The sequence below is a fragment of the Aquibaculum sediminis genome (assembly GCF_040712085.1).
GTDB lineage: Bacteria > Pseudomonadota > Alphaproteobacteria > Kiloniellales > DSM-21159 > Aquibaculum > Aquibaculum sediminis.
The window spans coordinates 1-57,671 of the sequence record NZ_JBFCVK010000011.1 but is presented as its reverse complement, the minus strand read 5'-3'; the positions used below and the strand labels follow the sequence as shown (position 1 = coordinate 57,671).

Sequence of the window (57,671 nt, the reverse complement as noted above, 5' to 3'; positions counted from 1 at the left end):
CGCACCTGCTGCAACCGCTTGCGGTCTATCTCGCTGGAAAGCCGATGGAGCTCGGCCGCCGGCCCTTCGAGGAGCCGCACCTGCTTCGGAATGCCAGGCACTGAGGGAAGGAAACCATGAGCTACAAGGCGATATACAGCTACGCCTGGGACCTGGCGGAGACCGGCGTGGCCGAGGCCACCCGGACCTTCCGCGGGCTCGGGCTCGACACCGTGACCCTCGCCGGCAGCTATCATGCCGGCAAGTTCCTGCGCCCCCACGGCAAGACGGGAAAGGTCTACTTCCCCGAGGACGGCACCGTCTACTTCAACACCGATGCGGCCCTCTACGGCGCCATCAAGCCGGTCGCCAACAGCCTGGTGGCGGAACGCGACCTCTTCCGCGAACTGACCGATCAGGGGGAGATGGCGGTCAATGCCTGGATGGTGCTGCTGCACAACAGCCGGCTGGGAATGGCGCATCCCGAGGCCGTGGTCCGCAATGCCTTCGGTGACCCCTACTTCTACAACCTCTGCCCCTCGGCGCCTGAAGTGCGACGCTACGCTGTCGGCCTGGCACGCGACGTCACCGAGAACTATCCCGTCAGCGGCGTATCGATGGAATCGCCCGGCTTCACGCCCTACGCCCACGGCTATCATCACGAGTTCGCGCTAATGAAGTCGAACGCCTGGCTGGATAACCTGTTGGGTCTGTGCTTCTGCGACCACTGCGTGAGCGGCGCGGAGGCGAAAGGCATCGACGCCCGCCGACTGAAAGCCAGCGTCGCAGACGACATTACGGCCTATCTCGCGAGCGACCTGGACTACCCCGAAGACATGGCCGAGGCCTTCTGGCGGGCGGACCTCGTCGAGAACGCGGACCTGCGCCGCTACCTGGACTTCCGTTCCTCCGTCGTCACCTCGCTGGTGGCGGACATACGCGCTGCCGTGCGTTCGGACGCGACGGTGGCCGTCATTCCCTCGGTGGCCCGCCCCACCGCCGGCTGCTGGTACGAGGGCAGCGATCTCCAGGCCCTGGCGCGCACGACGGGCCTGATCGAGGCCTGCTTCTACGAAGCCGGACCGGAGCGGGTGAAAGCCGACCTCTTCGACATCCAGCGCCGCCTCAAAGGCGAAGGCAAGCTGCGCGGCATCCTGCGCCCGGCGCATCCGGACTTCGACTCCCCTGCCGCGCTGCAGGCCGCGGTCGAGGCGCTGCAGGCCGGCGGGGTGGAGGAGATCGCCTTCTACAACTGGGGCCACCTTCGCCCGCGCAACCTGGCCTGGATCGGCAAGGCCCTGGGAGGTTCGGCCCTGGGAGGCACAGAATGAGCGGACAGTTCGCAGGTAAGACCGTCGCCATCACCGGCGCGGCCGGCGGGATCGGGCGACAGCTCTGCCGCTTCTTCGGTGCCGAGGGTGCGGCCATAGCAGCACTGGATCGCAATCCGGGCGTGGAAACCCTGGTCGAGGAGTTGGCGCAAGAGGGCATCGCCTGCCGGGCAGCGGTTGCCGAGCTGTCGGATGCGCCAGCGGTGGAGGCGGCCTTTGCCGAGTTCGGCGAGATACACCTGCTGATCAACAACGCCGGCGTTTCCCGCCACAACACCCTGCGGCAGACCGATCCGGCCGGCTGGGGTGAGGACATCGACGCAAATCTCAACGGGGCCTACCGCTGTGCCCACGCCGTCCTGCCGCAGATGGTGGAGCGGCGGGCAGGGTCTATCGTCAGCGTCGGCTCCATCAACGGCCTCTACGCGCTGGGCGACCCGGCCTACAGCGCCGCCAAGGCAGGCATCATCGCCATGACCAAGGCCATCGCCATGGAGTACGGCCGCTTCGGCATCCGCGCCAACTGCGTGCTACCGGCAACCGTGCGCACTCCGATCTGGGACGCACGCAAGGCCAAGGATCCGGAGGTCCTGAAGCGCCTGGAGCGCTGGTATCCCTTGGGGCGCATCGTCGAACCCGAAGAGGTTGCTCGGGTGATCGCCTTCCTCGCCTCCGATGCCGCCAGCGCCGTAACCGGCGTTGCGCTGCCGGTGGACTGCGGCCTGACCGCCGGAAACATCGTCATGTCGCGCGAACTCACGCTGGAAGATTTCTGAAGGAGGTTCCCATGGACAGTTTGCGAATGGGGGTGATCGGCCTCGGCTGGTTCGGGGAGATTCACGCCGAAACCATCGCGGGGGTGCCGAACCTGGAGCTGGCCGCCCTGTGCACCCGCACCCCGGAGCGGCTTGCCGAGATGGGCAAGAAGTTCGGTGTCTCCAAGCTCTATCGCGACTACCGCGAGATGCTGGATGATCCCGATATCGATGCGGTGTCGATCTGCACCATGTGGGATCAGCACACGGCACCCGCCGTTGATGCCCTGAAGGCCGGCAAGCACGTCTTCCTGGAGAAACCCATCGCCTCCACCGTGGCCGATGCCCGGACCATCACCGCGGCCGCCAAGGACGCGAAAGGCATCCTCTTCATCGGTCATGTGGTGCGCTTCAACCCGCGCTTTCGCATGGCCAAGCAGGCAATCGATGAGGGACGCATCGGCAAGATCGTCGCCCTGTCGTCGCGCCGCAACATCCCGGCCGCCTGGACGCCAACCATCCTGGAGAAGATCGGCCCCATCGTCGGCGATGCCATTCACGACACCGACATTATGCTCTGGATGACGGGGGACCGGATCGTTTCGGCCTATGCCCAGACCGTGGATGTGCGTGGGCTGAAGTATCCGGACATTGGCCAGACCATGTACCGCTTCGCCGGCGGGGCCAGTGCCACGCTGGAGACCGTCTGGTGCATGCCGGAGAAAACACCCTTCGACATCGATGAGCGCATGTCGATCATCGGCAGCGAGGGCATCATCCACATTCAGGACACCTTCCCGAACCTGGCGATCGTCGACGACAACAAGCTGCACTCGCCGGATACAACATACTGGCCGATGTTCAACGGCGTGCGTGGCGGTGCCCTGCGCGAGGAGTTCAACTACTTCGCCTCCTGCGCCCTGAAAGGGGAGGCCGTCACCATCGGCACGGCCGAAGATGCAACGGCGGCTCTTGAGGCGACCCTGGCCGCCGAGGAGTCAGCGAGAAGCGGTGAACTGGTGAGGATAGGATGATGCGCAAGTACGAATTCGATCATGTGGGAATCACCACCACTGAGCCTCAACCCGAGGAGAACTGGGTGGAGGACAGCAAGGTCTGGGTCACCAACCCGCGCAAGCATCCGGAACACATCGAGTTCCTGCGCTACCGGGAGGACAGCACCGTTCCCGCTGCGGTGCGAGACAACCCCCATGTGGCCTACCGGGTCGAGGCGCTGGAGCCCTACCTGGAAGACGCCGAGGTGCTGATCCCGCCCTTCGTCGTCGGGGATTTCCTGGAGGTCACCTTCGTGCGCAAGCACGGCATGATCTTCGAGTACATGCACTACCTCAAGGAGGGCTGGTTCGACGAATGACCATCCGAAGCAAGGATGACGACCTTCCCGCACCGCTGGCTGCCGCGCTGCAGCCCCTGGAGCGGACGCTGGAGACGCTGGAAACCCCTGCCGTTCTGGTGGATGCCGAGGTGGCGGACGCCAATCTGCGGCGCTGGCAGGCACGCTGCGACGCGGCCGGGCTGATCAACCGCCCGCACATCAAGACCCATCGCAGCGTTGCCTGGGCCGGGCGGCAGATCGAACTGGGCGCGCGCGGCATCACGGTGCAGACGGTGGGCGAGGCCGAGGTCATGGTCGCCGCCGGCATCACCGACATCTTCCTCACCACCAACGTACTCGGTCCGGCCAAGCTGGAGCGACTGGCGACCGTCGCCCGGCGCAGCAGCCTCGCAGTCGTGGCGGACAGTGTCGCGGTCGTGGACGGCATCGCCTCAGCAGCGCGCATCGCAGGCGAAACCATAGGCGTCTTCGTGGAATGCGACACCGGCGCCGGCCGCTGCGGGCTGGCCGAGCCGGAGGACATTGCAACTCTGGCCGCGGCCATTGCTGACAGGGACGCTCTGGTCTTCGGCGGCCTCATGACCTACCCCGCCGCCGGCCAGCGTGTCCAATCCGCCGAACGCCTCGAGGCAGCCCGCGCAGCCTGTCTCGCACACGGCCTCCAGGTCCCGGTCATCACCTCCGGCGGCAGCCCGGACATGTGGTCGGACGAGGGATTGGCGCCGATCACGGAGTATCGGGCAGGCACCTACATCTACAATGACCGCTCCCTGGTCGCCGGTGGTGTCGCGACCATCGAGCAGTGCGCGCTGACTGTCCTGGCCACCGTCGTCAGCCGACCGACGGCGGACAGGGCCATCCTCGACGCCGGCTCCAAGTCCCTGACCTCCGACCTGCTGGGGTTGGATGGCCACGGCCTGGTCCTAGCCTATCCGGAGGCCCGGCTCTATGGGCTGAGCGAGGAGCATGGCCACCTGGATGTGTCGAACTGCACCACGGCACCGCAGGTCGGCGAACGGCTGCGCATCCTGCCCAATCACGCCTGCGTCGTGTCCAACCTCTTCGACCGCGTCTTTCTGACCGCAGGCGACAGACTGCTGGGAGCCCTGCCGGTGGACGCCCGCGGCCGGTCCAACTGATCAAGCACAGACAAGGAGTTCCGCCATGACCAAGCAATGCTTCGGCAACGCCAAGGTGCCACTTTCCCCCGCCGTGCGGGCCGGCGATTTCGTCTTCATCTCCGGCCAGGTGCCGGTGGATCAGAGCGGTTCCATCGTTCCGGGCGGGATCAAGGCCGAAACCGAACAGGTGATGAAGAACATCGAGGCCGCCCTGGCCTTGGCTGGCTGCAGCCTGTCGGACGTGGTCAAGACCACCGTCTGGCTGAAGCACGCCGAGGATTTCGCCGACTTCAATGCGGCCTATGCTCCCTTCTTCCCGCAGGATCCCCCCGCACGCACCACGGCCGAGTCCCGACTGATGATCGACATCCGGGTCGAGATCGAGGCCATCGCCTATAAGCCGCTAGCCTGACGACAAGCGCGGCCCCGCTGGATCAGTGGGGCCGCCGCGCTCACTGCGCGTTCAGGCTCGGCAGCAGCGCCTGGAAGATGTCGGCCGGCAGGTTCTGGTTCTCACCGGTGCCGTTCATGAGGATTGCCACCACCCGCTCGGTCCCGGGGTCGTACATCACCAGGGACTGATAACCCAGCCCGGCCCCGGTGTGGCCGATCCAGCCGCCAATCTCACCCATGGCGAAGCCGTAGCGGTCATAGTACGGGCTGCTCCGGTCGTCGTCGGTCGGCCCGAAAGCGGCGAGCCGCTGCGCCTGAATGTCATCGTCCAGCAGACTGCCCGACCCCAGCGCCTGCCCCCAGGCAACGAGGTCGCTGAGCGTGCCGGTGAAGGCGCCCGACGCACCGAACCAGCCGGGCGCCACGGCCGGGAGCGGCTCCACCACGCCGCCCTCTTCCAGTTGGAACGCGCCGGCCACAGGCTCTTCCTCGCTGAAGCCATAGTGCACTGACGTCAGGCCCAGGGGTTCGAGAATCCGCTGCCGCACGACAGCCGACCAGGGCTCGCCCGTCACTTGCTCGATGACCGCCCCCAGCAGCAGCGTGTTGGTGTTCGAGTACTGGAAAGCACTGCCAGGCTCAAAGCTGGTCTCCTGCGCGAACGCCAGGTCCAGCAGCTCGCTTCGCTCGGGCTCACGTTCTGGCGCCGCGAGCAATGCATCGACCAGCGCAGGGTTGTCGGAATAATCCGGCAGACCCGAGCGCATCGCCCCGAGCTGACGCAGAGTGACCTCATCGCCTCCCGTAATGCCGTCCAGGTAGCTGCCCAGCGGCGCATCGAGATCCAGAACGCCTTCCTGCACCAACTGCAGCACCACAGTGCCGACAAAGGACTTGGTGATGCTGCGGTAGGCGAAGCGCAGTTCCCGCGCGCCCTCATCCTCGGCGTTGGGTTGCTCCGGCCGCACGAGGCTGATGACCGAGGTGCCGAGCTCATCGGAGATTGCCAGTTGCACGGTGGGTGGTCGCTCGACATCGATCACCGTTTCAATCAGCGCTGCAACATCGACCGCCTGAGCGACCGGCTGCGGTCCGGTCTCCTCCTGCGCCGCAGCGCCCGGGATGTTCAAAGATGCCAGCAGCAACAGCGCTGCCCCGGCAGCTACTTTTAGGCTCACGCACCCATCCTCCTGATCATAAGCGCCTCGACTTGCACCGTGACCCACCTTCCGGCACAGCCAAGACGCTGCTCGCGTCCAGCGCACCACGCTCACTGGCCATAGCGCGCAAAGAGTTGCTCCATGGCCTGCGCGGCAGCCTCGTCCGCGGCGTGCCCCGGCGCATTGGTGACGACGGCGATGGCCAGTTCGTGTTCACGGTCGACCAGGATCTTGGCCAGATTCATGCCGTTTGAGCCGTTGTGCATAAGTTTCGGTCCATCCGCCCAGGGGGGCGTAACAACACCCCACCCCATTGCATACTCGCCCTGATCGGGCGTGCCCGGCGGTGGGTTCTCACGAACAGGTGTGCGCACCTCGGCGCGATGCAGGTGGGCCAGGGTCTCGCGCGTGACGATGGCAGGGTCGGGGTCTCCCGCCGCGGCGTTCCAGGCGCCCCAGCGCACGAAGTCCAGCACGGACATGTGCGCCGCCCCCGCCGGCGCAAGCAGAGCCGGCACATCGGCCGCAGGCCCCCAGAGCATGGGAGTCAGCCCACCGTCATCTTGTGCCAAATGACCGACTGGCGCGTCGTAGAGTCCGCGTGTGGCCTGCGGCCCCAGCCCGGCGCTCTCCATGCCCAGCGGGTCGAAGATCATTTCGTGGATCAGCGCTTCCCAGGGGCGCCCGGCCGCCGCTTCGGCCATCGCACCGGTGATCAGGTAGCCAAAATTGGCATACTGGAAGGGCGAAGGACCATCCGGCACAACCGGGGCCTCCCCCTTGATCTGGTCGATCGCCCACAGTCGCGCCTCGACGAGGTTCAGCTCCGCCGCTTCCGGAGAGAAGTAGTGTTCAAGGAATTCCTCTGTGTCGCTTGGAATGCCGCTCGAATGCGACAGCAACTGCGTGAGCGTCACCTCGGCCAGCGCCGGGTTCATGCCCTCAATACGATTGCCGAGCACCTCGCCCACCTGGCTGTCCCACCGCAGAGCACCCTGCTCCACCAGGCTGCCCACAATGGTGGCGGTCATGGCCTTGGTATCGGAGCCGATGTGGAAGCGGTCATCAACGGTAACGGGCAGGTCCATCCCCTGCACCCGAGTGCCGACCGCTCCCACGGCGACAATATCCCCTTCCCGGCTGACCGCCGCAGCAAGCGCCGGCAAACCCTGCGCTTCGCGCAAGGGTGTGAGCAGCTCGGCAAGATCATCTTGGGCTGAGGAGGTTTTCGGCAGGCCGCCGACAAGCAGGCCAATCATACCGACTGAAGCCAGGGCTTTGAGACTGGTCATTCTTCTTTCCGGACGTTGAGCCAACACCTTCGCGCAGCTTAGAGACCACTTTGACTGGCGACAAGCGTTCGCCAGTTCACTCAGCCGGCGCCACCATCGCCCCCGAAAGGCAGGCGCCGGAACAGGCTGCACTCCCTCAGCGGCGCTTGACGATGGTCAGATTGAAATAGAACCCACAAAGTCACAGTGAGGCCATGCAATACCCCTTGTAAGGCAACTGGCACAGACCGCATTTACGCATTTAATTGTAATCGCTTCGCGGCTCAGTTTCGCGCTTCTCATTGAACATGATCAGATAATGGTCATCTCTAATCGATAGAGTTGCGATAATCAGGAGGTATCTGACCATGATCCCCAAGCGACATTCAACAGCACTCGTCGCCGTTCTTTTGGCTACCACGGCAATGCCGGGTGTGGCTTTTGCAACTGTCGAGGGAGCCGACACACACGCCTGGGCAGCTCCGGATCGCAGCTCCGTAGGCGCCCAATCCACTTCAGGTCGGGCAGACCTCATACAGCTCGCGCAATCGCGCAGTGTCTTGGAGATCCAGGCCCGGCTCAACCGCCTCGGGTACCAGGCCGGCCCGGAAGACGGCATGATGGGATCACAGACGCGCAGGGCAATCGAGGCCTATCAGAATGATGAAGGCCTGCTCGTGACGGGCGAGCCCTCGCAGTCCCTGCTGAATCACATAGACGAAAGCGTCGAGCAGCGTTTCGGCCGCGCCGAGGAGCCCGAAGCGGACACCCGCGCCCAGGAAACCGACGAGGCCACCGACGACCAGGCCGACATGATCGCGGCAATTCAATCCGAATTGCGCCAGCGCGATTATCGCATTCCGACCGTTTCCGGCGAAATGAACGATGCGACGCGTGAGGCGATCCGGGCCTATGAGCGCGATCGAGGCTACCTCGTGACGGGCCGAGCCACAGCGGAACTGCTTGAGGATCTGCGCGCGAACAGCAACCGCAGCGACCGCGACAATCTGACGAGCAACGACATTGCCGCCATCCAGCAGGGTCTGAATGACCGTGGATACGATGCCGGCCCGGCCGATGGTGTCATTGGTCCGGCAACCCGAACGGCGATCCGGACCTATCAGTCCGACGCCGGGATGGACCCGACAGGCCGTGTTTCGGCCGAGCTTCTCAGCCGTCTGCAAGGCGATGCCGCCGAGGATGAAGATGCCGCCGAGCTCGACGAGCGCGACGACAGTGAGTTCGTCACCCTGCTGTCCGACAATTTCGAAGACGGCGATTACACTTCGAACCCCAGGTGGCGTATCGCGACGGGCGAATTCTCCGTACGCAACGGCGGATTGACCAGCCGCATGGACCCGCCGCGTAGGGATACTGTGGAAGGCGTCGGCCTGGAGTTGCTGGGCTCGGTTCTGGAACGGGAACTGGGCATCCGCCTGCCGTCCCAGGGCGGGGTGGCGACCGCCCACACCGCCGTGGCTATTCCCGAAAGCTTCCGGATCACCACGGAACTATCGGGACGCGACCTCGCCGGCAGCCAGGTCAACATCGGCCCCTATCGCGACAGCCACCTCGGCCATGGCTACCGCCTGGCCTATCTCGACGACAATGCCGAATCCTTGGCGCTCTTGCGCATGACAAGCGACGACCAGGTGGTGCTGGACAGCACATCTCTGTCGCTGGCCAACGATCAGACGGTATCGCTGGATTGGGAACGCCAGGAGGACGGCGCTATGACGGTCGCGGTGAACGGCAACGTGGTGCTGCAGGCCCAGGACACGGCCTTCTCCGGGGGATTCGACGGCTTCTCGCTGATCAATGCAGGTGGCGAATGGACCCTGCACAGCGTGGCGATCGAAGGCCGCGAATAAACGTCATCGCGTCCCACAGGTCAGTCCGCACCCCTCCAAAGGTGACGGGCTGACCCTCCGCGCCCCGATGCCCGCCCGGCCAGCGGAACGACCGCCAGCGGCGGCGCTATTTGAGCAGACCGCTCCGCCTCGCCAGGATCGCCAGCGACGAGATTGTGATGATGCTGACCGCGATCAGCAGCGTCGCGATTGCCGTGATGGTGGGATTCACCTGCAGCATCAGCTCATTGAACATGCGCTTGGGAATGGTCTCGTTCGCGCCGGCCAGAAAGAAGGTAATGATCACCTCATCGAAGCTGATCACGAAGGCAAACAGCCAGGCCGCGGCCAAGCTGGGCGCCAGATTGGGCAGCACCACGGTGACGAACATGCGCTGCCAGGAGGAGCCCAGTGACAGGGCCACCTGCTCGATGCGCACGTCGAAGGAGCGTATGGCGACCGACATGATCAGCACGACGTAAGGCAGGCCGAGCACCGTGTGCCCCATGATCAGCCCTGGCAGCGTGCCCAGAATTCCCAGGCGGGCAAAGTAGATGTAGAGCGCCAGGGCGGTGATCACCTGCGGCACGATGAGGGGCAGGAGGAAGTTCGCCTCGACCGCCTTGCGCCCCAACCAGTTGCCCCTCACCAGACCATAGGCAGCCGCACTGCCAAGCACGGCGGCCAGCGTACTGGATGCCAGTGCCACGATGATCGAGGTGCGCGCGGCCTGCAGCCAGCGCGCGTCACCGAAGAAGGACTCGTACCAGCGCAACGACAATCCGGGCGGCGGGAAGGTCAGCGCTTCGGCGCTGGAGAAGGACATGGGCACCACGATCAGGATCGGCAGCGTCAGAAACAGCAGCACTGCTGCGGCCACGACCGTGACCGTCCAGCGGCCCAATCGATCCGGCAAGGCTTCCGAGCCGCTGCCCTTCTCTCGAGATCCCGTGATGCCTGCCATGCTCAAGCCCCTGTCCCCTTCTTCATGTCTGTTGCCGACTGTTCAGCCACTGGTACACCGCAAAGAAGACCATCGTTATGGCCAGCAGCACGGCGGAGATCGCAGCCGCCATTTCCCAGCGCGGCAGACGGTTGATCAGCACGTCCATCATGTTGGCGATCATCGGCACACGGCCGCCGCCCAGAATCGCCGGCGTGATGAAGAAACCCAGCGTGAGAATGAAGATCAGAATCGCACCGGATGCGAGGGAGGGAACGGTCAGCGGGAAGAAGATGCGCCAAAATATCATCCGCTTCGACGCGCCCATCGATTCGGCCGCCAGCAGAAGACGCCTGTCGAGCCGCATCATCGATGCAAAGAGCGGCAGCACCAGAAAAGGCAGGAGAACGTTGGTGGTGCCGATGATGACGCCGGTCTGATTGTAGAGAAACGACACCGAGGACTCCACCAGTCCCCAAGAGATCAACAGGCGGTTGACGATGCCGTCGTTGCCGAGAATGACGATCCAGGCATAGGTGCGCACAAGGATGGACACCCAGAAGGTCAACACCACCGTCGCGGCAATGATCAAGCGCCAGCGCGGGGAGAGCTTCCACATCCAGTAGCACAAGGGATAGCCAAGCAGGCAGCAGAACAGTGTCGTCAAGGCGGCAATATAGAAGGTGTTGCCGATCACCTTGATATAGACGCTTCGGGAGAAAACCTGTTCGTAGTTCGCCAGAGGTGTGTCCAGCGGATAGAAGGACCACCCCAGCATGATCGCAATCGGGATGTTGAACAGCAGGATGATCACGATCAGGGCAGGCAGCGCCTGAGCCACACCCTGGCCGGGCCGGAGGCGCGCTAGCCAGGAGGCACGCTCTGGCTGTGACACTCCTCTGGTCTCGGACTCAACGCTCATCACCGCCCCACTTCATCCCGGCACGCCCCTCGTGGACAAGAGACGGAGGCGGCCCTGGCAGCCGCCTCCGTCATTCTTGCTCGGTCGCAGCACCAGCCCTTACAGGCCGAGTTTGAATTCCTGCCAACGCAGCTCGACTTCTTCCGCGTTGTCGTACCACCACTGCGCATCGATCAGGAACTGCACGTCGCGGTTCTGCTGAACGGTCGGGAACTTGTCCAGACGATCCTGCGGCAGCAGAGGATCCAGGCCTTCGCTGGGCCCGGTGTAGGAGACGACCTCGGCGGCCGCGGCCTGATTCTCGGCGACCGTCATGACGTGCATCAGCTTATAGACCGCGTCCTTGACCTCGTCAGACGTGCCCTTGGGGATCGCGAAGTAGGTCAGGTCGAGCTGCCCTTCCTCGAAGGTGTACTCGACCCCTTCGACGTCGGTGACACGCCCGGACCAGGCAACGGCGTACTGAACCTCGTTGTCCTGAAGGAGCTGCGGCGGCTGTGCGCCGGCATCCCACCAGACCGCCACGTGATCCTTGATCTCGTCCAGCTTTGCGAAAGCACGGTCCAGGTCCAGCGGGTAGAGTTCGTCGACGGACACGCCATCGGCGATCAATGCCATCGGCAGAATGTAGTTCGGATAGTCCGGGAAGGTCCGGGCGCCTGGGAAGTTCTCGACGTCCCAAAGGTCTGCCCAGCTGGTCAGCGGCTTCTCGCCTTCGCGCCATGCCATGATTGTGGAATAGAACTGCCAGCCCAGACCGTACTCGTCCTTCGCTTCCTCGAAAATCGGCTCGGGATCGATCTTGTCCCAGTCCAGGGGTTCCAACAGATCGAGGGCCTTGGCCTGCTCGAGCTCACCGCTGCTCAGTTCGGTGATGGGCGCCATGATGTTCCCGGACTCGACCATGGCGCGGACTTTGCCCAGGCCGGCGGGGTTCTCCCGGACGACGGTAATGCCGGTCTGCTCGGTAAACGGCTGGATGTAGCCAACCTCGATCGATTCACCCGACGGCCCGCCAGCTTCGATCATGCGAAATTCGCTCGGCTGCGCCAAAGCCGTGGTCGCGCTCAGCGCGAGAACACCAAGGAGACTGCCGAGAGTCCCCGCGACACGCCTTTTCATTTCCAACCTCCTGCTCCTGATTGCTTGTTACCGGCTGCATGACAGCCTTGCAGCCTTGACAGAGGAGTCTGGCATATGTGATCACAGAAGACAAGAAGCTGTCGTTGCAAGGAGTCCCGCCGAGTGGCAAATACAGAGGTATCGCAAAGCCTCGGCACCCGGAGGTATTTCAGGCTGACAATCTGGCAATAGGGTTGCATTTCCAGGAAGTCCTGCACCTTTGTCTTGATATTCTCGGATTGCGGCCAGAAATGCTCGGGACGATGGTGCATCTGACCTTGGGAGGAGGTTAATTTGAGCGATATTTCCCTTGCTGAGATTTCGAAAGCCTATGGCAGTTTCTATGCCGTGGACAAGGCCAGCCTGCATGTAAAGCAAGGGGAGCTCGTTACCATTCTGGGGCCCAGCGGCTCCGGAAAGACGACACTGCTCAATCTGGTTGCCGGGCTGACCCAGCCGAGCGCCGGGCGGATACACATTGGCGGCAGGGATGTCACACAGCTTCCCACCGGCCAGAGAAATGTGGGCCTGGTCTTCCAGAGTTACGCGCTCTTCCCCCACATGACCGTCTTCAACAACATCGCCTTCCCCTTGAGGGTGAGGCGCTATGCCAGCAAAGATATCGAAGCCGCGGTGAGCGCCGCGCTGCAAACGGTCAGGCTGGACCACCTCGCAGAGCGCAAGCCCTCGCAGCTTTCCGGCGGCCAACAGCAGCGGGTGGCCCTGGCGCGTGCCTTCGTGTTCGAACCCGAGATTTTGCTTCTGGACGAACCACTCGGCGCGCTCGATCGCAAGCTGCGCGAGGAGGTTCAGGTTGAGCTGCGCGCCCTGCAGCGCAAGCTGGGCATCACGACGGTGCTGGTCACCCATGACCAGGAGGAGGCGCTTTCCCTTTCCGACCGCATCATGGTGCTGAACGAGGGGCGGGTGCAGCAGCTCGGCACCCCGGAAGAGGTCTATATGCGCCCGACCAACCGCTTCGTGGCGGACTTCCTGGGCACCGCAAATTTCCTGTCCGGCAGCGTGCAGGGCGCGAACGGCGCCTGGTCGATGCACCTGCGCGAAGGGGGCTCCGTTGCCTGCGGCCAGCCGCCTTCCTCGGCGCGCGAGCACTGCATGATCATCCGCCCCGAAAAGCTGCAGTTGAATGCTCAGGACGTCGAGGGTCCCCGGGCGACCGTGCGCGACACCATCTACCTCGGACAGACGGTCAAGTACGTGCTCGACACCGCAATCGGCCAGGAGATGGTGGCGGTGCTGCCGCCAGAGCCCCGCTTCAGCATCGGGGACAAGGTGACACTGCAATGGAACCCCGAAGACACCTGGTTCATCGACGCGCAGGAGGCCTGAGCGGAGTGCCGTAGACCGGATCGCGTTAATCTGAATCACCCAGGGTTCAGATTGAATGCGCGAATCCGTTCTACATTAAAGAGATAGAGCCGGTCGGCTCTACGCCCGCATTTCCTCGAGTATCACCGCAGCAGCGTCGCGCAGGTCCGCCTGTACTGCGGTGCGCACGGCAATGGGGTTACGCTCCTGCAGCGCCAGAATGATGTTTCGGTGATGCTGGATCGCGACGTCGCCGCCATGCCGCTGTCTGTAGTAGTTGAGCAAGGGGCCAACCTGAAGCCAGAGGGATTCGATGATCTCGATGGTGATCGGCCGCTGTGCACAGGCGTAGAGGTGGAAATGGAACTCCTGGTTGGAGCGCAGGAAATTCTCGTCCCGTGACAGGTTGGCTTCGATCTGCGACTGGATCTCGCGCAGCGTCGCCAAATCCGTTTCAGTGATCACCAGCGCCGCCAACTCCGCCAGATCGCCCTCAAGCTGCAAGCGCAGCGCCAAAATCTCCTCGAATTCGTCCCTGCTCAGCGATCTCAGGCGGAAGCGGCGCTGCCCATCCACTTCCAGAATGCGCTCAACGAGCAGGCGGCGAAGGGCATCGCGCACCGGCATGGTGCTGGTGCCCAGCTTCTCGGCCAGCCCTCGTATGGTGACCGAGGATCCCGGCTGAAGCTGCCCCCCCATGACGACCCGGCGAATCTCTTCGTACACCCGGTCGTTCATCGTTTCTCGGGCGATGCGGCGAAATCCCTGGTGCTCCGGTCTGTTCATGGAAACCTTGGCCTCAGAGCTGCGGCCTGCTGCTCCGGCACGCTCCTAGCCTGCCAGGTGCGGCTTCATTGTGATGATGACGTCATCGAAGGCTTCGGCAAAGGCGTCGTGGTCCTGCGCGGTCAAAGGCAGGGACAGGCTCATGAAGCCCCGACGGGCCAGGTAGAAGCCGCGCTCGAGCATCTCCAGGTGGAAGAGCGCCCGCGCCCGCGGGTCGCTTTGCTTGGCAACCGCCGGAGAGGTGATGGGGCGGTCGTGGAGGTGAATGCAGAGGATGCTGCCCACCCCGGTCACCCGCACCGGCACATCGCGCGCCTCGGCGAGCTTGTTCAGGCGATCGCGGAGCTGCTCACCGGACTGATTGAGCTGCGTGACCACTTCCGGGGTCAGCACCTGCTCGAGAGCGGCCACGCCGGCGGCCATCGACATCACATTGTTGTTGTAGGTTCCCGAGTGCAGCAGGGCATTCGGCTGGCTTGGATCGAAGTACGACATCAACTTCGCCGCGCCACCGAAAGCTCCGAATGTCATGCCCCCGCCGATGTACTTCCCGAAGGTCGTCATGTCGGGAATGATTCCAAGCTGGCCCTGGCGGCCCTGCGGGCTCAAGCGCGAGGTCATGACCTCGTCGAAGATGAGGACGATTCCGTGCTCGCGGGTCTTGTCGCGGAGCATGGAGAGGAACTCGACCGAGCCCGGGATGGCGCCGCCGGAGCCCATCATGGGCTCGACGATGACGCAGGCGAGTTCGGACTTGGCCTCGTCGATGATGCGGGCGGTTTCCTCGACCTGATTATAGTCGGCAAAGTGCCAGCGATAGGGAACGTTGAGCGGGCTGGGTCGATCGCCGTCGAAGGTCAGGACGCCGCCATGATAGGCGTCCTTGAAGACCAGGACGCCTTCCTTCCCGGTGACCGCACGCGCCAGACCGATGGCGTTGATGTTGGCCTCGGTCCCGGAGTTGCACATGCGAACCTGCTCGCATGACGGAAAGCGCTCGCACATGAGTTCGGCAAGGCGGCTTTCATACATGTTGGGGCCACCGAAGGCATAGCCCTTCGACAAGGCCTCCGTCACCGCCGCGCGGATGGTGTCGTTGGAGTGCCCGAACAGTCCGGCCGTGAATTCGTTCAGGAAGTCGGTGTAGACATGACCGTCGGCATCGTGAAGCTTGGCGCCCTCGGCGCTGACGATGGCAAGCGGAAAGGGGCTGTAGTGCAGCACCGTGCGGGTGTTGCCGCCCGGCAGGTGCCGGCAGGCCGCTTCATGGCGCGCTGCGCTTTTCGGGTTGCGGTCGCGATAGTTGCGCTCGGCGATAGCGAGCGCATCATCGAGAGTATCATTTCGCTTTTGCACGACACGTTCCCCTTCATTGCCGAGCTTGCGGCACTTCGGCATATGTGATCACATATGCCGAACGCTATCTTGCGGCAATAATACTGTCAACTGAGTGGGGAGGCGAGTGAGATGCATCTGTGGGTCAATCAGCATCGGCGCGATCAGCGCTTGCCAAAGGTCGCACATGGTCAGGGCTGCGAGCTCTTCGACGACCAGGGCAAGCGTTATCTCGACGGTTCCGGCGGCCCGGCGCTCTTCTCGCTCGGCTATGCCCACCCCGAGGTGAATGCGGCAATCAGCGAGCAGCTGTCCCGGATCCAGTTCGGCTATTCGACCACCTTCACCAGTGACGCGATCGACGGACTGGCCGAGATGATCGCCGAAGAGGCCGGACCGGAGCTGAAGTATACCAGCTTCGTGTCCGGAGGCTCGGAAGCGACGGAAACCGCAATCAAGGTTGCGCTTCAGTATCATGCGGCGCAGGGCAACCCAGGCCGCACCCATTTCATCGCACGCCGCCAGTCCTGGCACGGCTACACCCTTGGCTCGCTGTCCATATCCGGCCATCTGGCCAGGAGACGCCCTTACGAGAACGTGCTCATGCCGGTCACCTTCGTGTCCCCGGCCAACGAGTATCGTCCCCCTCTGGGCGTCGCGCCGGAGGGCCTCACGGACCACCTCGCGCGGGAACTGGAAGAGGCGATCCTGCGGATCGGGCCGGGCAAGGTCGCGGGCTTCATATTCGAGCCGGTTGTGGGCGCCGCCGGAGGCGCCGTTCCCTGCCCGCCAGGCTATGCCCAGAAGGTCCGGGAGATTTGCGATCGCTACGGTGTGCTGATGATCGCCGACGAGGTCATGTGCGGCATCGGCCGCTGCGGCAGCTGGCGCGCCTTGGCCCTGGAAGACGATTGCCAGCCGGACATCATGACCATCGCGAAGGGCATGGGCGGTGGCTACATGCCGCTGGGTGCCTGCGTCTACCGGCAGAGCGTCTACGAGGCGATCACCGACCAGTACGGCACCGTGGCGTCCGTCCACACCTATTCCGGACACACGCTTGCCTGCGCCGCCGGCCTGGCGGTGCTCCAGGTGATCCGCCGCGACGGTCTTGTCGAGAAGTGCCGACGTGACGGCGACTATCTCATGGACGCCTTGCGCAAGCGTTTCGGCCAGACAGCGCACGCCGGCGACATTCGCGGGCGCGGCCTCTTTGTCGCGATCGAACTGGTGGAAGATCGCGACAGCAAACGGCCCTTCCCGCCCGAGCGGAAGATGGCGGACCGGGTTCGGGCCGCGGCCCTGGAAGAAGGACTGATCTGCTACCCCTCAAGCGGTACGGTGGATGGAATCAACGGCGATCACGTGCTGCTCTCCCCGCCCTACATCGCAACCCAGGCCGAATTCGACGAAATGGTGGAGAAGCTCGCAAAGGCCTTCACCAAGCTTGGGCTGTGCTGACCAGCCTTGCTCCTGGACGGCCTGAAGGATGGCCGACCGGGGCAAGCCAGCGGCAGCCTTTGCGGCATAGTTGCGTGTGACAGGGGCAGGAGCGGCACGGTGATCAAGGGCGCGGAGTTTCTCGGTGCGGACGCGCTTTGGGCGCAGCAGCACGAGGCCTGGGGGGCGCAACGCAACCACGTCGCGCAGAACTCGTCCTTCTATCAGGCTCTGTGGGGCGGCAAGCCCCCTCCCCGCGATCTTCGGGATCTGCCCGAGCTGCCGCTCAGCGATAAGTCGCAGTTGCGCGACTCGCAGGCCGCCAGCCCGCCGTTTGGCGACTATCTGGCGGCGCCCAGGGACCTGGCAACGCGGCTCCACCGCACATCCGGCACCACGGGACAGGCCATGAATCTCGCTCTGTCCAGGCGGGACTGCGAGATCACGGCCGCCGTCGGCGGGCGCAGCCACCGCGCCGCGGGTCTCGGACCTCAGCACACTGTGGTCCATTGCCTGAACTACCGGATGTGGATGGGCGGCGTTACCGACCATCTCACGCTGGAGGCAACGGGCGCTCTTGTGGTCCCCTTCGGGGTCGGCAACACCGAACTCCTGGTGCAAACCATCCAAGAGGTCGGGATTACGGCAATATCCTGCACGCCCTCCTATCCCGCCGTCCTGGAGCGCGTGATCCGGGAGCGTTTCCCCAAGCTGCAGCCACGCGATCTCGGTCTGAAGCTGGGCCTGTTCGGCGGAGAGCCCGGCCTGGACGATCCGGCGCTGCGGGCTCGGCTTTCCGAGACATGGGGCATGGCGCCCCGCAACGCCAACTACGGCGTTTCCGACGTCCTGTCCAACTTCGCGGCCCAGTGCGAGCATGACTTATCGCTGCATTTCCTGGCGTCGGACGTCCTCTGGCCCGAACTCGTTGACTCCGACACGCAGTCGCCCCTGCCGGTGCAGGCAGGGCAGAAAGGCGAACTGGTACTCACGCATCTGGTCCGCGACTGCCAGCCGCTGGTGCGCTTTCGCACCGGGGATATCATCCGTGTAACCGAGACGGACCCCTGCCGCTGCGCACGGACCGGCTTCCGATTTCGGGTGGTCGGTCGCAGCGACGACATGGTGACGGTCCGAGGCCTCAATCTCTTTCCCTCGATGGTCGCGGCCGTACTGAGCGAAATGCCGGAACTGTCCGGGAACTATCGCATCATGCTCGACGGCCCGCCCCCTTACGACCACTTGCCGCTGCACGTGGAGTGCGCTGCAGGCGTGCCCGACACCGCGGAGCTGACGGAAAGAGTGGCAGCCGCAATCAAGCAGAAGCTTGGGGCCACTTCGCGCGTCACGCTATTGGCCGCAGGCTCGCTTCCGCTCACAGAAGGCAAGACGAAGCACGTCATCCGGAGCCACCCATGACCGATTACAGCTATGCCACGGTGCTGAGCACGCTCGAAGCCGGCGCCGTTCGCCGCATCACCTTGAACCGGCCCGAACGCCTGAACGCCATGAACCGGCAGCTCATCGAGGACGTGGCCCAGGCGTTCCAGGACGCCAACGCCGACCCACAGACGAGGGCCATCGTCTTCACCGGCGAGGGCAGAGCCTTCTGCGCCGGGGATGACAGGCACGAGCATGTGCATCCCGATAATGAAGAGGCCGCGCGCGAGCTGGTGGACGCCATCCAGCAGGCAACCCGGGCAATCATTTTCGGGCCCAAGCCGGTCGTCGGCGCCATAAACGGCTGGGCCGTGGGCGGTGGCTTCGAATGGGCCATAAACTGCGATTTCCCCATATGGTCGGAAGACGCACGCGCCTTTTTCCCCGAGGTCTCGCTCAATCTCTTCGTCACCGGCGCGGTGACAGCGCTCCTGCCCGCACTTGTCGGCCTGAACAAGGCCAGGGAAATGCTTCTTCTCGGCGAGCGCTACGGGGCAGCAGAACTGGCGGAAATCGGCGTTGCCTGGCGCGTGGTCCCGCCTGATAGCCTGCTGGCCGAGGCCCATGCCGTGGCGCAGCGGCTCGCCGATCTACCTCCCATGGCCGTGCGGACCATGAAGCGAACGTTTAACGCTACGGCTGCCGCGGATCTGCATCGAGCACTGCAACTGGAAACCGACGCCACAGTCGCCGGCTTCATGGACCCGGAAACCACCTCGCGCCTCAAGGCCTTCTGAAAGCAGCCAGCCGCCCTCCCCGTCTCAAGGGGCGGGCGCTTGAGTGGTGAGGAGATGCTCGCTCTCGCGAGTGCTTTGGCGCAGCGCAACAACCCGCTCGGGTGGATGCCGGAGCGGGTCATGTTCTGGATTGTTCGGTAAAATGGTTGCGGGGGCGTATCTCCACCCTTGGCGAACGAGCACCTTTTTGGCGCTTTTCAGGAAGGCGTTCAGCCGTTTTGCACTACCGGAAGCGGCGTGAAGCGCGGCGTTGCGGGACTCCAGGACCTGGCCTCCTTGGCAGAAGGCACGGCTCGACCGGCGCAAATGGTGATCCGGTCAGCCTGCATGGAAACCGGTCATGACCTGGTTCAAACACATCTGAGAGAGCCCTTGTGGCGCTCACCGCGCGCTTGGTAGAGGTGGTTTATATCCTCTTGGCCTGGGCCGAGGAGGAGGCCGAGCGCCGTGGCAAGCGGGCAAGGCACTTCGCCGACTCTTGCGCTGGCCCATACCCAGATCGAGAAGGCCACATGTGGCACGCTGGGCTCGAAACTGCTCACACGCTGGCGGACGCCCAAAGGGCAGCTGAATTGGAGATCTGGTGACGGACACCGTTCGACGCATCCGGGTGGCGATGGCCTCCGCCTGCCCCTACGCCACGGAATTCGCCCTGGCCCAAGCCCGACTGTGCCGCTGAGCGCCCAGCCGCGCAGCTGAAGGCCTCAAGAAGAGTAGCTCCCGAGTGGCCACAGGAGGCCCTGGTGAGAAATGCAGGCTAGCAGCGTTAGCACAGTGACAACCGTGATCACCAGCCGCCACGCCGAACGGCATTTGCGTCAAACCAGATAGCGGGGCTGGGACACCTCCCAGTCCGCTTCCTTCACGAGCGTATCGCCTTCCCAAGCGCGAAGGCGAGCCTTCACGTAAAAATTGTTGGTATCGCATGTGAGGCACGTTTCCGTTACCGTCTTCACGGTCCAACCGTCGCATCGCATTTCGTGTTCCCAGATGACCTCGCCCCACGCAGACGCTGGGTCATCCGGGAGAACCGAGTAGCTCTCCCGACCTTCTGCGGAATGGAAAAATCCTTGCTCGTCGATAAAGGCGGCGCCCTCGTGATCGCGTACCTCCACGGTTACGCGGCCGGTATCGCGGTTCTCCACCACCTGCCACTCGCTTTCGGGAGGGTGGTGAAACGTCACTTTAAGGGGCTCGCTGGCACGGGGCGATTCGAATTCCGGCGCTGCCGGAGGGATGGTTGCATGAAGCGGCAGGGTGAGGGTGGACTGGCCGGGCAGCACGGAGAGCGTGACAGGTTCCGGTGCCGGCCAGGCGATAGGAAAGTAACTCGACGAGATGGACAGCCGGATTCGATGCCCAGCGCGAAAGGTCTGCGCCACATGTTTGAACGGAATCGATACGGTATAGGGTTTGCCTGGCTCGAGCGCTTGCGGATGTTCGTGGCTGTCCCTGTGTGTGAGGTTTAGAAGGCCATAGCTGACGCGTGTAGCGGCACCGCCCGGCGCAACATCGACCAGCCGCACAGCCACCTGCGCCACCGGCCGGTCTGCGCTGACCGTGAGAGAGAGCTCGGCGTCGCCAACCATGGCGAGGTCTGACTTCAAGGGAGCGGTCTCGAAGATGAGGCTGCCGGCATCGTCCCGGCGCTGATCCCCCGGCTGATCGCCTGGGTGGGCGTAGGAGCACCATTTGCCGCCCTGAACGCCCACCCACAGGGGGGAGCGAACCTCACACGCTGAAAAGGTGTGGTTCGCTTTTACCACTTCGTCCAGCGTGCCATCTGCGCCCAGCGCAAATGGGGTACGGATGATATCGGGCGACGGCCATGTGGGTTCGGTGATCCAGTTACCAGCCCGCCGTTGATAGTGGCTGCGCGGTTCGGCATGGTCCTGCAGGAACAGCCGCAGCGCCGGCTCCTCCATGATTCCTGTTTCGACTCCCTTAAGCCAGTGATCCCACCATCGCGTCTCTTCGGTCAGCCAGTCGATTGCCGGGCCCGGTTCGCCAAGGTGCGGATACTTGTGGGCCCAGGGACCCACTAGGCCCTTGACTGGTGACTTGAGATTTTCGACCAGTCGAAACACGGATCGGCAATAACCGTCGGCCCAGCCGCTCACTGCATAGACGGGCACTTGAATGTCAGAGAAGTCCTCCCCTACCGACCCATGCTTCCAGAACGCGTCCCGTGTCTGGTGCTCGAGCCAAGTCTTGAGCCAAAGTCCCGATCCATCGAGGCGTTCTTTCCACATGTCGCGCCAGCGTTGGCCTACATGCACGGGGTTGGGTGGCAACGTGTTGATTCCGAACATCACCGATGCCCAGGAGAGCTGATCGCCCAGCATCGTGCCACCCATGTAGTGGATGTCGTCGGCATAGCGATCATCGGTCGAGCAGATGGTAACCACTGCCTTGAGGGCAGGGGGGCGCATGGCGGCAAGCTGCAGGCCGTTGAACCCGCCCCAGGAAATTCCGACAATTCCGACGCCTCCCTCACACCATTCCTGCGCGGCGATCCAGGCGATGGCCTCACATCCGTCCTGCAGTTCGAGTGGCGTATATTCGTCTTCCATGACGCCTTCGGACTCGCCGGTGCCACGCAGGTCCAGCCGGACATAGGCATAGCCCCGCGCCGCCATCCAAGGCGCCCGAGCCTGGTCACGCTCAAGCGTCTTGTCGTTCTTGCGGTAGGGGATGTATTCGAGAATAGCAGGCACCGGCGCTGCATTCGCATCCTCCGGCATCCAGATCCGCGCCGCGAGACGCGTGCCGTCCCGCATCGGGACCTCAATGTGCTCAAGTTCGCGGACCTGGCGCGGCAGCGAATAGTCAATCTTCATAGGATTCCTGTGCGATCGGTCGTCGCGTTGAATGTGTTATGCCGCCGTTGGTCTCGGTTATTCCAGCGATCGAGGAGAGGTGCTACTCGATGATGTCGACGAACTCGTAATTGAGCCGCTTCATCACTTGCTCGTAATTCCACAGCAGCTTCGACTGCTTGTTGGCGCCCATCCACACCGAAGCGACGGCATAGCTGTAGGCGTCCTGCTCAGGCAGCTCGGACAGTTTCATGCCGCGCTTCACGTAAGATACGATCCGCGCGCCCTCCACCTGTTCGGCGGCGACTTCAACTTCGGCGCGTGACGGAGCGCGAGCAACTGTCGCATCGCGGAAAAAAACCCGATAGAAGAACTCGGCGGCAACCTTGTCCGGGCCGTCTCCGGTGGGCATGTCAGGCTTGCGGCCCAGTCCCAGATCTATTGTCACCTGTTGGTGACTGACGCCGTCCACCATCTCAAACAGATCGCAGTGCGATTGGGCGATGCGGGTGTTGATTTCCAGCAGCCACACCTTGTTCTGCACCTCGTCCCAATAAAACTCGATGTTGAAGCCCGCGTTGTCGTAGCCGATTTGCGCCATAACCTTGCGAGTTATGTCCCACATCGTCTCCTGGATTTGGGTGGGCAGGGTCGAGGGGTAGAGGTAATAGAAAAAGCTCAGCACCTGCGGATACCGGATCGAATCGATTGTGCCGTAGGGGACGACCGTTCCGTCATTGACGTAGCCCTCCACCGTGCACTGACGGCCACCGATGACCTGTTCGGCCATACAGTAGTGTCCCTGGATGGCCCTGATTTCGTCCGGCAGGTCGGCTTGCGACAGCACGTGATCGAAAGGCTCGCTGATCAGGCGGATCTCTGCGCGCAACTTCTCCGTAGCAAAGTCGAAATCTTCGGGACTATCGATGCGAAAACCCAGACGCGATCCGGACGATTTGATGGGTTTGACGAAGAACGGAAAACGCAAGTCGGCCGCGCCGATCTTGGATAGTGCATCATCGTCGAACGGGTCGAAGGCCGTGAACTTGGGAGTGTGCTCGGGCACCACCTCACGCATTATCGAGCGTGACCAGTATTTATGCTCGCACTTCAAGAGGCTCTCGAGCGAGGCGTTGCGCGTGCCATATTTCTTGCACAGTAGCGGCAGCATGGTTGAGACGGGAAAGTCGATATACCCGACGATCGCGTCGATCGAGCCCTCGAACGCATCGAGCGTCGCCGCTGCCTCCTCCAGCAGCGCCGGCATGTCGAACTGCTGGGTATCGGAAACTTGTGCCGGCGTCAGCAACGGGTGGAACACCACATCCTCAATCCCCCTCAGGCGCTTGAGGCGCTCGGCGTTCATTGCATTCAGTCCGATGACGAAGACGTTTCTGGCCATACCTATGCTTTCTGACGCAGGTGTGCTTGGCGGCGTGATGCGCTCGCCGCCACGATCTGGTGAAGGCGGAGATCGCTCAAGGTTGAGCGATCTCCGCCTTGGTGGGAAAGCTGCGTCCCTTGAGCCGGTCTGTTGTCCCCTCGATGTCGTCAACGAGCAGCAGGAGGAAATCCCCCGGCTCGGCCAGGGCAATGGCGCGGGCTACCGCCTCCTGCTCACTCATGATGGTCTCGACCTGGCACGCGCCATCCGCTTCGGCGGCGCCGCTATGGATCAAGCTGGCCGTCTCACCCGGCGGACGGCCACGGGCGTCGGTCTCATAAACGAACAATGTGTCGCACATGCTCGCAAGTTGTGCGCCGAGAGCCGAGAGGTCCTCGTCCCGGCGATTTCCGGGCGCAGTGGCGACACCGATTTTGCGCTTCGTGGACAGACCGCGTACCAGAGGCACCAACGCCTTCAGCGCTGGCACGTTATGACCATAGTCGATCAGGCATTTCACGCCGTCCGCCTCGAAGTAGTTCGTGCGCCCCGGCATCTGAGCTGGCGTGGGATGGAAGGTGAGAAGCCCGGCGCGGATGTCGTCGATTTCGAGCCCATGAGCAATGGCGACGGCGGCTGCAGCCATTGCGTTCTGCACATTGAAGGGTGCATGTCCCTCGAACGCGATCGGTACGTCATTGACCTCCACGATCTCCGCCGTGACCTTGCCACGCACGAGCACGATGCGGCCGTTCTTGACGGTTACCACCATGCCGAGGTTGCTCAGGTGCTCGACGAGCGAAGGATGTCGGGGATCCATGGTGAAGTAGATGATCTCGCCACGTGCCCAGTAGCTGCCGTGCTCCATCACCAGGGGGTCATCAGCGTTCAGAACGCAGTAACCGCCTTCGTCCTTGACCGCGTCGACCACGACTGTCTTGCAACGCGCCAAGTCTTCGAGGGTGTGGATGTCGCTTTCCCCAAGGTGATCGGAGGCAATATTGAGCAGAACCCCGACGTCGCATTCGTCGAAGCCGAGCCCACGGCGCATGATGCCGCCGCGCGCGACTTCCAGCACGGCATGCTCGACGGTCGGTTCGCGCAGCACGGCCTGTGCCGCCGCCGGTCCGGAATAGTCACCGCGCAGGATTACATGGTTGTCAATCTCGACCGTGCCCGTACACCCCATGCCAACGGAATGCCCTGCTTGGCGCAGGATGTGTGTCGTCAGCCGTGTTGTCGTCGTCTTGCCGTTGGTGCCGGTGATTGCGGTGATCGGGATGCGGCCATTGTCGGCATGATCTGGAAACAGCATGTCGACCACATGTTCACCCACCGGCCGCGGCGTGCCATGGGTCGGCGACATGTGCATGCGAAAGCCAGGCCCGGCGTTGACTTCGACAACGCCGGCAGATTGCTGCTCGAGCGGCACCGACAGGGTCTCGGCCAAGAGGTCGATGCCGATGATGTCCAGGCCGATGAGGCGGCCGATCCGCTCCATTGCGAAGCGCACCTCGGGGTGCACCTCGTCGGTCAGATCGGTTGCAGTGCCACCGGTCGAGATGTTGGCGGTGGATTTCAGCAGCGCGACCTCGCCCTTGGGGAGCACGGTTTCTAGCGTGGAGCCAGCCTGTTCCAGCATCCGTTGGGTTTGCACATCGATCTCGATCTGCGTCAGCAGGTTCTCGTGGCCGACGCCGCGACGAGGGTCCGAGTTCTCGATGTCCACGAGTTGCTTAATGGTGCTCTTTCCGTCGCCCTCGACGTGGGCCGGCCGGCGCCGGGCGGCGGCGACAAGCTTGCCGCCGATCACCAATATCCGGTGATCCTCTCCCGCAATGTAGCTTTCTACCATTACCGCTTGCGAGGCGTCCCGGACACGGGCCAGAGCGGCGTCGTAACCGGACTTCAAATCCTCCATAGAGCCAATACTGGTGGTAACGCCGCGACCATGGTTGCCCGAAAGCGGCTTGGTGACGACCGGCCAGCCAATCCATTCGGCTGCGGCCTGCGCTTCCTCGAACGAGTGGCAAACCTGCCCCCGTGGGACCGGTATACCGGCTTCGTCGAGGATCTGCTTGGTCCACTCCTTGTCGTCAGCGAGGGAGTGGCCAATGATCCCGGACGCGTCAGTGACCGTCGCCTGGAAGCGCCGTTGTTTCACGCCGTGCCCAAGCTGGGTGTAGCTCGTGCCTTGGGTGAGATTGGCGTAGGGAATCTTCCGCGCCTTTGCCGCGGCGACGATCGAGCCGGTCGATGGGCCCAACGCGTTGGAATCGCGCACCTCCTTGAGGTGGTCGACGATCGGCTGCAAGTGGAACTCGTCGCCGTCGTAGAGCTTCTTGACGATCTCGACGGCCGCCTTGCCCGCCGCGATTCCGGTCGCCTCGTCACGATATCGATAGACGACGTTGTAGATTCCGGGCTCGTAGCTGTCGACGGTTTTGCCGTATCCCACCGAAAAGCCGATCAGGTTCTGCAACTCGATCGCCACATGCTCGACCATGTGGCCAGCGTAGGTGCCGTTGCGCACCCGTTGCAGGAAGCCGCCCGGCTCCCCGACCGAACAGCGATGCTCGTAGATGGAGGGGATGAGGGTCTCGAGCCTTTCGGCGATGTCGGGGACCTTGTCGCTTGGCCGATCTTCGAGAGCTTCGATGTCCAGACGCATGTAAATCGCCGGATAGCGACTGTAAAAATTTGGTCCGCGCAATGCGCGATGCTCAAGTATATTCAATCCGCACCTCCAGTCGCTCGCCTCTCAGGTCCTCAGGGCTTAGGACTTTTCGATCGCTTAATCTGTACCCGTATCCCTTGACAAGGGCATGCATCTTAACATTGTGGACAGAAACCGGTTCTCCATCTGATAGTTCAAAAACATTCGAACCCGTCGTTTCCGAACTATCAACTATAATGACATGCCCGCGGCCGAAGGCCAGGATATGGTCGTCCTCAAACAGTACGCCGGCATCCTCGCCAAGCCCGACACCAAGATATTCTGGGTTGGTTGCACCGACTTCCATGAGGCGCGAAAACCGACCGCGTTCGAGGAAGTGCGTGTCGATGATGACACCTTCCACCAGCCCGAAGCCGGCGCTCATCTTGACCGCCCCCTTGCGCAGTGAATCGTTCGCCGACCCCCCATAGACCATGGTGCTTGACTGGCAGGCTGCGCCGGCACTCGTGCCGGCAACCGTTATCCCTTCCGCATGTCGGTGGCGGATAGCGGCGAGAGCGCTCGATCCACCGAAAATGTATGTCAGCCGCATTTGATCCCCACCGGAAATGAAGATCACATCCGAGCACTCGATCATATCGACGAATTTCGGATCATTCGCATCGGCCCGGTCGCGGATCCGCACGTCGAGGACCTTAGACGCTCCAAGCCGTTCGAATGCGGACCGGTAGCCTTCGAACACGTCCTCGGGGATGCTGCTCGCTGTGGTTATGACGCCGACGGATGGGGCAGTTTCTCCCGAGAGGACGAGGACGCTGCGCAGGATTTCCGATTCGGACGTCTTATCTTCAGCCCCCCCAATCGCGATCAGGGGACCTTTTGGGCTGACTTTCAGGGGCATATGCATCAGGTTTAATTCTCCGGCACTCCTTCGCTGGAGTGTATCGCTCATGGTAACCGCGGCGCTATCGACGTTGGTGCGTCCGGCAGTGAGTGGCGCCATGATTCGCCCAAAGCTCCGGATCGGGCAAGTGTAAGCCTGGGAAGCGTGAAGGTCTCGGCATGAGTAATGCATATGCAATCGCGATCCACGGCGGAGCCGGCGTCCTCACACGCACCGCGTTGAGCGCCGAGCGCGAGGCAGAGACTCACCGCGCTCTCGATAAGGTCTTGAGCGCTGGTGAGGCGGTGCTCGCAGCCGAGGGAGCGGCCCTTGATGCGGTCACCGCTGCCGTCTGCGCACTAGAGGACGAACCGCTGTTCAATGCTGGGCGCGGCGCAGTGTTTACCCGCGAAGGACGCCACGAGATGGACGCGGCGGCAATGGAGGGGCGTGAGCGCCGGGCCGGCGCGATTGCCGGCATTTGCGGCCCGAGGAACCCTGTGCTTCTGGCGCGCGCCGTACTCGAACGCTCACCGCACGTTTTACTCGCAGGTGAGGGCGCGATCGCACTTGGGCGAGAGATGGGCCTAGCATTCGAGCCCGAGAGCTATTTTTTTACCCAGGAGCGCTGGGACAGCCTGCAGCAAACGCTGGCGCTGGAAGCCAGTGGTGCGCTCGACTCTGATCCCTCTCGGCGCCACGGCACCGTCGGTGCCGTGGCCCGCGATCGCTCCGGCAATCTCGCCGCGGCGACGTCAACAGGCGGAATGACCGGCAAGCACCAGGGACGGGTTGGGGACAGTCCGGTGATCGGTGCCGGCACCTATGCCGAAAATGCGAGCTGCGCGATATCGGCCACCGGCGATGGGGAGGTATTTCTGCGGCTTTGCGTGGCACACGAAATCGCGGCACGGGTCCGCCTTCTCGGCACCAGTCTGGAGGAAGCAGCGACCGCGGTCATAATGTCCGATCTGACAGCCCTTGGCGGGTCGGGGGGGCTGATCGCTGTGGGTCACAACGGACAGATCGTCATGCCCTTCAACTGTGAAGGCATGTACCGCGGGAGCAGTGCTGAAGGGGGACTCCGTCAAACGTTGATCTACTAGTGGATTGATCCCAATGTTTGGACCCCTCGGTTTCGTGCGCACGGAGCAAGCGCGCCTCGTTGTAAGTTTTTTTTAATCGCGTGCTATTTTGCCAGTCAGTTGCAACCTGAAAAAGGCGCCCCGGAGGGCGCCTTGCGTCATCTAAATTTTTTGATAAAACGAAAGAATTACTGGGTGCGGGGGCGCGCCGCCAACTTGATTTGCTCGTCTGCTACACGTGGCATCCTCCCGAGATGGCGGCACTGTAGGCCCCCTCTGTCTTGCTCGATGAGGGAGCGACCGCGGCCTTTCAGTAACCCTCCGGTGCCCAAGCCCATCCTTCATGTCCGCCTGTAGCTCTCGGCGGTAGCTTCGATGCTGAAAGGGGTCTCATCATTGCACTAGCCTAGGCTTGGCTACAATCGCCCATTAAGCGCCTTCCAGACCCGGGCAGGAGTAGCGGGCATATCAAAATCCTCTATTCCTTCGTGGCTTAGGGCATCATGAATAGCGTTCATCGCAGCAGGAATCGCGCCGGCGACACCGGACTCTCCGGCCCCCTTGACGCCCAGCGGGTTCGTGGCGCAGGGAGCGACGTGGTGAGTCAGCCGCAATTGCGGGAAATCCATAGCGCGCGGCATTCTGTAATCCATGAACGACGCTGTCTGGAGCTGACCGTTATCGTCATAGATAACCTGTTCTCCAAGAACCTGCCCCAGCCCTTGTGCGATGCCACCATGAATTTGCCCCTCCACAATGGGCTCATTGAGGATGACGCCCACATCGTCGACCGCTACGTATCCGACCACTTTCACCTCGCCGGTTTCGCGGTCGATCTCAACCTCACAGACGTGACAGCCGTTCGGAAAGCTCATCCCAGAGGAAACAAACTCCGCAACGGTATCCAGCCCGTTCGTGAAGTGCTCAGGCAAGTTGGTCATTTCCCTGGCCCGGCCGGCGACTTCACCCAGTGATACACGTCGGTCGGTCCCGACGATGCTGAATACTCCTGCTTCGTAGGTGATATCGGCGGTCGCCGCCTCCAGGAGGCTTCCTGCCACTAGACGGCCTTTTTCGATAATCTCTTCGCAAGCTCGGAAAGTCGCGCTGCCGGCCATCATTGCGGAGCGTGAGGCGACCGTCGGCCAACCCTTCGGCGCTTCGTCGCTGTCACCTTCAATCAACCGCACCGATTCGGCGGCAATGCCCAGGGCATCAGCGACAATCCGGGTAAAGGTCGTGAGATGCCCTTGGCCGATGGACTGTACGCCAAGTCTCAGCGCAGCGGTGCCGTCCGGTTCGATGCGAAGATCGACAGATTCGTCGAGGATGCCGCCAGCCACCTCCAGAAAAGAACAAAGGCCTATTCCTCGGAGCTTTCCTTCCTTGCGCGAGGCTGAATGACGCTTCGCAAAGCCCTTCCAGTCTGCAAGATCAAGGGCCTTGTCCATAACCGCCTCAAAGTCACCGCTGTCGTATTTTTGCCCGTTCGGTGCACTGTAGGGAATTGCGGTGGGGGAGATCATATTTCGGCGTCTGAGCTCGATCCGGTCAATGCCAGTGGCGCGGGCGGCCTTATCTATAAGTCGCTCTACGAGGTAAATGGCCTCCGGGCGGCCGGCGCCCCGATATGGGCCGACCGGTGCAGCATTGGTGAGCATCGCTTGAACGCGAAAATGGAGGGCCGGGGTGGTGTAGACGTTGGCTAGGCAGTTCTTTGTATTGTTCGTCGAGAAGACCGACGCGAAAGTCGACACGTAGGCCCCAATACCAGCCGTGTTGTGCATCCTCAGGGCAAGAAATCTGCCCTGGGCATCGAGTGCCAAGGCTCCGTCGAGCACACCGTCGCGTCCGTGAGTATCCGTGAGAAAGCTTTCTACCCGGGTAGCCGTCCATTTCACGGGCCGCCCAAGGCAGCGCGCGGCGAACATCACGGCTGCATACTCGGCATAGGGCTGCACCTTCATGCCGAAGCCGCCGCCCACGTCATAGGTGCGCACCCGAATACGATCGAGAGGAACGTTGAAAACGTGCTCCGCGAACATCTTTCGGACCAGCGCAACTCCCTGTGTTCCGGCCGTCAGTGTAAAGCGCTGCTGCTCAGGATCCCATTCTCCAATCGCGGCGCGAGGCTCCATCGCACTCGGCGCAACTCGCGTGTCTTCCAAGCGAATGGTGACAACATGCGCCGCGGTGGAGAAGGCGTTGTCGACCGCTTCCGCATCGCCATCTTCCCAGTCGAGCGCGATGTTGTCGGGAGCCTCCCTCCAGATGGGTTCGATCACCTCCTGGGCCGCCCTTGCCGTCGTCGCGGCGGGCAGTTCATCGAACTCAGCGACCAGTTGTTCTACAGCATCCTGCGCCAGCGCGACCGTCTCCGCCACGACCATCGCGAACGCCTCGCCGACGTAGCGGACTCGGTCCCTGGGTAAGACCGGCAAAGGCGCGAGCGCCATCGGCGTGCCATCGCTATTCTTGAAGCGCATCGCCATGGGTATCGGGCCTAAGTCGGCCTCGGCGACATCCTTGCCCGTGAAAACCGCCGCCACCCCAGGCATCTTGAGCGCTCGCGTCACATCGATCTCGCCGATGCGCGCATGAGCATGAGGCGAGCGCGCGAATACCGCATAAAGCTGTCCAGGAAGACTCAGATCGTCCGTGAACAGCGCTCGCCCGGTCAGCAACGGCTGGTCCTCGCTGCGCAGCGCACGCGGGTCACTTGCGAAGCGTATGGAATGTTCCGTCACAGCGTTTCCTTTCTCCCGGGGACAGTGGGCCTATCGGATTGAGCATGATGGAAAGCCCTCGCCGCTCCATAATAAGTTGACCAAGCTCGGCCTTATGGCAAGAATTGGTTAATGTGATCACGGGCGAAGCGGCCTGGTCAAGGCAGTGGTGGCACGGATCAGCGAACCCTGGAGCAACCGGGATCTCGGCAACCAAACAGGGAATTGGGAGGAATCGATGAAGCAAGGAGTTCGATCGAGGATCGGCAGTGGCATTGCTCTGCTAACCGGCGCATTTGCGATCGCGAGCTTTTCGATCATTGGGCCCGCACAGGCTCAAGAAATCCGCATCGGTCTGCTGGCGCCTCTGACCGGGCCATTGGCACAGCCTGGCAATGATATGGTCAACGGTCACCAACTGTTCTGGGAAGAAGCCGAACACACAGCAGGCGGCCGCGAAGTGCGCGTGATAGTGGCCGACACCGCCTGCAATCCCGACCAAGCGATTACCCAGGCCCGCCGGCTCGTCGACCAGGAGGATGTCCATGTTCTGGTTGGCCCTCTCTGCGGGCACGAGGGGCCCGCGGTCGCACAAGTCAGCCGAGAGACGGGCGTGCCTGTGATCCTCGATCCTGCGGGCGCCGACGATATCACCAAGTGGGATAGAGTCCCGACTGTCGTGCGGACGGCCCTTTCAGCCAGCCAGATTGGCCACCCCTTCGGTGACTACCTCTACAACGAGTTGGGCCTGCGAAACGTGACCTTCATTGGCCAGGACTACACCTTTGGACAGGAAGTGACCCTGGGCGCGATTCAGTCATTTACTGAACTGGGCGGCGAGGTGGCGAGCCTGATCTGGAGCCCCATTGGGACGACCGACTACGGGCCCGTCATCGCAGGAATCCCGAGCGACACTGATGGCGTTGCAGTCACCATCGTCGGCGCCGACCGCATCCGTTTGTTTGACGCTTGGTTCGACTTCGGAATGGATCGCCGCCACCAGATCTACGGCGGCTACTGGCTGCACGAGGACGCGCTGCCGCAGGTCGACGAGCGCGCTATTGGACTGATCAGCAACGCGCTGAACTATGTGGCCGGTATTGAGACTCCAGAGAATGACGCTTTCGTGGATGCCTTCGTAGAGCGCCACCAGCAAATGCCCTCCTGGATGGCCGAAAGCGGTTATACCAGCGGTCTCTGGACAAAAACGGCGCTCGACGCCATCGAAGGCGATATCGAGGATGTCGAGGCGTTCTTAGCGGCTGTACGGGCGGCAGAGATCAATGCGCCGCGAGGCCCGCTCAAGCTCGATGACTACGACAATCCAATCCAGAACGTCTATGTCTCCGAAGTGCGCCAGCGCGAGCACCCGGTGTTGGGCGAGATTCTCGTCAACGTTCCGATCAAGACCTACGAGGAAGTCTCCCAGTTCTGGACCTGGGACCCCGAGGAGTTCCTGGCCCGCGGGCCCTATCAGCGTTGATTCCTCAACGGGCGTCTCCCGGCTACTGCCTGGCTTGCCGGGAGACCTGCTTTCGATTGGAGATCGACACGCGATAAGGGCGGGAGCCAAATGAGTTTCGTCATTCAGACAATGAACGGCATATCGCTGGCCGCGCTGCTGTTTCTGTTATCCGCGGGCTTCACCCTTACCTTCGGGCTGATGCGTGTCGTCAACATGGCCCATGGGGCCCTCTACCTGATCGGCGGCTATATCGGTCTCTCGGTTGTCTGGGCCACAGGTAGCTTTTGGCTCGCTATTCCCGCCGGCGGTTTCGCTGTTGTTCTGCTCGGTTATTTTATCGACCGATTTCTGATCCGCGCGACCGGTGAGAACCACCTCGCCCAGGTTCTACTGACCGTGGGCGTGGCCTTCGTCATTGCGGACGTCTCGTTGGCTATCTGGGGCGGGGATAATCTTCGCGTTCCCACGCCCGCTTCCCTGCGCGGCCCCGTGGTCCTGCCCGGTGATATTTTCTATCCCAAGTACCGCCTGGTGCTCATCGCCTTCGGTGTCGTAGCCGCAGGCGCGCTCTGGCTCCTTTATCGGAGGACGCAGATAGGAGCAATCGTGCGAGCGGGCGTCGATGACCGCGAGATGGCCGGCGCCATGGGTATCAATATAAACCGCCTCTTTGCCCTGGTCTTCGCCATCGCGGCGTTCCTTGCAGGCGCAGCCGGAGTGGCTGGCGGCGCCTTCCTGACGCTTTACCCTGGCGCAGAATGGGAGATCCTCATCTTGGCGCTTGTGGTCGTCATCGTCGGCGGGCTTGGCAGCCTGGAGGGCGCAATGATCGGCAGCATCATCGTCGGTCTGGTCGATGCCTACGGACGGTGGCTCTGGCCCGAGATGTCCTATTTCGTGATCTTCGCACCCATGGCCGCACTGCTCCTCATCCGGCCCACCGGCATCTTTGGACAGGAGCACTGATGATGAACAAGCCATCGTTCCTCGCGATGGGACTGCTCCTCGCGGCCATAGCAGTAATACCTGTATTCGCCGGCGACTTTTGGATCGGTCTGGTCATCAAGATCCTGATCTTTGGGCTGCTGGCTCTCTCCGTTGACCTGCTGCTCGGCCACGCGGGCCTCCTCTCGCTTTGCCATGCGTCCTTCTTCGCCGTGTCGGCTTATACGGTTGCCATCCTGCAGGTTCGGCATGGCCTGCCAATGGCAGTTGCGGCACCGTCAGGGATCCTGCTGGGAACGCTGCTGGCTGTCGTCTTCGGCATCGCGGTACGCACGCGTGGCGTCTACTTCATCCTCGTGACCATCGCACTGGGCTTCATCATCTGGGGTGTGACCTACCGCTGGGCTTCCTTCACAGGGGGCGACAACGGCATCACCAACGTGCCCTATCCAGCGATTGGCGAATGGCGCGTGACCTCCATGACCACCTATTACTATGTGGTCCTGGCCCTCGTGACGCTCTATGCATTTGCCTATCGCGTTCTAATAGCCTCACCCTTCGGCCTTACCTTGCGAGGGATCAAGTCGAGCGAAAGTCGAATGCGCAGCCTTGGATTCAATCCGACCCGCCACCTCTACGTGGCCTTCGTTATATCGGGTTTCATGGCGAGCAGCGCGGGTGTCTTGTATATCTATTTCAATCGATTTGTTAATCCTGCAACTGCACATTTCCATATTTCAGTAGAAGTCGTTCTGATGACGATTATTGGCGGCACAGGAACGATTATAGGACCATTCCTTGGATCGTCTATTATCCTCACCCTGCGCAACTGGATCAGCGGTTTCATTCCCTACTACATGACGATCATGGGTCTTGTGTTCATCGTTACGGTACTTTTTGCTCCCAATGGCATTGTTGGCCTCTTCAACAGGTGGCGCAAGCGCTCGGAGGACGCAAGGACTGGCACGGCAGAAGTCCCGGAGGCCGGACCCAATGCTGAGCCACGGGCGTGAGGAGAGCGGGGATGCAGCAGGCAGCCATAGAGCTCTCGGACGTCTCGAAACAGTTTGGCGGCGTGAGGGCAGTTGACTCGGTGTCCCTGACTATCGCGCCGGGGGAGCGACGAGTTCTGATCGGTCCAAACGGAGCCGGCAAGACGACCCTTTTTAACTGCATCACCGGTAATCTGCCGGCCAGCACGGGTCGTATCGTCTTCTTCGGCCAGGACCTCACCGAGGAGCCGGAGCGCAGCCGTACCGCCCGAGGTATGGGCCGGACCTTCCAGATATCCAACGTCTTCACCGACCTCAGTGTCTGGGAGAACATGATCCTGGCGCGGCTCGGCTGCGACACGCGCAAGTGGCGAATGCATCGCAGCTTCTTTTCGCTCAACGATTTTTCAGCAAATTTGCGGGAGACACTGGAGTGGGTTCGGCTCGATCGGCGCATCAATGATCCCGTTAGCGACCTGTCCTATGGTGAACGCAAGCAACTCGACCTGGCACTGGGCCTGGCCGGTGAGCCGAAAGCACTGTTCCTCGATGAGCCCTGTGCCGGGCTCTCTCCCAGCGAACGCCAGCGGGTTTCTCAGCTCATCGGTGAGCTCCCGGACAAAATGACCGTGGTGATGATCGAGCACGACATGGACATCGCTTTAGGGCTGGCCGAGCGCGTCACGGTCTTGCACCAAGGGCGCGTCATCCTGGAGGGAGCGCCAGACGAAGTGGAGACGAACCCAGAAGTCAGGGAGGTCTACTTTGGCGCAGGCTGACAGGCTGCTTTCGGTGCAGAACATCCACACCTACTACGCCGACAGCTATGTGCTGCAGGGTCTTTCACTTGACCTGCACGAGGGACAGATCGTCTCGATTCTCGGTCGCAATGGGATGGGCAAGACGACCCTGGTGCGTTCGATTGCTGGGCTCACACCGCCCCGCCAGGGCGACATCCTGCTCAGAGGCACCTCCCTGCTCGGCCTACCGTCCTACGAGGTTACTCGGCGTGGCATTGCCCTGGTTCCCCAGGGACGGCGTATTTTCAAGTCGCTTTCGGTGCGAGAGAACCTGCTGCTTCCCACTAGCACGATGGCTGCAGGCTCCCGCACGGGAACGGCAAAAGGAGGTGCGCAATGGGACCAAGAGCAGGTTCTAAACCAATTTCCTCAGCTACGCGAACGCACCGAGAATCTCGGCACGGCCTTGAGTGGGGGCGAGCAGCAGATGCTCGCGATCGGGCGCGCCCTGATGAGCAATCCCGACATCATTCTCATGGACGAGCCATCGGAAGGCTTGGCGCCGCGTATCATCCAGCAGGTCGGCGAGATCATGCTGGATCTGAAGAAGCGCAATCACGCCATACTCCTGGTCGAACAAAATCTCGGCCTGGCCTTGGCTGTGTCCGACTACATCTACGTGCTTTCCGTCGGCCGCTTCGTCTTTGAAGGAACTCCAGCCGAGTTGAGCGAGAATCCCACAATTCTTGATCGACATCTGGGAGTCTCAGGGAAGCAGGCGCTGTCGTGATCGTCGGCAGTGGGACCGACGTCGCCGATCTTGTTGCGGTTATCCCGGGATCCAACTATGATCCTCGTGTGGTGATTCATGCCCGCAATTACGTGTGACAGTGCCATCTGCGAGATTGGCGCAGCGACTGCCTGCTGGCCGGGGCCAAGGGTTGGTCCGTCTGCCTCAGCTATCGTTCGGACAAGGCGGAAGCCGCACCCGTTGTGTGAGCGACCAAGCAAGCCGACCGGCCAGCTGCAACCATGCGTTGTTGCCCCGATGCTTTCCGCCTTTATGGCTGCGCCATACCCATCCGTGCGCCTCATCGGCAAAAAGTCCGCCAGGGATTGTTGATTCAGACTCTGACACAGAGAAGGTTCGCCATCAGACCTTCCCTCTTCCGCCACTTCCCCTCGCGAAAGCACTCTCCCGATCCGGCTGTGGCCGGATTTTTCGGCTCTTCCCCATGATCGGGGGATGGGCATTCTTCAGACCCGATTGATGCCCCCGTTCGAGCCAGACACCCTCATACTGTAATTCTGGAAGTTCCTTGGGAGAGCGGATCGCGCCTGTTCGTAAATACTTGACCTTCCGGTCAGGTGCGGTAACAGCGCTCATACGTGCAGTCCCTGCCCCAGCGCCCTGAGAGCCGCCTCGGGAAAGGCCTCGCTCTGGGTTGGGTGGGCGTGGATGGTGCCGGCGATGTCCTCGAGGCGCGCACCCATCTCGATGGCGAGGGTGAAGGCAGCGGAAAGCTCGGAAGCGCCCGGCCCCACCGCCTGAACACCGAGGACCAGGTGGTTGTCCGCGCGTGCGACCACGCGGAGAAAGCCGGCATCGGTTCCCCCGGCGTCCACTCCCAGCGTCATCGCGCGCCCGTTGGCGCTGAAGGGAAAAAGGCCGACGCGGATTTCGCGGCCGGTGGCGCGCGCGTCCTCGGGCGAAAGGCCGACCGCGACCACCTCCGGATCGGTGAAGCAGACGGCCGGGATAGCGCGCTTGTCCCATGCCCGACGATTGCCAGCGACGATCTCGGCCACCATCTGGCCTTGGGCCATGGCGCGGTGGGCGAGCATCGGTTCGCCGGTCACGTCGCCGATGGCATAGACGCCGCGCATCGAGGTGCGGCACTGCCCGTCGATGCGCAGGAAGGGCCCGTCCCGGTCGAGGTCGAGCTCCTCGAGCCCCCAGCCCTCGACCAGCGGCCGGCGGCCGACGGTGACCAGCACGCAGTCCGTCGGCAGGCGATGTTCCTCGCCCGCCGCATCCCCGTCCCTCGCCTCCTCGCTTCCAGCACTCTCGACAACGAGCGCCGAGGCGTCGGAGGACAGGCGCCGCGCCTTGGCAGCGGTGATCACCTCGACCCCCAGTACCTCGAGCCGCTTTGCCACCGGACGGGTGAGCTCCGCGTCCCACTGGGGCAGGATGCGGTCCTCGGCCTCGACCACCGTGACCCGGCTGCCGAGCTTCGCAAAGGCCGTGCCCAGTTCCAGCCCGATATAGCCGGCACCCACGACCACCAGCCGCTCGGGCGGCTGCGTCAGCTTCAGCGCCTCGCTGGAGGAGATCACCTTGCCCCCGAAGGGCAGCGCGGGCAGTTCAACCGGCGCCGAGCCTGTGGCGATTACCACACTCTCGGCCCGGATCACTTGCACTCCGGTTGCGGTCTCGACCTCCACGGTCTTGCCGTCGCGGAAGCGGGCCCAGCCGGCCACCGATTTCACGCCCGCGCGCTTCAACAGCTGCGCCACGCCAAGCGTCAGGCGATCGACGATCCCCTCCTTCCAGTTCACCGCTTGCGCCAGATCGAGCTCCGGGCGCGCGGAGCGGAGGCCAAAGGGTGTTCCGGTGGCTGCGGCCGCCGCGGCTCTGGCGTACTCCTCGGCCACGTGGATCAGCGCCTTGGAGGGGATGCAGCCCAGGGTCAGGCAGACGCCGCCCGGGCGCGCAGCCTCGACAACCAGGGTGTCGAGACCCAGCTGGCCGGCACGGATCGCGCAGACATAGCCGCCGGGGCCCGCCCCGATTACCAGGAGCTGGCAGGAGAGCTCCTTCATCATTGCGCCTCCATGAAGAGCATGGCTGGGGTCTCCAGAAGGGTCTTCAGGCGCTGCACGAAGGTCGCCGCGTTCCAGCCGTCGATCACCCGGTGATCGAAGCTGGAGGAAAGGTTCATCATCTTGCGCGGGACGAAACCCTGCCCATCCCAGTGCGGGCGCAGGGCGATCTTGTTGACGCCGACGATGGCCACCTCCGGATGGTTGATGATCGGCGTCGACATGATACCGCCCAGCGCGCCGAGCGAGGTGATGGTGATGGTCGAACCGGTCAGCTCCTCCTGCCGGGCGGAGCCGTCGCGGGCGGCCGAGGTAACGCGGGCGAGTTCCTCGGCGCAGTCGCGCAAGCCCCGTGCCTCCGCGTGGCGCACCACCGGCACCATCAATCCGCCAGGCGTCTGGGTTGCGATGCCCACATGTACTGCACTGTGACGGTGAAGGATCCCCGCCTCGTCATCGTAGAGCGCATTGACCAGGGGCTGCTCCTCCACCGCGCGGACCAGGGCGCGGATCAGGAAGGGCAGGATCGTCAGGCGCAGGCCGTGCGAGTCCTCGGCGTTCAGCTTGCCACGCAGCTCCTCCAGCGCCGTAACATCGACCTCCTCCACGTAGGTGATATGCGCGATCCGGTCCTTGGCCAGCGTCATCCTTTCGGCGATACGCCGGCGCAGCCCGATGATCCTGATCTCCTCCACCTCGGTGCGTCGCTGCAGGCGGCCGGGAGCGATCCCTCCCTTGGTGAAGGCGTCGAGATCCTCGTGGGTGATGCGACCGGCCGGACCCGTGCCCTGCACCTGGCGCAGATCGATCCCGGCCTCCCGCGCCCGCAGCCGCACCGCCGGCGATGCCAGCGGCCGCTCGCCTTCAGGGCGCGGCAGGGCACTGCCAGCGAAGGCCGGGCCGGCTCGCGCAGAGGCCGGAGGCTCCACGCCAGCCTCCTGCGAGCGCACTTTGGCCGCCGGCTGTTTGGCCGCTGGCTGTGGCTCGGATGGCGATGGCGCCGCAGACGCGTCCGCCGCTTCCGGCTCCTGCTCCTGCGCTGGCGGCTCGGCTGCGGACTCCTCGCCTGCGGACTCTGCGTCCGCGTCCGCTTCTCCCGCAACCGTCAGCCTGGCCAGCGGTGCGCCGACGGCGATCTTTTCGCCCACCTCCGCCCCCAGCCAGGCGACGGTGCCGTCGCGCGGCGAGGGGATCTCGACGGTGGCCTTGTCGGTCATCACTGCGGCAAGCGTGTCGTCCTCGCGCACCAGGTCACCGACCTGCACCTGCCATTCGACCAGTTCCGCCTCGGCCACGCCTTCACCGATATCGGGGAGCTTGATGACGAGTTCGGCCAAGATTCACGCCTCCATCGTCGCAACCAGTGCCTCGGCAACCCGCCTTGGCCCCGGGAAATAGGCCCATTCCTGCGCATGGGGATAGGGCGTGTCGTAGCCGGCAACGCGCGCGATCGGCGCCTCCAGGTGCCAGAAGCATTCCCCCTGCACCAGCGCCACCAGCTCGGCGCCGAAACCCGAGGTCAGCGTGGCCTCGTGGATGACGACGCAGCGCCGGGTCTTCTTCACCGAGGTCGCCACGGTCTCCAGGTCGAGTGGCAGAAGCGTGCGCAGGTCGATCACCTCGGCGTCCACACCCGCCTCCTCGGCCGCGGCCTCCGCCACATGGACCATCGTGCCGTAGGCCAGCACCGTAACCGCCTTTCCGGGCCGCCGCACCACGGCCTCGCCCAGGGGAACGGTGAAATGTCCATCGGGAACCTCGCCCAGCGGATGGGCGGACCAGGGCGTGACGGGGCGATCGTGATGGCCGTCGAAGGGGCCGTTGTAGAGGCGTTTCGGCTCGAGGAAGATCACCGGGTCCGGATCCTCGATTGCAGCGATCAGGAGGCCCTTGGCGTCCTGTGGGTTGGAGGGCACAACTGTCTTCAGCCCCGCGACGTGGGTGAAGAGCGCCTCCGGGCTCTGGCTGTGGGTCTGGCCGCCGAAGATGCCGCCGCCGGTGGGCATGCGAATGACGATCGGGCAGGTGAACTGGCCGGCCGAGCGGTAGCGGATGCGCGCCGCCTCCGAGACGATCTGGTCATAGGCCGGATACATGTAGTCGACGAACTGGATCTCGACACAGGGCCTCAGCCCATAAGCGGCCATGCCGATGGCCGCGCCCACGATGCCCGACTCATTGATCGGCGTATCGAAGCAGCGTGCCACGCCGTACTTCTGCTGCAGTCCCTGGGTGCAGCGGAAGACACCGCCGAAGTAGCCCACGTCCTCGCCGAAAACGACCACCCGCTCATCCTCGGCCATCGACACCTCCATGGCCGAGCGGATCGCTTCGATCATGGACATGCGCGCCATGTCAGAACCCCGCCTTCTGGCGCTGGCGCCGCAGATGCGGCGGCATGGTGGCATAGACCCCCTCGAAGAGGTCGCGCGCCGACGGCTGGCCGCCCGAATGCAGCGTGCCGCGGCTTTCCGCCTCCCGCTGGGCGCCGATCACCTCGTCCATGATCTCGGCCTCGGCCTGCTTCTGACGTTCTTCGGACCAGGCCCCGATGGTGATGAGGTGGTTCTTCAGCCGGATGACCGGATCCCCCAGGGGCCAGGCATCGGATTCCGCCTTGGGCCGATAGGCCGAGGGGTCGTCCGAGGTGGAGTGCGCCCCCACGCGATAGGTCACGTGCTCGACCAACGTTGGCCCCAGATTGCGCCGGGCGCGTTCAACCGCCCACTTCGCCACGGCGTGCACCGCCAGGTAGTCGTTGCCGTCGACCCTCAGCGCCGGGATGCCGAAACCGAGGCCGCGGGCCGCAAAGGTCCCGGAACCGCCGCGTGCAATCCCCTGAAAGGTCGAGATCGCCCACTGGTTATTGACGATATTCAGGACCACCGGCGCACGATATGTCGAGGCGAAGACGAGACCCGCGTGAAAGTCGCTCTCAGCCGTCGAGCCGTCGCCGATCCAGCCCACGGCGACACGCGTATCGCGGCTGATCGCCGAGGCCATCGCCCAGCCCACCGCCTGGATGAACTGAGTGGCGAGGTTCCCCGAGACCGAGAAGAAGCCGTGTTCGCGCGAGGAATAGAGCACCGGAAGCTGCCGTCCCTTGAGTGGGTCCGCCTCGTTCGAGAAGATCTGGTTCATCATCTCGACCATCGGGTAGCCCCCGGCGATCAGCAGCCCGGCTTGGCGATAGGTCGGAAAGTTCATGTCTCCCGGTTCCAGCGCGCACCGAAAGGCACAGCTGACAGCCTCTTCGCCCATGTGCTGCATGTAGAAGGAGGTCTTGCCCTGCCGCTGGGCCGTGAGCATGCGGGCATCAAAGGCGCGCAGCCGCATCATGTGGCGCAGGCCCTCGCGCAACTCCTCTTCGTTCAAGCCACCGGCCCATGGCCCCACCGCCTCCCCCTGGCGGTTGAGCACGCGGATGATGGAATAGGCCAGGTCGCGGATCTCGCTGGGATCCACATCCACGGGCGGTCGCGGCACGGAACCGGCTCTCGGGATCTGGACATGGGAGAAGTCGGGCGTCTCGCCGGGGCGGACCTCCGGCTCCGGCACACGGAAGCTGAGCGAAGCTGCGGTCTTCTCGGTCATGTCGCCACTCTCGGCTCCGAATTGGCAGATGCCAGCGCTACCGCTGCGCCCATGAGGCTACTCCAGATCAAGCGGCCCCCAGCGGCCTCCTGGCCTAGCCTGTACTATACCCATAATCGGAGGCAAGGTGGGATCGGCTTCTCGGAAGAAGGCTTATCCACCCACCATCGAAAGCGAGTTTACCGCCCTGGAAGTGCAGCTGGCGGAGTCCGATGAGGAGCCGGTCTTGAATCTGGACGATGACCTTGCCGCCGTCTATCGCGCCCGGGTTGCAGACCTTGCCCGGCAGCTGCGGATGCCCGACGCCGAGGCGGCGCGCCAGCAGTTGCGCGACCTGATCGAGCGGGTGGTGATTTCCCACGACGCCGCCCAGGGCCACCGGGTGACACTGGAGGGGGCCATCGTGCAGCTGCTTGCTCTCGCAAGTGCTTTTGGCACAACGCAAAAACCCGCTCAGGCGGATGCCGGAGCGGGTGGTTTGTTGTGTTGTTCGGTAAAGTTGGTTGCGGGGGCGTATCTCCACCTTTGGCGAACGAGCGCTCTCTTGGCGTTTTTCCGGAAGGTTTCCGATGGTTTGGCACAACCGGAAGCGGCGTGAAGTGCGGCGTTGGGGGCCTGCTCGGCAGCGGGGTGGCTCGACCTGCGCCGCGGATAAGCCGGTCGGTATGTACGGGCCAATACTTGGCAAAGATTGCCAATGGCACTATTCTCTCGGCAATTTGGAGGACATCGTCATGCCGACCCGAAACGTAAACCTTACCGCCGAACAAGACGCCTTCATCCAGGAAGCCGTCGAGGCTGGCAGGTATCAGAACGCCAGCGAGGCGATGCGCGACGCCGTGCGCAGTTTGCAGCAGCGCCTTCAGACCGACGATCTCAAGCTCGACCTTCTGCGCACGCAGATCCAGGCCGGGCTCGCCGCACTCGACCGGGGAGCTTTCACGGAAGTGGACGACGCTGACCTGGATGATGCGCTCGACCGCCTCACCCCGAAGGCCGCCGGGTGAAGCGTGGCGCGCTATCGGCTATCAGACCCAGCGAAGGCCGACATCGCATCGGTGTTGAGCACCAGCGAGGCGCTGCATGGGCCCGAGGCGCGGCGGCGCTATCGCGCCCTAGTGACTGCGGCTTTGCGTCGGATCGCATCCGACCCCCAGGGCCTTTCTACTATCGACCGCAGCGAACTCTCCGCCGGACTACGGAGCTTACACATCCGTCATAGCCGCGCCGAGAGCAACGACGAACCCGTACGAGACCCGGTGCATGTTATCTTCTACCGGGCACACGAGCCCGGCCTGGTCGAGGTCGTCCGCCTGCTCCATGACCGAATGGAGCCGTCCCGGCATCTCGGCTCGCACGAACAAACCGAGCAAGATGAGCCGTAGCGCGAGGCCAACACCTCCCCCGTACATCCCTTAACATTTGAGGGAGCCAGAGAGAGAGAGAGAGAGAGAGAGAAAAAAATCAGAGAACGGGCCGCTTGAGCGATGATTGCATCCGGCTTTATCGACTTACGTTCGATGTTTTCAGAATCAGGTTGCCACCAGTGGATGAGCAATCCACAGTTGGGTTTATGGCACTCTGTTCTCCATGGGGAAAGACCTCTGACGGCAACAGCCATCATCTCGCGCACCATTGTGCCGACGTGGCCGCCTGTTTCGAGGTGCTGGCCGAACTGCCCATAGTTCGTGCCCGGCTGAACACCGTCGTTGGGCGGTCGCTCAGCAGCGTTGATCTGGCCCGACTTTCTGTCCTCGCTTTCCTCCACGATTGCGGCAAACTCCATCCTGGTTTTCAGGCCAAGTGCGGCTGGCCCAGTCACTTTTGGCCACCAGGACAACTGCACGGTCATGTCGAGGAAGGCGCTGCCATCTTCGGCATGGAGCCACCGTTCGACGGTGAGATTGCGAAGAATCTTCACTTGGATCGGCTGATCTCATGGGGGTGCGACCAGAATCTGCTCTTCGCCGTCCTTGCCCACCACGGCCGCCCCTTCCAGGTACAGGGAAGAGCCGCAAAAGGCTGGCGCGCGGTGCCTGCGGCCAACTACGATCCTCTTACCGCATCGGTAGAAATCGGTGCGCTGCTTCCCGATTGGTTTGCGGGCGCATTTGAAGAGGACGGTGACCCGCTACCCACATCCCCCCACTTCCAGCATCTCTTTTGCGGGCTCGTCTCTCTGGCTGACTGGCTGGGCTCCAATCGCGACATATTCGAGTTCGTGCCGCAGCTAGAGCGCGGCTACATGGCGGCCGCACGCGACAAGGCGCAGCGTGCAGCGCAAGACATAGGGCTCAACACTGAGAAGTGGCGTCTAGCCGTCGCCGGCCGGACAAGCTTTGAGTCTTTCGCGCCTGGCTGGGCAGCGAAGAGCACTCAGCAGATCGTTGGTGATTGGTCGCTGGACGACCCTCTGACCATCCTGGAAGCGGAAACCGGTTCCGGAAAAACCGAGGCAGCCTTGTGGCGCTTCGCGCAGCTGTTCGAGGCGGGAAAGGTCGACAGCCTGTACTTTGCCCTGCCAACGAGAGCGGCCGCAAAGCAAATTCACGGCCGTGTTGACCGCGCCCTGAAGCATCTCTTCGGGGAGCAGGCACCGGAAGCTGTTCTGGCCATTCCCAGCTACTTCAAAGCCGGCCAGGCTGAAGGCAAGGCAATGCCGAGCTTCGAGGTGCTGTGGGACGATGACCCTGACGAGAGGGTCCGCCTTGCACGTTGGGCCGCAGAAAACGCCAAACGCCACCTTGCCGCCACCGTGGCTGTGGGGACTGTAGACCAAGCCATGCTCGCCGCATTGCAGGTAAAGCATGCCCACCTGCGCAGCGCTGCCTTGTCGAAATCCCTTTTGGTGATCGACGAGGTACATGCTTCCGACCCCTACATGACAGCCGTTCAGGATCACTTACTGCGCATCCACTTCCACCGCGGCGGCCATGCAATGCTGATGTCCGCCACTTTGGGTTCCTCGGCACGCTCTCGTTGGCTGAAGGGCCGTAAGGCAACTCCCCCATCGTTTCAGGAGGCGTTGGAAGCGCCTTACCCGGTCGTGTGGGGCAAAAGTACACCGCCCCGTACACCTAGAGGGAAGGACGAAGACGATAAGTGCGTGTCCATGACGTTGGCACTGTCATGGAGCGCACAGGAAGCCTGTGAGCGTGCTGTTTCGGCCGCCAAACGTGGCGCTCGGGTCCTTGTCATTCGCAACACGGTGAGATCGGCGATAGAGACGTTCCGCGAAGTGGTTGCCGCGGGACACGCAAACCTGCTCTGGCAGGTCGCCGGAGGCCCGGCACTTCATCACTCGCGCTTCGCCCCGGAGGATCGCAGGCTTCTCGATGGTGAAGTGGAGGCAGCCCTTTCACCGAAGCCGGAAATCCGCAGCCCCAGGGGCATGATCGTGATCGGCACCCAGACCCTCGAACAGTCGCTCGATATCGACGCCGATTTGCTTGTCACGGATCTTTGCCCAGTTGATGTGCTGCTGCAACGCATTGGCCGCCTTCACAGGCACCGCTTGGAGCGACCTGCTGGGTTCGCGCAACCGCAGTGCGTAGTGCTCAGTCCGGAACAGGGACTTGATCAACTGGCCGCCCACCAGCCGGAGAACGGACTGGGCAAGTTTCGCGACGGCGGCGGCGTGTATCTCAACCTACACGCCTGCGAACTCACCCGGCGGCTTGTGCTTTCCAGCCCCGAATGGCTGATACCCTCCATGAATCGCCGACTGGTGGAAAGCGCAACGCACCCAGAGCAGTTTGAGGCGCTCAATCAGGAACTGGGCAAGACCTGGCAGGACTACTGGTCGAACGTATATGGCAAAGACATCGCCGACGCTCAGGCGGCACATAGCGTCCTCGTTCCGGTAGATGAGCCTTTGATCGACGAGGCCGGCAATCCCAGGCTTTTTGCCAGCGATGAAGAAAAGATCCGCACCCGCTTGGGAGCGGAGGGGGCCGTCGTCCGGCTTCCGGAGGCAGTGCCAGGTCCCTTCGGCCAGCGCATCACGAGTCTCACTCTGCCCCCTCAGTGGTCGATGGGCGTCGGGCCGGACTCGCCAATTGAAATACGTGTGCTGGAAGAATCACTTATTGCTATGGTTGCCGAGAGATGCTTTCTTTACGATAGGGAAGGGCTGAAACGGGCGACGCGTGATGGGGCTGGCGTTCAATCTGCTCACTGAGCCACTGATCCAGACCACACCATGTGGAAAGCTGACGCTGCCTGGTGTACTGGCAGCGCTCGCCCGGGACGAGATTGAAAGCTTCCCCGCACTGCGTCCGCATCAGAGCATGTTCTGGCACATGTTCCTTGTACAGCTCGGGGCGCTTGCGCTCCAACGTGGCGGACAGTCCGAAATCCCACTTACGGAGGCCGCATGGGCGGATCTGTTGCGAGGCCTAGCACCTGCCTATCGCGACGATGAGCCTTGGTGCTTGGTGGTCTCCGACTGGAGCAAGCCAGCGTTCATGCAGCCGCCGGTCCCAAATGGCCTCAAGCTTGCCAACGACGTTCCAACGGCTGATTCGCTCGACCTGCTGATCACCGCCAAGAATCATGATCTCAAGCAAGCTGTTTCACGAGAAGGGAACCCGCAAGACTGGATGTTTGCGCTGATATCATTGCAAACCGGCGAGGGTTATGGAGGCGCCGGGAATCAAGGTACTGCGCGCATGAATGGGGGATCCTCTTCTCGCGCAATGCTCACTTTGGCCCCGCTTCCACAAGAGAACCAGAGGGTCATGTCGCCCCGACCTGGCGCATGGATGAGACGGGAAATTAGCGTCCTCCTCGAGACGCGTCGGAAGGTTCTGGAGGACACCAGTCTCAACTATGCAGACGACGGGCTTGCGCTGACATGGCTTGCGCCATGGAGAGAGGGTGAGCAGCTGCAAATCGATGAACTCGACATTTGGTTCATCGAAGTCTGTCGCCGCATACGGTTCACATTCAAATCCAGCCGTATTCAAGCGGTCAGGGGCACCTCAAAGGCTACCCGAATCAATGCCAAGCACCTGAACGGCGTTCTATGTGACCCCTGGGCACCCGTCCACAAAACCGACCGCCGGAGCTTAACACTTGGTGAAGACGGAGATTTCCACTACGCGACCCTCACGAATCTGCTGCTGTCCGGCGACTGGGAAGCGCCACTTTTGGCTCGGCCTGCGTCCTTTGAGACCCCGAACTCCCGGATGACGCTGATGGCAAATGCGATTGCTCGCGGCAACTCCAAAACAGGAGGGCTACGCTCTCGCAGAATACCAATTTCGGGCAAAGCTCTACTCACCCTTGGAGCGAGACCCGCGGCGCTGCACGAATTGGCAAGAGCACAGGCCGCAACTATCTCCGCCTTCACCAAGGCGATCTCCTACTCGCTGGCACTGGCAGCGGCCAAAGGGGAGAAGGAAGGAATTAAGAAAGAGCTATACAGCTACGCTCAAAGCGCTCGAAACTCGCTGGATCAGTTTGCTGATTCGATATTCTTCGAACACCTCTGGAGGCGGCTCGATGCCCAAGATCAGGGGCAGGCTGCTCTCAGATCAGAAAGCGGCGAGTTTGAGCGACGCCTGTGGCAACGCACACAGCAGGTGTTCGATCAGTTCCTGCCCACCATGCCCTGCCCGTCCCTATTCAGACACCGCGCCGAAGCGCGCGCTCGGCGCGCCCTTACTAGCATAATCAGAAAGCACTATCCCGAGTTGTTCGAAAGGCAGCCTGAAGAAAAGGAGGCAGCGGATGCCGCCGGACTCTGAGAGGCGTAGCCCCGCCTCCGAACTATACGCAGCAATCCCTCGCCTAACCGGGGCGATGCTGAAACTTGATCCCGGAGCGCTTGCACGCTTGCGCCGCATGGATGTCCATGGGCCGGGCGAGGCGGACTTTTGGAGGCTCGCTGTCAGTTTCGGCTTACCAACCACCGAAACGGGCATGCGCTTCGTCAAGATTCTTGCCCTACTCGCCCCAAAGGGAGAGCCGAGCCGTCGATTGCCTTTCCATGATCGCAGCCGCCCGCTTGGTGAAGCGCTCTGTGATGCGGAACTTTCGGAAGCTCGCTTGGCACGATTTCTTGCCCTGCCCACCGAAAAACGCGGAGCAGCATTGGAGAGCCTGGCTCGTCTTCTCAGCGCGAAGCTTGATCCAGGGCGGGGCGTAAACTGCATGGATATCGCCCGCCTTCTCTTTTCCAACAACGTGCAGCACGCCCGCCAGCTTGCTCAAACCTATTACCGCCGACTCGACCAGCATGAAGCCAAAAGCGAAAAGGATTCCGCAGCATGACCACGCCACGCTTCCTGCAGATTCACACGCTGCATTCCTACACCGCTGCGCTATTGAACAGAGACGATACCGGACAGGCCAAACGGCTCATATACGGCGGCACGAACCGGACTCGAATATCTTCTCAGTGCCTGAAGCGGCACTGGAGAACGGCAGAGAACGACCCTAATGCGCTTCAAACACTGGCCGGCTATGTGGGCTCGTTTCGCTCTCGGGAACTCGTGACGGAGAAGGTGATCGGGCCCCTAAGGGGCAAGTATCCAGAAGAGGTTGTCGATGCGCTGGAGCCGGCATTCCAGAAGCTGGTTTACGGAGAAAAGGGTGCCACAGGAAAAAAGAGCCGCCAGACGTTGCTCCTAAGTGAACGGGAACTTGACTGGCTGGCGCAGCGTGCGGAGGAGATTGCACGCGATGCATCGGATAGAAAGTCCGCAGAGCAAGCCGTCGCGCAATGGGCCAAGGACAAGAACTTCAAAGCGATGAGCGAGAGCACTTCGCTGCCTGGCGGACTCGTTGCTGCCCTGTTCGGCCGCATGGTGACATCCGATCCAGCGGCCAACATCGACGCACCGGTCCATGTCGCGCACGCATTTACCGTGCATGCGTCAGAGAGCGAAGGTGATTATTTTACAGCCGTCGACGATCTCAAGCGAGATGACGATGACAGTGGCGCCGATACCATCCAGGAAACCGAGCTCACGTCGGGGCTCTACTACGGCTATGCGGTGATCGACCTGCCCGGCCTGATGCAAAATTGCACGTCGGACTCAGAACTTGCCGCAGACATCGTACATAACCTCATCCATCTCATCGCCGAAGTAAGCCCCGGTGCCAATCTGGGATCAACGGCTCCTTACGGCCGGGCCGGACTGATGCTGATCGAGGCAGGAGACCGACAACCGCGTTCGCTGGCAACTGCCTACCGCAAGGCCATTCCGCATGACTTCGACAAGGCCCGGGATGCCTTGAAATCCGAGCTGCAGGCCTTCGATGCCACCTACGCCACCGGGGAAGCGCGCGCTCACCTTTGCATGAATGGGTCGCTCGACGGCATAGAGCAGCATTCGCTGTCCGGGCTCGCCGGTTGGGCCGCCGAACGCGCGCGGGAAGCGCCTCATGCCTGAGAAGCGCTGGCTGGTCTTGAGTATCCAGGCACCGCTTCTGGCCTTCGGTGGAGTGACCATCGATCACGTGGGCGTCACTCGTGACTTCCCCGCAACGTCCATGATCACAGGACTTTTTGCCAACGCGCTTGGTTGGCGTCGCACCCAGTGCGAAGATCATCAGAGGCTTCAGGATCGTCTTGTTTTCGCCGCCAGGAGAGACGACGAAGAGTCGAACAGCTTGCTTACGGACATGCAGAACGCAAAGCTTGGCCATGCTGATAAGGGGTGGACAACCGGGGGCACAGTGGAGGCCAGAGGCGGCTCCGGAGGCACTTACAAGGCGCCTCACAGGCGAAAACGTACCTTCCACATGGATGCGGACGTGCGCTTGGTGCTCCGGCTTGAACCGGAGAAAAGTGCCCCAGACCTCGATTGTTTGGCCACCGCGCTCGACCGTCCAAAGCGTCCATTGTTCATCGGCAGGAAACCCTGCTTGCCGACGAACAGGCTGTTTGGCGGTTTTGTAGAGGCTCCCACTGCCTATCAGGCCCTGCGGAAACTACCATCCGCAACACCGCAGAGAAGGCTACGCGCCCTCTGGCCATGGAAAGAGGGCCCACAAGAGGGTGACAAGGTTCACCGAGTCATCGACCTACCAGACATCCGCAACTGGCCGAGCGGTTTGCATGGGGGCGTTCGAACGGTCGTGGAGGGCTTCGTACTGCCGGAAAGCGTCTCCCCATGAGCACCTTATCCATGATCAGCCTGCCTATCGACCTGAGAGGCTTCCGTCAGTGGGCGGCGACCCGTGCTTTCTCCGTGGATGAGGGGCGCGCTCTCCATCATCTCCTCGGGGAGGCGTTTGGCAGCGGCACTATCAAACCATACCGCCTCATGGTGGCAAGAGGCGCTCGTAGAGGGACGCTCTATGGTTACACAATGAAGGACGAGGTTCAGCTGCGCGCAACGGCGCTGGAGACCGGAACGCCGGATGTGCTGGCCGTAGCAAATCCGGCACGACTTGCGACCAAGGAACTCCCTGCGACGTGGCGAACCGGGCGACGGTTGGCCTTCGACGTTCGCATCCGCCCGGTACGGCGGCTGATAAAACCTCTGGAAGGCCAGACGCGAGAACAGGAGCGGCACAGGCAGCTTGGGACAGAAGTTCCACCTGCGTTTCGGAAAGGCGCTGAGGTTGACGCTTTTCTTGTCGAACGCCTGCGCAGCCATCGCGACGGTCCTCCTGACGGTGCCGACCTTCGCGACCGGGAAGCGGTCTACATTGACTGGCTAAAGGAACGGCTCCAACCGGCGGCCGAACTGATTGCTCAGCGCACCCGCATGGCGCATTACAGGCGCATAATCGTTGACCGCCGCGAGCGGTCCGAAGGACCTGATGCAATCATGCATGGTGAATTAGCCATTACGGACTGCGCCACTTTCTCACACCTTCTTATTAAGGGCTTGGGAAGACATACGTCTTACGGCTACGGCATGCTCCTGTTGCGGCCAGCGGAAGGGTGAGATGCTGTTCGGTCGGCTGGGGCTTGAAAAAGCGCGCATCCCCCACGCCGACCGCCACGGCTTGGTGTGGCTCGACCGGGGCCGGTTGGAGGTAGAGGACGGCTGTCTGCGGTTCGTTACCGCAGGCGGAGGTGAATTGGCAGCAGGGGACTACCAAGTCCCCCATCAATCGATCTCCATCATCCTCCTTGGTCCGGGATCCAGTGTGACCCACGATGCGCTGCGTTTGCTCGCGCGCCACGGCTGTGCTTTGGCCGCTATCGGCGAAGGGGCGGTTCGCTTTTACACTGCCCCGCCACTGCTCCCCGACACCTCAGCCATCGCCCGCCACCAGGTCCGCCTGTGGGCTGATCCAAAAGCCCGCATGGAAGTGGCGCGCGCTATGTATGCGATCCGCTTCGGCGAAATCGTTCGCACCCGCGATATCGAGGTGCTACGGGGTCGCGAAGGCGCACGTATAAAGAGAAGCTACCAACTCGCTGCTGAACGCCACGGACTTCCCTGGAAGGGCCGCGCGTACGATAGAAACCACCCGAACGCTGGCGATGTCCCTAATCAGGCCATCAATCACGCTGCCAGCGCCATGCGGGCAGCAGCTGCTGTCGCCGTGGCCAGCGTGGGTGCAATCCCTCAGCTCGGCTTCGTGCACGAGGATTCTGGGCAGTCGTTCGTGCTCGACATTGCTGACCTTTATCGCCATGACGTCACCCTGGACATTGCCTTTGGAGCCGCCAAGGAAGCTCTCAACTCGGGAGAAGCGATAGAACGGCTGACCCGCCGGCGAGCGGCACGGGTGTTTCGGCAGAAGAGCATTATTCCTTCAATGATTGACAGAATCAAAGCCCTCATTGGCCCCCAAGAGAGCCAGGAACAGGGACACACCGATTGATGCCGATGGTGGCTGTGATTACTCGCGACGTGGAGCCCCGCTACCGGGGCTTCCTTGGATCCGTCATGCTCGAATTGGCAGCGGGCGTCTATGCACATCCGCGGATGAGCGCGGGCGTGCGCGAGAGGATCTGGGCTGTGCTCAGTGACTGGCACGGACAACTGCGCCAAGGCAGTATCGTCATGACCTGGGCGGACAGCGCATCGAACGGCGGGCTGGGCCTCCGAACATTGGGAGACCCTCCCAAAGAGATCGTGGCACAGGATGCCATGCTTCTGGCTCGGCGCTCGCTCCAGGCATCGCAACGGCGCGACTAAGTCTTTCGTTGATGTTTGACATTGTGAATATGTTCCAGTGTGTTAACCAGCAGAGGTTCCCCCGCAGGCGCGGGGATAGACCAACTTACGCGCCAGCAACAGCGTTTCGCAGAGGGGTTCCCCCGCAGGCGCGGGGATAGACCCGTCTTCGCCTTCCTTGAGCGCGGCTTTGACGGGGTTCCCCCGCAGGCGCGGGGATAGACCCGACAACCGGGAAGTCGTGGCCGAACTCAAGACGGTTCCCCCGCAGGCGCGGGGATAGACCCACGGAAGCGCAGTTCCGCGAGTTCCTTGCCGAGGTTCCCCCGCAGGCGCGGGGATAGACCCGTCCAGTCGATTGCGAATGAGCAGCAGGCATAGGTTCCCCCGCAGGCGCGGGGATAGACCCTGCGCCTCCGCAATGCGGCGCTGCTCTTGCAAGGTTCCCCCGCAGGCGCGGGGATAGACCGGACGCCTGCTTGTCGTGTAGGAAGGGTGTAGTGGTTCCCCCGCAGGCGCGGGGATAGACCCTAGTCTACTCCCCTTGCGCCATGTACCTATTAGGTTCCCCCGCAGGCGCGGGGATAGACCCTGGAGCCGCGCCGCGTCCTGCGCCACCTACTGGGTTCCCCCGCAGGCGCGGGGATAGACCCTAGAATCCAATGTTTAGCTATGGTCCATAATTGGTTCCCCCGCAGGCGCGGGGATAGACCCAGATGCTCGTGGATTTAGTGGTCGGCCTGCTGGGTTCCCCCGCAGGCGCGGGGATAGACCCGATGCCGGTACGGATGCGCGCCTTCTGCAGGGGGTTCCCCCGCAGGCGCGGGGATAGACCCCCCCGTCGAAGCAGACGTGATCCGCGCCCACAGGTTCCCCCGCAGGCGCGGGGATAGACCCCGACAAGCGGCGCAAGGGTCAGACGCTCGCGAGGTTCCCCCGCAGGCGCGGGGATAGACCCCCAGGGTGAGTGCGACAGGCGTGCCGTCCTTTGGTTCCCCCGCAGGCGCGGGGATAGACCCATCCGGGATTCTTCCCGGTGGCGTACCGCGCCGGTTCCCCCGCAGGCGCGGGGATAGACCCGTGGAGCCATACACCACAGTAGTGCCCCGCTCGGTTCCCCCGCAGGCGCGGGGATAGACCCCGCGGCGATATTGGTAATATGTCGGATCAGGGGGTTCCCCCGCAGGCGCGGGGATAGACCCCCCGAAGATGCGCAAATGCTTCAGACGAGGCAGGTTCCCCCGCAGGCGCGGGGATAGACCCGAGGTGCTGGACTGCGCGGTCTATGCCCGGGCGGTTCCCCCGCAGGCGCGGGGATAGACCCCATCGAGAGCGTTGACGGCGACCTTGTGACCGGGTTCCCCCGCAGGCGCGGGGATAGACCCCAGCTTCACCTCAATCAGCGGCGAGAATTTCCGGTTCCCCCGCAGGCGCGGGGATAGACCCCCGATTGTCGAGGCAAAGCTCGCTGCGCTGTTGGTTCGTAAGCGGGTCTCCTTCCCCACCTGTTTATGGTTTGCGCTGTGCCTCATGTTGAGGGCTGCTCAACAATGATGGGGCGCAGGCGATGGATGATGGCAGACTTGATGCCTGGTTTAGAGGCAGGGATGAAGTCAGGCCTTACCAGCGGGTCGAGGTCATCACGGGACGGCGACAGCGGCGTCAGTGGACAGCAGACGAGAAGGCGGAGATCGTAGCAGCGAGCGCCGCACCCGGCGCCTGCATCTCCGACGTGGCGCGGCGGTATGGTGTGAACCGCGGGCTCCTGACGTCGTGGCGGCGCCAGGCCGGCATCAGCAAACGGGGCGGACGGCGCGACGGGCAGGAGTTCGTGCATGTTGTCATGGAGGAGCCCGCGCCGCAGGAGGCCGCGGCTCCGGCGCCAGAGCACCGGCCGGATCGGATCGACGTGGTGGTCGATGGCGGCCATGCGGTGCTGTCCGGCGATGTCGACCTCGCCCTGGCGGTCGCCGTTATCGGGGCGCTGCGGAGGCCGCGGTGATCGCGGTTCCGGCGGGCGTCAGGGTCGTGCTCTGCACGCGCCCGGTGGACTTCCGCAAAGGACACGACGGTGGCCGCCGTCATTCAGGACGCCTTGCGGCAGGACCCGTTTTGCGGCGACATCTTCATCTTTCGCTCGAAGTGGCGCTATGTTGAGGCAGGTCTCGTTCCCGAGGGGCTGTCCTGGCACCGAGCGCCCGGCAAGGACGCGGCGCGTGATCTGAGACTTTGGGGCCATCATCAGTGGCCCTGGAGCGGGCGAATAGCGCAGGGCAAAGAGCCGGAGAGGACGCGCGAGCCGCCTCGGCGGCGGCTCGCGGAACGCTCGGTCCCTTAGGCGGTGTCGCGGGGGCCGGCGGCGTGGGGTGCCCGGCCATGCTCGAAGAAGAAGCGGAGCATCTCGCGGCTCGCGTCGGCGCCGCGGGGGTCGGTGTAGGACCCCGCCGTACTTCCGCCGGCCCAGGCATGGCCGGCGCCGTGGATGGTCCAGTGCTCGCACACCGCCTCGCCCGACGGAGCGGTGTGGACGACGCGGCTGTGGGCGTGGCCGCCAGCGGTCTCTCCACGATGCGTCGTCGCCCGCGTGCCGGCGACCGATATCCTGGCTTGCACCGCCACGGCATCGCCGTTGCTCGGGTTGACGGTCGTATCCGCGTCGCCGTGGAACACGATTGTCGGGATGCGAAGGGGCGTCTGGACGCTCGGTCCGCCGCCCTGCCGCATGGCGGCAAAGGCCGACGGAATATCGCGCGCGCTTCCGACCGGCAGCCCGGAGTGGACGCCGGCGGCGGCGAAGAGGTCTGGATAGGCGGCCGCCAGCACGGCCGCCGCCGCGCCGCCGGCCGACAGGCCGGCGACGTAGACGCGGCCTGGATCGGCGGGGTGGTCGCGCAGGATCTGACGGGTGAGGCCGGCGAGGATCGAGGGTTCCCCGCCGTCACGCTGCTGATCCTGCGGGTTGAACCAGTTCCAGCAGCGGTTGGAGTTAGCCGTCCCCGGCTGCTCCGGATAGGCGACGAGGCAGCCGTGCTCCTCGGCGAGGGCGTTCATCCGGGTTCCTACCGCGAAGTCGTCGGGCGACTGGGTGCAGCCGTGAAGCATGACGATCAGGGGCAGGAGCTTCGCCGGGCGGTTGGCGGGAACGTAGAGCTTGTAGTTTCGTGATCCGGCAGCGTTGGCGTAGGTGAAGGTCTCAAACGACGCGCCATCCGGCAGCGGTTCCGTCACCCCGCGCGCCGCCTTGCCGAGCCCGTTGGGGCCGCCGTTCCGGCGCGCCTCCTCGGCCAGCCGCCGCAGCGTCGCTCCCAGGCCGGCGCCCGGAGAGGGTCGGGCCCGTTTCCCAGTCGGACGCGGCGCATCAGGGCGGGCTTGTGGCGCGTCCACGGTGACGTACTCGGCGTCGATGACGGATGTTGCAGGGGCGCGAGGCTGCGCGGACGCCTTCTCGCCGTTGAGTAGGCGCTGGATGAGCGAGGTCGCGTCGGACAGCTTGCCGGCGCGGGTCAGGCGCGTTGCTTCGGCCATGCCCTTGTGCAGGGTTTGGGTCATCGGAGTGCCTTCTTATTTCCTGAGGGGGACAGTCTTCCGGCGGGCATCCCCGCGGAAGCCGTTACGTGGTGCGGTCGGCGAGCGCCGCCTTGACGTCGGGGCTCGCGTGGAGGGCGCCAAGGACGGAAACGGATGCGATGGTGGCGCGGGCAAGCTCGGGCGTGACGTCCGGGGCGATGCTGCATAGGCCGAGCACCCGGATTTCCAGCGTCTGCCCGACGTCGCGTGCCGCTTCCAGGTCCTGCCGGCCGTAATGCCGCAGGCCGAGGTCGACGCTGTTGCGCGCCACGGCCTGCCGGACAACGTCGTTATGCCGGTCGATCTGGTTGCGGATGGCGGTGCGGATGAAGTCGGTGCGGTTGGAATAGAATCCTTCCTGCACCAGCAGGTCGACGTGTCCGAGGTCCACGAAGCCCAGATTGATCGTAATCTTCTCGCTCTCCGCCGCCTTCGCGGGAGATGCTCCCTTGTATCTCACCATCTGAAATCCATCCTCATACCATCCTCGTGGATGGTCATATGGGGCTAGGTAGAGGCCGGCGCAAGAGCATGGGGCGGGAACGCTCCGTGGCGAAAGCCCGACCCTTACGATGCTTTTGAGTAAACGTGGCTCTTCCCCACGATGATCAGCCGTTGACGGCGGGAGATCCTGCTTTCCAGTTCCACGGCAACAGGTCGTCGAGGCAGCTTTCGGGAAAGCCGGCCACGATCGTTTCGAGGACATCCTTCAGGTACGTGAAGGGCTCGACGTCGTTCAGCTTCGCCGTCTCAATGAGCGACGCCACGATGGCCCAGTGTTCGCCGCCGCCGTCGGAGCCGGCGAATAGTGTATTCTTGCGTGTAATTGGTAAGCGGCCTGATGCAACGCTCGACGGCGTTGGTGCCCATCTCGACACGACCGTCGTCGAGGAAGACGCAGAGGCCGTCCCAGTGGTTGACCGCATAGCGCAGGGTCTCGCCGAGCGGCGACTTGCCGGACACGCGGGCGAGTTGCCCGTCGCGCCGTCCGCCCCGCTTGCTGATGCCGGTGAAGTCCCAGTCGAACTGCCGGGCTTTCCAGACCAGAACAGCCTGATCCCCTACGGCAAGCATCGTGCCGTCGGGCAGCTCTTCGGCCGCCGCCTGGAAGGTGATCTTTGGCCTGTTGCGCGCAATGCGATGAGCGTGAAGCGTTCGGTCGATTGTCTGCGACAGCGCGCGCCCGGGCTCGGGTTCCCCGTGGACCTGGCGCCAGTGCTGGGCGAAGGCCTTGTAGTCCTGGCGTCGGCACTCGGCACAGGGGCGGTGGCCCGCCGCATAGGCCGTCGCCTCATCGAGGAAGAACAGCTCGGTGTAAGTCCCTGGGCCCATGATCGTCCGCTTCCGCCCGCGGAACGTCAGGGCACAGGCGATCCAGTTCTGATGGGCGTGGGTCTGCTGCACGCGCTGCTCGCTATCGTGCAGGATGCCCCGATTGCCCATCAGCTCTCCGCGGGCAGCGACGGCATGAAACTTGCCAAAGGGGTCGACCCGGTTTTGGTACGTCATCAGCAGGATACGGTTTTCGAATTGGCATGGCTCACGTTGCAACCACCGCTATTGTCGGCGCACGTCCCCCCCTCGACAGCCCCTTCCTCAATCCACCTTCCGATCCACAAACCCCAGCGTGCTCGCATTCTCCAGCAAAGTGCGCGCCTTGCCGCGGTCGAGGCCGCTGGCGACGTCGCCGTCGATTTCCAGTTTCAGGGTGGCCTCGGCTCCCGGGAGCGTCGTGAGCGGGTCTTGCGAACCCGCTCAACGGATGCGCCGATTCACTCCAGCGAGACGACCTCAACGCCCTGGTCGGGAACCACCACCCCCAACAGGGCTCCCTGCCTGATCTCCCCCAGCGCGCCCATGGCCTCCCAGACCCCGCCCCTGCAACACACCCGCTCAGGCTAATCCCCCAAGCGAGTCGACTCAACCCATGAGGGCGCTGTGCGACCAAAGCAAAGTAGAAGGTGGACGGTGTTGGGAACGCCGTTGCCGGGCTCCGTCAGGACGTGCCCCACCTCCGCACTGTCGAGGATGCCCTGTATCAGGCAGTGCATCGTCGCAATGGCCTGGGCGCCCGGCGCCGGGACTCTGGCAACACAGCTGCGTTCTGCGAGCGTCGACGACTCCGCTATCTGTTTTCCGGCCTGGTGCGCTGGGGTGCCTGCGGGGTGGCTTCTCGGTAATCAGTGCCAGGCCACCTGGGCTGCTCGACGGCGCGCCAGCAGTTGCGCGGCCTGATCGAGCGGGTGGTGATTTCCCACGACGCCGCCCAGGGCCACCGGGTGACACTGGAGGGGGCCATCGTGCAGCTGCTTGCTCTGGCAAGTGCTTTTGGCACAACGCAAAAACCCGCCCAGGCGGATGCCGGGGCGGGTGATGTGTTGGATTGTTCGGTAGAGATGGTTGCGGGGGCAGGATTTGAACCTGCGACCTTCAGGTTATGAGCCTGACGAGCTACCGGGCTGCTCCACCCCGCGGGTGTTTTTTGTGTGGTGGAGGCTTGGAGAAGATCAAGCGGGCTTGGAAGACTTGGCGGCGACCGACTCTCCCACGCCTTAAGACGCAGTACCATTGGCGCTGAGGGATTTCACGGCCGAGTTCGGGATGGG

At 63.1% G+C, this 57,671-nt stretch carries 48 protein-coding genes, 1 tRNA gene, 1 rRNA gene, 2 pseudogenes and 1 CRISPR repeat array (1 of these 53 running past the window's edge); of the genes and pseudogenes, 31 read left to right on the top strand and 21 right to left on the bottom strand.

Annotated elements, in window-relative coordinates:
- The 7 genes in view from ABZ720_RS15940 to ABZ720_RS15910 are tightly spaced (at most 25 nt apart) and all read left to right on the top strand, a layout consistent with a single transcriptional unit that may run on beyond the window.
- A protein-coding gene (locus ABZ720_RS15940) for an amidohydrolase family protein (RefSeq protein ID WP_366556516.1) crosses the window boundary here: on the top strand, window positions 1-104 show its end. Its footprint begins 1,099 nt before the window's first position; 104 of the gene's 1,203 nt are visible here — the last part of the coding sequence; its start codon lies off the left edge, out of view; it ends in the stop codon at window positions 102-104.
- Window positions 105-116: 12 nt separating this feature from the next.
- Complete coding sequence (locus ABZ720_RS15935; RefSeq protein WP_366556515.1) at window positions 117-1,310, top strand: hypothetical protein; 1,194 nt, start codon at window positions 117-119, stop codon at window positions 1,308-1,310.
- Entirely contained in the window at window positions 1,307-2,086 is a 780-nt protein-coding gene (locus tag ABZ720_RS15930; protein WP_366556514.1) for an SDR family oxidoreductase, read from the top strand. The genes ABZ720_RS15935 and ABZ720_RS15930 overlap by 4 nt, the downstream gene beginning before the upstream one ends.
- 11 nt (window positions 2,087-2,097) lie before the next feature.
- Window positions 2,098-3,099: a Gfo/Idh/MocA family protein gene (locus ABZ720_RS15925; RefSeq protein ID WP_366556513.1), complete on the top strand. Its 1,002-nt coding sequence runs from the start codon at window positions 2,098-2,100 to the stop codon at window positions 3,097-3,099.
- The gene (locus ABZ720_RS15920; RefSeq protein WP_366556512.1) at window positions 3,096-3,440 is read left to right on the top strand and encodes a hypothetical protein; all 345 of its coding nucleotides are present in this window, start codon (window positions 3,096-3,098) and stop codon (window positions 3,438-3,440) included. The genes ABZ720_RS15925 and ABZ720_RS15920 overlap by 4 nt, the downstream gene beginning before the upstream one ends.
- A complete protein-coding gene (locus tag ABZ720_RS15915) occupies window positions 3,437-4,561 on the top strand; it encodes an alanine racemase (protein WP_366556511.1) in 1,125 nt (374 codons plus the stop codon). Before ABZ720_RS15920 ends, ABZ720_RS15915 begins: the two co-directional genes overlap by 4 nt.
- Window positions 4,562-4,586: 25 nt before the next feature.
- Window positions 4,587-4,955: a RidA family protein gene (locus ABZ720_RS15910; RefSeq protein ID WP_366556510.1), complete on the top strand. Its 369-nt coding sequence runs from the start codon at window positions 4,587-4,589 to the stop codon at window positions 4,953-4,955.
- A gap of 40 nt (window positions 4,956-4,995) precedes the next feature.
- On the opposite strand, the gene ABZ720_RS15905 is transcribed toward ABZ720_RS15910, so the two are convergent.
- Both ABZ720_RS15905 and ABZ720_RS15900 read right to left on the bottom strand, forming a co-directional pair.
- The gene (locus ABZ720_RS15905; RefSeq protein ID WP_366556509.1) at window positions 4,996-6,114 is read right to left on the bottom strand and encodes a serine hydrolase domain-containing protein; all 1,119 of its coding nucleotides are present in this window, start codon (window positions 6,112-6,114) and stop codon (window positions 4,996-4,998) included.
- 92 nt (window positions 6,115-6,206) lie between these two features.
- Window positions 6,207-7,388, bottom strand: a complete 1,182-nt coding sequence (locus tag ABZ720_RS15900; RefSeq protein WP_366556508.1) for a serine hydrolase domain-containing protein — start codon at window positions 7,386-7,388, stop codon at window positions 6,207-6,209.
- Between the two features lie 347 nt (window positions 7,389-7,735).
- Between ABZ720_RS15900 and ABZ720_RS15895 the strand changes: the two genes are divergently transcribed.
- A complete protein-coding gene (locus ABZ720_RS15895) occupies window positions 7,736-9,238 on the top strand; it encodes a peptidoglycan-binding domain-containing protein (RefSeq protein WP_366556507.1) in 1,503 nt (500 codons plus the stop codon).
- Window positions 9,239-9,344: 106 nt separating this feature from the next.
- On the opposite strand, the gene ABZ720_RS15890 is transcribed toward ABZ720_RS15895, so the two are convergent.
- The 3 genes from ABZ720_RS15890 to ABZ720_RS15880 all read right to left on the bottom strand — a co-directional run bounded on the left by ABZ720_RS15890 (window position 9,345) and on the right by ABZ720_RS15880 (window position 12,204).
- A complete protein-coding gene (locus ABZ720_RS15890) occupies window positions 9,345-10,181 on the bottom strand; it encodes an ABC transporter permease (RefSeq protein ID WP_366556506.1) in 837 nt (278 codons plus the stop codon).
- A 22-nt stretch (window positions 10,182-10,203) separates the two neighbouring features.
- Window positions 10,204-11,082: an ABC transporter permease gene (locus tag ABZ720_RS15885; protein WP_366556505.1), complete on the bottom strand. Its 879-nt coding sequence runs from the start codon at window positions 11,080-11,082 to the stop codon at window positions 10,204-10,206.
- Window positions 11,083-11,181: 99 nt separating this feature from the next.
- Window positions 11,182-12,204, bottom strand: coding sequence for an ABC transporter substrate-binding protein (locus ABZ720_RS15880; RefSeq protein WP_366556504.1), 1,023 nt, complete (start codon window positions 12,202-12,204; stop codon window positions 11,182-11,184).
- A gap of 294 nt (window positions 12,205-12,498) precedes the next feature.
- On the opposite strand from ABZ720_RS15880, the gene ABZ720_RS15875 reads away from it, so the two are divergent.
- Window positions 12,499-13,554: an ABC transporter ATP-binding protein gene (locus ABZ720_RS15875; RefSeq protein ID WP_366556503.1), complete on the top strand. Its 1,056-nt coding sequence runs from the start codon at window positions 12,499-12,501 to the stop codon at window positions 13,552-13,554.
- Between the two features lie 99 nt (window positions 13,555-13,653).
- On the opposite strand, the gene ABZ720_RS15870 is transcribed toward ABZ720_RS15875, so the two are convergent.
- Window positions 13,654-14,319 (bottom strand): GntR family transcriptional regulator, encoded by a 666-nt coding sequence (locus ABZ720_RS15870; RefSeq protein WP_366556502.1) that lies wholly within the window; start codon window positions 14,317-14,319, stop codon window positions 13,654-13,656.
- Between the two features lie 45 nt (window positions 14,320-14,364).
- Window positions 14,365-15,675, bottom strand: coding sequence for an aspartate aminotransferase family protein (locus tag ABZ720_RS15865; protein WP_366556501.1), 1,311 nt, complete (start codon window positions 15,673-15,675; stop codon window positions 14,365-14,367).
- A 111-nt stretch (window positions 15,676-15,786) separates the two neighbouring features.
- Here ABZ720_RS15865 and ABZ720_RS15860 point away from each other — a divergent pair, with 111 nt between their 5' ends.
- From ABZ720_RS15860 to ABZ720_RS15845, 4 genes and pseudogenes are all read left to right on the top strand, one after another.
- Entirely contained in the window at window positions 15,787-17,115 is a 1,329-nt protein-coding gene (locus tag ABZ720_RS15860) for an aspartate aminotransferase family protein (RefSeq protein ID WP_366556500.1), read from the top strand.
- Between the two features lie 99 nt (window positions 17,116-17,214).
- Window positions 17,215-18,513: a phenylacetate--CoA ligase family protein gene (locus tag ABZ720_RS15855; protein ID WP_366556499.1), complete on the top strand. Its 1,299-nt coding sequence runs from the start codon at window positions 17,215-17,217 to the stop codon at window positions 18,511-18,513.
- The gene (locus ABZ720_RS15850) at window positions 18,510-19,271 is read left to right on the top strand and encodes an enoyl-CoA hydratase/isomerase family protein (RefSeq protein ID WP_366556498.1); all 762 of its coding nucleotides are present in this window, start codon (window positions 18,510-18,512) and stop codon (window positions 19,269-19,271) included. Before ABZ720_RS15855 ends, ABZ720_RS15850 begins: the two co-directional genes overlap by 4 nt.
- A 477-nt stretch (window positions 19,272-19,748) precedes the next feature.
- A pseudogene (locus tag ABZ720_RS15845) lies at window positions 19,749-19,950 on the top strand (hypothetical protein); the annotation flags it as partial.
- A gap of 139 nt (window positions 19,951-20,089) precedes the next feature.
- Here ABZ720_RS15845 and ABZ720_RS15840 read toward each other — a convergent pair.
- From ABZ720_RS15840 to ABZ720_RS15825, 4 genes are all read right to left on the bottom strand, one after another.
- Window positions 20,090-22,111 carry a CocE/NonD family hydrolase gene (locus ABZ720_RS15840; RefSeq protein ID WP_366556497.1) on the bottom strand — a complete coding sequence of 674 codons (2,022 nt, stop codon included), beginning with the start codon at window positions 22,109-22,111 and terminating at the stop codon, window positions 20,090-20,092.
- Window positions 22,112-22,193: 82 nt separating this feature from the next.
- Entirely contained in the window at window positions 22,194-23,492 is a 1,299-nt protein-coding gene (locus tag ABZ720_RS15835; RefSeq protein WP_366556496.1) for an ATP-grasp domain-containing protein, read from the bottom strand.
- Between the two features lie 76 nt (window positions 23,493-23,568).
- Complete coding sequence (gene cphA / locus ABZ720_RS15830; RefSeq protein ID WP_366556587.1) at window positions 23,569-26,187, bottom strand: cyanophycin synthetase; 2,619 nt, start codon at window positions 26,185-26,187, stop codon at window positions 23,569-23,571.
- 10 nt (window positions 26,188-26,197) lie between these two features.
- Window positions 26,198-27,154 (bottom strand): cyanophycinase, encoded by a 957-nt coding sequence (locus ABZ720_RS15825; RefSeq protein ID WP_366556495.1) that lies wholly within the window; start codon window positions 27,152-27,154, stop codon window positions 26,198-26,200.
- Window positions 27,155-27,213: 59 nt separating this feature from the next.
- Between ABZ720_RS15825 and ABZ720_RS15820 the strand changes: the two genes are divergently transcribed.
- Window positions 27,214-28,140: an isoaspartyl peptidase/L-asparaginase family protein gene (locus ABZ720_RS15820; RefSeq protein ID WP_366556494.1), complete on the top strand. Its 927-nt coding sequence runs from the start codon at window positions 27,214-27,216 to the stop codon at window positions 28,138-28,140.
- Between the two features lie 395 nt (window positions 28,141-28,535).
- Here ABZ720_RS15820 and ABZ720_RS15815 read toward each other — a convergent pair whose 3' ends face one another.
- Entirely contained in the window at window positions 28,536-30,866 is a 2,331-nt protein-coding gene (locus tag ABZ720_RS15815; RefSeq protein WP_366556493.1) for a xanthine dehydrogenase family protein molybdopterin-binding subunit, read from the bottom strand.
- A 217-nt stretch (window positions 30,867-31,083) separates the two neighbouring features.
- Here ABZ720_RS15815 and ABZ720_RS15810 point away from each other — a divergent pair, with 217 nt between their 5' ends.
- From ABZ720_RS15810 to ABZ720_RS15790, 5 genes are all read left to right on the top strand, one after another.
- Window positions 31,084-32,328, top strand: coding sequence for an ABC transporter substrate-binding protein (locus ABZ720_RS15810; protein ID WP_366556492.1), 1,245 nt, complete (start codon window positions 31,084-31,086; stop codon window positions 32,326-32,328).
- 90 nt (window positions 32,329-32,418) lie between these two features.
- On the top strand, window positions 32,419-33,276 hold the full coding sequence (locus ABZ720_RS15805; RefSeq protein WP_366556491.1) for a branched-chain amino acid ABC transporter permease: 858 nt from the start codon (window positions 32,419-32,421) through the stop codon (window positions 33,274-33,276).
- Window positions 33,276-34,268, top strand: coding sequence for a branched-chain amino acid ABC transporter permease (locus ABZ720_RS15800; RefSeq protein WP_366556490.1), 993 nt, complete (start codon window positions 33,276-33,278; stop codon window positions 34,266-34,268). Before ABZ720_RS15805 ends, ABZ720_RS15800 begins: the two co-directional genes overlap by 1 nt.
- 11 nt (window positions 34,269-34,279) lie before the next feature.
- Window positions 34,280-35,026 (top strand): ABC transporter ATP-binding protein, encoded by a 747-nt coding sequence (locus ABZ720_RS15795; RefSeq protein WP_366556489.1) that lies wholly within the window; start codon window positions 34,280-34,282, stop codon window positions 35,024-35,026.
- The gene (locus ABZ720_RS15790) at window positions 35,013-35,777 is read left to right on the top strand and encodes an ABC transporter ATP-binding protein (RefSeq protein WP_366556488.1); all 765 of its coding nucleotides are present in this window, start codon (window positions 35,013-35,015) and stop codon (window positions 35,775-35,777) included. The genes ABZ720_RS15795 and ABZ720_RS15790 overlap by 14 nt, the downstream gene beginning before the upstream one ends.
- A 593-nt stretch (window positions 35,778-36,370) precedes the next feature.
- Here ABZ720_RS15790 and lpdA read toward each other — a convergent pair.
- Genes lpdA through ABZ720_RS15770 form a run of 4 tightly spaced genes read right to left on the bottom strand, consistent with a single transcriptional unit; the run spans window position 36,371 to window position 41,407 of the window.
- Entirely contained in the window at window positions 36,371-37,816 is a 1,446-nt protein-coding gene (lpdA, locus tag ABZ720_RS15785) for a dihydrolipoyl dehydrogenase (RefSeq protein WP_366556487.1), read from the bottom strand.
- Window positions 37,813-39,150, bottom strand: a complete 1,338-nt coding sequence (locus ABZ720_RS15780) for a dihydrolipoamide acetyltransferase family protein (protein WP_366556486.1) — start codon at window positions 39,148-39,150, stop codon at window positions 37,813-37,815. The genes lpdA and ABZ720_RS15780 overlap by 4 nt, the downstream gene beginning before the upstream one ends.
- 3 nt (window positions 39,151-39,153) lie before the next feature.
- Entirely contained in the window at window positions 39,154-40,167 is a 1,014-nt protein-coding gene (locus tag ABZ720_RS15775; protein ID WP_366556485.1) for an alpha-ketoacid dehydrogenase subunit beta, read from the bottom strand.
- 1 nt (window position 40,168) lies between these two features.
- Window positions 40,169-41,407, bottom strand: a complete 1,239-nt coding sequence (locus ABZ720_RS15770; protein ID WP_366556484.1) for a 3-methyl-2-oxobutanoate dehydrogenase (2-methylpropanoyl-transferring) subunit alpha — start codon at window positions 41,405-41,407, stop codon at window positions 40,169-40,171.
- 226 nt (window positions 41,408-41,633) lie between these two features.
- Between ABZ720_RS15770 and ABZ720_RS15765 the strand changes: the two genes are divergently transcribed.
- The 12 genes from ABZ720_RS15765 to tnpA all read left to right on the top strand — a co-directional run bounded on the left by ABZ720_RS15765 (window position 41,634) and on the right by tnpA (window position 53,500).
- Complete coding sequence (locus tag ABZ720_RS15765; protein ID WP_366556483.1) at window positions 41,634-42,005, top strand: hypothetical protein; 372 nt, start codon at window positions 41,634-41,636, stop codon at window positions 42,003-42,005.
- A complete protein-coding gene (locus ABZ720_RS15760) occupies window positions 41,977-42,414 on the top strand; it encodes a type II toxin-antitoxin system ParD family antitoxin (RefSeq protein WP_366556482.1) in 438 nt (145 codons plus the stop codon). The genes ABZ720_RS15765 and ABZ720_RS15760 overlap by 29 nt, the downstream gene beginning before the upstream one ends.
- Window positions 42,415-42,417: 3 nt before the next feature.
- The gene (locus tag ABZ720_RS15755; RefSeq protein ID WP_366556481.1) at window positions 42,418-42,792 is read left to right on the top strand and encodes a type II toxin-antitoxin system RelE/ParE family toxin; all 375 of its coding nucleotides are present in this window, start codon (window positions 42,418-42,420) and stop codon (window positions 42,790-42,792) included.
- Window positions 42,793-42,887: 95 nt separating this feature from the next.
- Window positions 42,888-45,587, top strand: a complete 2,700-nt coding sequence (gene cas3 / locus ABZ720_RS15750) for a CRISPR-associated helicase Cas3' (protein WP_366556480.1) — start codon at window positions 42,888-42,890, stop codon at window positions 45,585-45,587.
- Window positions 45,559-47,157, top strand: coding sequence for a CRISPR-associated protein Cse1 (locus ABZ720_RS15745; RefSeq protein ID WP_366556479.1), 1,599 nt, complete (start codon window positions 45,559-45,561; stop codon window positions 47,155-47,157). Before cas3 ends, ABZ720_RS15745 begins: the two co-directional genes overlap by 29 nt.
- 55 nt (window positions 47,158-47,212) lie before the next feature.
- Window positions 47,213-47,683, top strand: a complete 471-nt coding sequence (locus ABZ720_RS15740; RefSeq protein WP_366556478.1) for a hypothetical protein — start codon at window positions 47,213-47,215, stop codon at window positions 47,681-47,683.
- Window positions 47,680-48,807 carry a type I-E CRISPR-associated protein Cas7/Cse4/CasC gene (cas7e, locus tag ABZ720_RS15735; RefSeq protein WP_366556477.1) on the top strand — a complete coding sequence of 376 codons (1,128 nt, stop codon included), beginning with the start codon at window positions 47,680-47,682 and terminating at the stop codon, window positions 48,805-48,807. Before ABZ720_RS15740 ends, cas7e begins: the two co-directional genes overlap by 4 nt.
- Complete coding sequence (gene cas5e / locus ABZ720_RS15730; RefSeq protein WP_366556476.1) at window positions 48,800-49,534, top strand: type I-E CRISPR-associated protein Cas5/CasD; 735 nt, start codon at window positions 48,800-48,802, stop codon at window positions 49,532-49,534. The genes cas7e and cas5e overlap by 8 nt, the downstream gene beginning before the upstream one ends.
- Window positions 49,531-50,313: a type I-E CRISPR-associated protein Cas6/Cse3/CasE gene (locus tag ABZ720_RS15725; RefSeq protein WP_366556475.1), complete on the top strand. Its 783-nt coding sequence runs from the start codon at window positions 49,531-49,533 to the stop codon at window positions 50,311-50,313. The genes cas5e and ABZ720_RS15725 overlap by 4 nt, the downstream gene beginning before the upstream one ends.
- A gap of 1 nt (window position 50,314) precedes the next feature.
- Entirely contained in the window at window positions 50,315-51,202 is an 888-nt protein-coding gene (cas1e, locus tag ABZ720_RS15720) for a type I-E CRISPR-associated endonuclease Cas1e (protein WP_366556474.1), read from the top strand.
- Complete coding sequence (cas2e, locus tag ABZ720_RS15715) at window positions 51,202-51,519, top strand: type I-E CRISPR-associated endoribonuclease Cas2e (protein ID WP_366556586.1); 318 nt, start codon at window positions 51,202-51,204, stop codon at window positions 51,517-51,519. Before cas1e ends, cas2e begins: the two co-directional genes overlap by 1 nt.
- A 54-nt stretch (window positions 51,520-51,573) precedes the next feature.
- Window positions 51,574-52,944: direct repeats of the CRISPR family, unit length 29 nt; unit sequence GGTTCCCCCGCAGGCGCGGGGATAGACCC.
- A gap of 121 nt (window positions 52,945-53,065) precedes the next feature.
- Window positions 53,066-53,500: an IS66-like element accessory protein TnpA gene (gene tnpA, locus ABZ720_RS15710; protein WP_366556473.1), complete on the top strand. Its 435-nt coding sequence runs from the start codon at window positions 53,066-53,068 to the stop codon at window positions 53,498-53,500.
- A gap of 332 nt (window positions 53,501-53,832) precedes the next feature.
- On the opposite strand, the gene ABZ720_RS15705 is transcribed toward tnpA, so the two are convergent.
- The 5 genes and pseudogenes from ABZ720_RS15705 to rrf all read right to left on the bottom strand — a co-directional run.
- Complete coding sequence (locus ABZ720_RS15705; RefSeq protein ID WP_366556472.1) at window positions 53,833-55,047, bottom strand: extracellular catalytic domain type 1 short-chain-length polyhydroxyalkanoate depolymerase; 1,215 nt, start codon at window positions 55,045-55,047, stop codon at window positions 53,833-53,835.
- A gap of 61 nt (window positions 55,048-55,108) precedes the next feature.
- Window positions 55,109-55,528: a ribbon-helix-helix domain-containing protein gene (locus ABZ720_RS15700; protein ID WP_366556471.1), complete on the bottom strand. Its 420-nt coding sequence runs from the start codon at window positions 55,526-55,528 to the stop codon at window positions 55,109-55,111.
- A 145-nt stretch (window positions 55,529-55,673) separates the two neighbouring features.
- Window positions 55,674-56,040, bottom strand: a pseudogene (locus tag ABZ720_RS15695) (IS66 family transposase); the annotation flags it as partial.
- Window positions 56,041-57,462: 1,422 nt separating this feature from the next.
- Window positions 57,463-57,539, bottom strand: a tRNA-Met gene (locus ABZ720_RS15690).
- Between the two features lie 50 nt (window positions 57,540-57,589).
- Window positions 57,590-57,671 (bottom strand): 5S ribosomal RNA (rrf, locus tag ABZ720_RS17495); the annotation flags it as partial.

Excerpts from the sequence above, each read along its gene's own strand:
- ABZ720_RS15825 (WP_366556495.1), bottom strand. The coding sequence starts at position 27,154 with ATGGCGCCACTCACTGCCGGACGCACCAACGTCGATAGCGCCGCGGTT.
- ABZ720_RS15930 (WP_366556514.1), top strand. The coding sequence starts at position 1,307 with ATGAGCGGACAGTTCGCAGGTAAGACCGTCGCCATCACCGGCGCGGCC.
- ABZ720_RS15700 (WP_366556471.1), bottom strand. The coding sequence starts at position 55,528 with ATGGTGAGATACAAGGGAGCATCTCCCGCGAAGGCGGCGGAGAGCGAG.
- ABZ720_RS15885 (WP_366556505.1), bottom strand. The coding sequence starts at position 11,082 with ATGAGCGTTGAGTCCGAGACCAGAGGAGTGTCACAGCCAGAGCGTGCC.
- cas5e (WP_366556476.1), top strand. The coding sequence starts at position 48,800 with ATGCCTGAGAAGCGCTGGCTGGTCTTGAGTATCCAGGCACCGCTTCTG.
- ABZ720_RS15740 (WP_366556478.1), top strand. The coding sequence starts at position 47,213 with ATGCTGAAACTTGATCCCGGAGCGCTTGCACGCTTGCGCCGCATGGAT.
- ABZ720_RS15895 (WP_366556507.1), top strand. The coding sequence starts at position 7,736 with ATGATCCCCAAGCGACATTCAACAGCACTCGTCGCCGTTCTTTTGGCT.
- ABZ720_RS15835 (WP_366556496.1), bottom strand. The coding sequence starts at position 23,492 with ATGGCCAGAAACGTCTTCGTCATCGGACTGAATGCAATGAACGCCGAG.
- ABZ720_RS15795 (WP_366556489.1), top strand. The coding sequence starts at position 34,280 with ATGCAGCAGGCAGCCATAGAGCTCTCGGACGTCTCGAAACAGTTTGGC.
- ABZ720_RS15725 (WP_366556475.1), top strand. The coding sequence starts at position 49,531 with ATGAGCACCTTATCCATGATCAGCCTGCCTATCGACCTGAGAGGCTTC.
- ABZ720_RS15850 (WP_366556498.1), top strand. The coding sequence starts at position 18,510 with ATGACCGATTACAGCTATGCCACGGTGCTGAGCACGCTCGAAGCCGGC.
- ABZ720_RS15810 (WP_366556492.1), top strand. The coding sequence starts at position 31,084 with ATGAAGCAAGGAGTTCGATCGAGGATCGGCAGTGGCATTGCTCTGCTA.
- ABZ720_RS15880 (WP_366556504.1), bottom strand. The coding sequence starts at position 12,204 with ATGAAAAGGCGTGTCGCGGGGACTCTCGGCAGTCTCCTTGGTGTTCTC.
- ABZ720_RS15890 (WP_366556506.1), bottom strand. The coding sequence starts at position 10,181 with ATGGCAGGCATCACGGGATCTCGAGAGAAGGGCAGCGGCTCGGAAGCC.
- ABZ720_RS15705 (WP_366556472.1), bottom strand. The coding sequence starts at position 55,047 with ATGACCCAAACCCTGCACAAGGGCATGGCCGAAGCAACGCGCCTGACC.
- cas2e (WP_366556586.1), top strand. The coding sequence starts at position 51,202 with ATGCCGATGGTGGCTGTGATTACTCGCGACGTGGAGCCCCGCTACCGG.
- tnpA (WP_366556473.1), top strand. The coding sequence starts at position 53,066 with ATGGATGATGGCAGACTTGATGCCTGGTTTAGAGGCAGGGATGAAGTC.
- ABZ720_RS15915 (WP_366556511.1), top strand. The coding sequence starts at position 3,437 with ATGACCATCCGAAGCAAGGATGACGACCTTCCCGCACCGCTGGCTGCC.
- ABZ720_RS15805 (WP_366556491.1), top strand. The coding sequence starts at position 32,419 with ATGAGTTTCGTCATTCAGACAATGAACGGCATATCGCTGGCCGCGCTG.
- ABZ720_RS15860 (WP_366556500.1), top strand. The coding sequence starts at position 15,787 with ATGCATCTGTGGGTCAATCAGCATCGGCGCGATCAGCGCTTGCCAAAG.
- ABZ720_RS15820 (WP_366556494.1), top strand. The coding sequence starts at position 27,214 with ATGAGTAATGCATATGCAATCGCGATCCACGGCGGAGCCGGCGTCCTC.
- ABZ720_RS15920 (WP_366556512.1), top strand. The coding sequence starts at position 3,096 with ATGATGCGCAAGTACGAATTCGATCATGTGGGAATCACCACCACTGAG.
- ABZ720_RS15910 (WP_366556510.1), top strand. The coding sequence starts at position 4,587 with ATGACCAAGCAATGCTTCGGCAACGCCAAGGTGCCACTTTCCCCCGCC.
- cas1e (WP_366556474.1), top strand. The coding sequence starts at position 50,315 with ATGCTGTTCGGTCGGCTGGGGCTTGAAAAAGCGCGCATCCCCCACGCC.
- lpdA (WP_366556487.1), bottom strand. The coding sequence starts at position 37,816 with ATGATGAAGGAGCTCTCCTGCCAGCTCCTGGTAATCGGGGCGGGCCCC.
- ABZ720_RS15745 (WP_366556479.1), top strand. The coding sequence starts at position 45,559 with ATGGGGCTGGCGTTCAATCTGCTCACTGAGCCACTGATCCAGACCACA.
- ABZ720_RS15935 (WP_366556515.1), top strand. The coding sequence starts at position 117 with ATGAGCTACAAGGCGATATACAGCTACGCCTGGGACCTGGCGGAGACC.
- ABZ720_RS15925 (WP_366556513.1), top strand. The coding sequence starts at position 2,098 with ATGGACAGTTTGCGAATGGGGGTGATCGGCCTCGGCTGGTTCGGGGAG.
- ABZ720_RS15800 (WP_366556490.1), top strand. The coding sequence starts at position 33,276 with ATGATGAACAAGCCATCGTTCCTCGCGATGGGACTGCTCCTCGCGGCC.
- ABZ720_RS15840 (WP_366556497.1), bottom strand. The coding sequence starts at position 22,111 with ATGAAGATTGACTATTCGCTGCCGCGCCAGGTCCGCGAACTTGAGCAC.
- ABZ720_RS15775 (WP_366556485.1), bottom strand. The coding sequence starts at position 40,167 with ATGGCGCGCATGTCCATGATCGAAGCGATCCGCTCGGCCATGGAGGTG.
- ABZ720_RS15870 (WP_366556502.1), bottom strand. The coding sequence starts at position 14,319 with ATGAACAGACCGGAGCACCAGGGATTTCGCCGCATCGCCCGAGAAACG.
- ABZ720_RS15900 (WP_366556508.1), bottom strand. The coding sequence starts at position 7,388 with ATGACCAGTCTCAAAGCCCTGGCTTCAGTCGGTATGATTGGCCTGCTT.
- ABZ720_RS15760 (WP_366556482.1), top strand. The coding sequence starts at position 41,977 with ATGGTTTGGCACAACCGGAAGCGGCGTGAAGTGCGGCGTTGGGGGCCT.
- ABZ720_RS15770 (WP_366556484.1), bottom strand. The coding sequence starts at position 41,407 with ATGACCGAGAAGACCGCAGCTTCGCTCAGCTTCCGTGTGCCGGAGCCG.
- cas7e (WP_366556477.1), top strand. The coding sequence starts at position 47,680 with ATGACCACGCCACGCTTCCTGCAGATTCACACGCTGCATTCCTACACC.